Source organism: Noviherbaspirillum galbum (assembly GCF_010974945.1).
Lineage (GTDB): Bacteria > Pseudomonadota > Gammaproteobacteria > Burkholderiales > Burkholderiaceae_D > Noviherbaspirillum > Noviherbaspirillum galbum.
Map to the genome: position 1 here is coordinate 1 of NZ_JAAIVB010000011.1, position 56,189 is coordinate 56,189.

A 56,189-nucleotide genomic window follows, 5' to 3' on the forward strand; every position below is an offset into this window, starting at 1 on the left:
AGCAGTCAGAGACCGGATATACGTGAGCAGTCGTACCTCAACGTCAAAAACGAATTGTTTGCAAAAGAGGAGGAGTCCATATACGCGTGTATCGCGTCATGCGTGATCATCACCTGCTGCTGTACCGCCACGGTCAACGCCCGGTAAGCCAGCGGCGTCATGACGGCAAGGTGGCGGTCGACAAGAGCAACACGCGTTGGTGTTCGGACGGCTTTGAGCTGTCGTGCGACAACGGTGAACGGGTCAGGGTTGCGTTTGCCCTGGATTGCTGTGACCGCGAGGTGATGAGCTGGGTGGCGACCACCAAAGGCATTGATGCCAACCTGGTGGGCGACCTGATGATGCAGGCCGTGGAATACCGGTTTGGCGACAATGGCCCGCCGTCGGAGATCGAGTGGCTGTCCGACAATGGGAGCTGCTATACGGCTGCTGAGGCACGGTACTTTGCAAGACTGCTGGGTCTCAAGCCCGTTACTACGCCGGTGTCGAGTCCGCAAAGCAATGGCATGGCGGAGAGTCTGGTCAAGACGATCAAGCGCGACTACGCCAACCTTGCATTGAGACCCGATGCCCAAACAGTGATGCAGCAGCTGGGAAGCTGGTTCGAGCATTACAATACGAAGCACCCGCACAGCGCCTTGAACTACTTGCCACCTCGGCGCTTCAGGGAAAAGCAGGCTTTAGCCTAATAACGCTGATGGTCCTGTATTACGGGGGCGAAAACAGAATCGTAATAGAACTTCCACGTTTCATGCGGGCCTGTAAGGACTATCCAATCCTTGGCGAAAGAGGACAGAAAGCCGCGCTCCACTTTCTCAAAATCCATTTGGATGGAGAGGCCGCGGCGAAGCGGTTCAATCGCCGCGACAAGTGCCTGCATATTGCCAGGCCCTACGGTTTCACGCATGTAGCGCAAGTCTTCAAAAGTCCGACGAATGCTGTCCATGTTTTTCTCAACAGCTTCTCTTTCATGCCGCTCCCTGCGGCGCTTAAGTTCATCTTCTTTGTGACGCCGAACCACATCAAGAATACTGTGCTTACGCTGGATTTTTGAAATAACAAGGTCTGGTTCTATGCCTTCGCCAAAAGTATTAACTGCTTGGTTCAGTTCCAAGGCCGCGTCGCGCAATCCAAGATCGACAAGCTGCTTTGCGAATCCAAGAATTTTCTCATCAGTGCCAAAGTAGATGGTGAAGAAGGCAGCCGAGAGCCGGTCCGCTAGCTCCACTCGTTGCTTGAAAGCTTTAGTCTCAAGCAGTGCCGCAACAAAGCCTGCCGCCAGATTTCTGGAAATCCGTTTCAGGTCGTCGATCGTAGTCCAAATGTCTGGATAGTATTCTGCGGTAAATTCGAGTTCAGGGAATGCATCCAGAAGCTCCTTGCGGAAATCAGACGGACTTTCAGATGCAGCTTGTGCCTGGCTAAATGTCCCCTTGCCATTGGCAAATTGCGCATCGTACTCTTTGCGCTTCTCGGGGTTCCCCAGCACTTCCCACGCTTCGTTAATTTCCTTGATCATGGCCTCGCCATGCGCCTTGTCGCCCTCGTATTTGTCCGGATGATAGATCTGGCACAGGACTCTCCAAGCAGCCTTGATTACGGCGATTTCTGCGGTTGGTAAGACGCCAAGCGTCGAATAGTGGTTTTTCATGCCTTTTGCTAGCAATGGATTCGATTTTTTAACGCCAAACAGTTCACCTGGTCACTTTGTTTGCTTGCCGTCGCAAATAAGCTTGCACAACTGCTGGATCGTCATCTGTACCTCGAGCCTGTTCCCAGTCGAAACCCGCATGCACCATGACATGCAGGTCGGGAGTGATGAGGTAGGAGTCCGCGTCGCAGCACACATGCGCACGATGCTGATTCAGGTCCGGCAATCCGTCGAACTGGGCCTCCGTGATTTCCAGCCATTCCCCGCCAAAGTATTCCAGAAGCCCCTTCATGCCGCAGGCCGGCGCCGCTGTCCACCTTGCCTCGAGCTCGACACCGGGGAAGTCGGGAAACCACACATAGTGCCGGAAGCCGCGCTCCTCGATGACCGGGACGTGGAAGTGCTCATGCAGTCGTGATTCAAGGTCGGTCATGGCTTGCGGGTCAAAAACTGTAAAGTTGAAACCGATATTTTTGGGGTTCGGTTTTTTGGCAGCGATGATCGTTATACTACCCGCCTCGCGCATGCTGCGCACGGGATAATAACGACCTGACAATGGCCTCTACCACCCTTGCTTCCACCCCTGGCGCAATCGCTGTCACGCCGCTTTCCAAACTGGCGGGCCCGGACCCGCATTGGCTATTCGGCAATCTCAAGCAAATCGAGACGCAGCGCTTTCATGCGCAGATGGAGGAGTGGGCGCAGCAATACGGAGCTTACTTCCGTGTGCGGCTTGGCCAACGGGATGCGCTGGTGTTGTCGGACCCGGCCACCACGGCCCGGCTCATGCGCGAACGTCCGGACAACATGCGGCGTGCTTCCCGCGTGGCGGCCATGCTCAACGAGGTCGGCGCGCGCGGGGTGTTTACCGCCGAGGGAGATGATTGGCGCGCGCAGCGCAAACTGGTGATGCGCTCGCTCACACCCGAGGTAATCCGTAACTTCTTCTCTAACTTCGTCACCCTGGCCGAACGCCTTCGCGTGCGCTGGCAGCGTGCGGTTGAGCGCGGCGAGCAGATTGACCTGCTGCACGACCTGGGCGCCTTCTCGCTGGACGCCATCGTGCACCTGGCCATGGGGCACGACATCAATACGCTGGAGGGGGGCGACAACCAGTTGCAGCGCGACATCGAGTTCATTTTCGCGCGCGTGGCAAAGCGCATCACGTCGCCGATTCCCTACTGGCGCTACATCAAGCTCGCCGTGGACCGGGAAACCGATGCCGCGGCCGATCGGATCATGCAGGCCGTCCACCAGTTCATCGCCCAGGAACGCCGGCGAATCGAGGACAATCCAGCATTGCGCCAACGGCCAACCAACATGCTTCAGGCGCTCATTGTGGCGCGCGACGAAGAAGGCTCAGGCTTTACCGATGACGACGTCATCGGCAACACCTTCACGATGGTCTTCGCCGGCGAGGACACGACCAGCCATACCATTGCGTGGCTCATCCATCACCTGAGCCTTGCCCCTGCCGCCGAAGCGGAACTGCACAAAGAGGCGGCTGGCGTGCTGGGCGCTGACCGGGTGCTGACCGGGTTTTCCCGGCTGGACGCGTTCCCGTACCTCGATGCCGCGACCAACGAAGCGATGCGCCTGACGCCGGTGGCGCCCATGATGACGCTGGAGACGCTGTCCGACTCCCAGATCGGCAATGTGCAGGTGCCGGCCGGCACGCCAGTCGTTCTCCTGCTGCGGGAGGTGAGCCGAAACGGGGACTTCGGTAGCGAGCCCGACGATTTCATGCCGTCGCGATGGATCGAGCGCAGCGCCAATCCTGCGGAAGGGGATCTGTCGCGGCAGATGTTCCCATTCGGCGGCGGCGCGCGCTTTTGTCCCGGCCGGTACCTCGCCATGGCGGAAATCCGCATCGTGATGTCGATGCTGGCGCGTAATTTCGAGCTCGTGCGCGACACCTCTGCGCCGCCGGTCCGGGATTTGTTTGTCTATACGATGAATCCGGATTCGCTGCCGGTATCGTTGAAGCTCAGGCCGTAGTATTTTCCGCCTGTCGTTCAATCTGCCGGGCCAGCATGTCGGCAAAGACGTTCATCACGCCGAGGTCCCGCTCATTGAGCGACTGGTCGGCAGTCGAACTGAAGCAGCAATAGGTGCCGTAGATTTCGCCATTGTTCAGCCGGATCGGTACGCTCAGGTGCGCGCGTACCGGCACCAATTGAGTTGCCGGCAGTGACATCGCTTCGGTATTTTCGAACGCGTCGGGAATGAGTTGGGGCAGCCGGCCGTCCACCACCCTCGCGCAATAGCTGTCTTCAAGCGGGTCGGATCCGCCAACCACGATGGGGGCGACACCGTTTTGCGCATCGATGGACATAAAGACGCGTTTCCCGTTGATGAACCGGGACACAAAAGCCACCTCCATGCCCAGGTGCTGGCGGATTGAGCGAAGCGACTCCTGCATGAAGGCAGCCAGATCCAGTTCCCTGCGGGCGGTGCTGGCGACGAATTCAACCATCGGTAAGGGTGTCACCTCAAGGCCGCGAGGAACAGGCAAGCTTTCGCCGAAGATGCGAAAAGCGTTTCGCCCTGATCGCTTGGCCTGATACATGGCCTGGTCCGCCCGGCTGACGAGCGTGGCTGCCGTTGTTTCATCGCCTTCGTAGAACGACACCCCGATGCTGGTCGTGACGCCTATCTTGTGGCTTCCGAGCAGAAACGGCGCGCGCATGCTATCGAGGATCTTCTGCGCCAGAACCGCCGCCCCTGTTTTTGCGTCGATGCCCTCGGCCACGACAACAAACTCGTCCCCTCCCAGCCGGGCCGCGAAATCCACTTCCCGCAGACTCGAGCGCAAGCGCCTGGCGAACTCCGTCAGAATGGCATCACCCCCCTCATGCCCGAGCGTGTCGTTGACCGTCTTGAAGTGGTCGATATCCATGAAAAAAAGCGCCATGGGCTTTCGTGTGCGTTTGGCACGCCCCATCGCCTCGCGCAGCCGGTCATTGAAATGCAACCGGTTGGGCATCTGGGTCAGGAAGTCGGTGGAAGCCAACTGGCGCAGTTCGAGCTCTGTCTGCTGCTGCCTGGACACGTCGTGGATGAACGCGAAGAACATGCGCTGACCGCTTTCCATCGTCGTCGAGATCGTCATCTCAACCGGGAAAAGCTCGCCATTGCGGCGCTGCGCGGTCATCTTGACCCGGTTATTGACCACCGCGCCATGCCCGGTTGCCTGATACCGCGCCATCCCGGCCGCATGTGCCTGGCGCTGGCCGGCTGGAACGATTAGCTCGCCCAGCGGCTTGCCGCACGCCTCTGCCTGCCGCCAGCCGAAGATGCGCTCGGCTACGGCATTCCAATGCGTCACTTCGCCATTGGCGTTGATTGCCACAAAAGCGTCATGCGATGTCTGGATGATCGCGTCAAGGAGCGAAGTAAAGGAGGAGGTGGAGGACATTTATCGCTCCGGAGGGCAGAAGCCCGTATTTTATTTTCCTGAAGGAAAAATGTGCAGAAAAAGTTTGTTGGCGAGACTGTGGTACCAACCGCCACCCGTTTGCTGCGCTGCGCTACAAACAGTTCACATTTCCGGACGGATATGTTCTCATAGAGTGAGAATTGGTTTCAAGGCAAGTTTCTTAACCATTACGATGTCGCCACGGCGGCAGAGCCGATAACATAATGTCCTGGGATTTGAATGACTGACCATACTGGGCCCCTGCGTCATCCGAGCTACAGGGCCAACACCAGCGCATTGGCCCCGCGCCGGGAACAGCGCTTCCCGTTCACGATCCGCATTGCCACCGGCGAAGCCGATCTTGCCAAGGCCAATACGGTCCGGCGCGACGCCTATGGGCGGCATTTGCCGGAACTCGCGGCAAGGATGGCCGAACCCGATGCGATGGACCGGCATCCCGATGTGGCGGTCCTGCTGGTCGAGTCCAAACTCGACGGCGAGCCCATCGGCAGTGCCCGCATCCAGCTCAACCGGACGTCGCGCCTGTCCATCGAGAGCGCTGTGGCCTTGCCGACTTGGATGCACGGCCTGCGCCTGGCGGAAGTGACCCGTCTTGGCGTGGTGGCGGGCCGCACCGGCATGCTGGCCAAACTCGCACTGTGGAAGGCCATCTTCTTCTATTGGGAGATGAAAAGCGTGCAGTGGGCCATCGCTGCCGGCCGCGCGCCGATCGATCAGCAATACCTTGACCTGACCTTCGTGGACCTGTTTCCGGAGCGCGGCTACGTGCCGCTGAGCTATGCCGGCAACCTGCCGCACCGGGTCATGGCCTTCGAAAGCCCGACGGCGTATCAGCGCTGGAAGAGCGCCGGCCACAAGCTGTGCGACTTCATTTTCCATACGCATCACCCGGACATCCTGTTGGGCGATGTGGCCCTGCGCCAGATTTCTGCAGCCCCGGTTGCCATTGCGCCTCTGCGCAAAGTATTGGCTGGATAGGTTCTCTGCTCCCCGGATTGGATTGTTCCGGGGGGCGTTATTCTGCTGTTGCTCTCTTTCGTTGCGGGACACAACATGCCCATTCCCTCGTTTTCGGCGCCCATCCGGCGCGTCGCCGCAGGTCTCGATACCCTGTTTGACCTGATCGGCTACCACATCGTCCCGATCATGGCCGTGCTCATCTCCCTGGTTGCGTTGATCGTGTCGGAGGGGCGGCAGGAGAACATCTCGGGTACGCCGCTTCCCCTGCAGGCCCAGATTGCGCCGGACTGGACGCCTGAGCAGGCAATGATGGAATTGGACGCGAAACAGCCAATCGGCCAGTTCGACACCAACCTTTCTGAAAAGCCGGTCTGGTTCCACATGAACGCCACGGCAGCGGGAGAGCGCACCTTCATCGAACTGCCTTCCCGCCATGCGCGCACGCTGACATGCTGGGACGGCGAATTGACCGAACTCGGACGCGCTACCCGAACAAGCCATCAAGGGAGCCTGAAGCGTGCCAAGGCGGGCTTTGCACTGGAACTGCCGCCATCGGTTGGTTCACGCGACATCCTTTGCCGGGGCACGTTCGTCGGACCTGCCCACCTGACTGCCGCGCAGTTGACCGAGGACCAGCTGGCCGCCGCTATCCGCCAGGACCAGCGGCGCTGGGGCATGCTGGACGGCGGCATGCTGGTGCTGGCCGTGTTCGTCGGCCTGATCGCCATCTTGAGCCGGGAATCGATCTACGTCCTGTTCGCCGGCTGGATCTGCCTGAACCTGCGCATTGCCGAATTGTCGGCTGGCTGGGACACCCAATGGCTGGGCGAGGAGATCCCCACCGAGTGGCTGTCGCCAATGCGCGCGGTCACGATTGCCTTGTTCGCCATCGTGACCTGCAAGCTGTACCAGACCCTGTTCGGCACCACCCTGAAAGGCAGCCGGACCGGCACGTTCGTTGATTGGACCACTCGCCTGTCCATGGTGTTGCTGCCGGCGGCGATCTTTCTGCCGTTTGCAACCTATCTGCCCATCATGTGGGTTGTCACCCTGCTGTGCCTGGCAGCCCTGCTCGTCAGCCTGGGCATCATGCTTCTGCGCCGAAGCTCGCCGGTGGCAATGTGGTTCGCCGGTGCGTTTTCCGTCACGCTGATCTCGAACGTGGCAGAAGTCGCTGCCGCGGCTGCGGCAAACAGCCATCTGGCCGGAACGATCAATGCCGTGACCGGCGCCATCGCATCCACCGTGCTGATCGCGGTGGCCATCGCCGAACGCATCAAGCTGGAGCACCGCCAGTTCATCGCCGCCAAGCAGGAACTGGAAGCCGCCTATGAAGCCAACCCGATTGGCCTGTTCACCGTCGATACCCAAGGCCGCCTCATCAGCGCCAACCCGGCAACCTACGAAATCCTCGGCATGCGGCAGGATGCCGGCCCGAACTGGTGGCTGGCTCACCTTGAGGTGGGCACATGGACTGCGCTTCAGGAACGACTGCTCAAAGGCCGTGACGCCGAAGTGGAATTCAAGAGCCGAGACGGCACCAAGCACCTGCTGGTCAAGGCTCGGTTGGTCAACGACAAGATCGAGGGCTTCCTGCAGGACATTACCGCCAAGGCGCTGATCAACGAAAACCTGTTCTTCATGGCGCACAACGATCCGCTGACGCGGGCGCTGAACCGGCGCGGCATCGAGCTGGAGTACAAGAAGGTCATGGAAAGCTTGGGCAACAAGGAAACGGTCGCCATTGCCTATCTGGACCTCGATCGCTTCAAACTGATCAATGACCTGTTCGGCCATGCGTCCGGCGACGACTTGTTGGTGCAGGTGGCGGACCGTTCGCGCAGCGTGCTTAGCAGTGGCCATGTCATCGGACGCGTGGGCGGCGATGAATTCCTGATCATGCTGCCAAAGACGACACTGGCGTTTGCCAGAGTCGTCTGCCAGGGCATCGTGACGGTCATTTCCGACACTTCCTACAAGGTGGGCGACCATGCATTCAACGTGCATGCCTCCATCGGCCTGATCGAATGCACGCCTGACATGGAACTGGCTGACGTCATCGCCAGCGCCTCGCGCGCCTGCCAGGAGGCCAAGAGCGGCGGCGACCACGTGGTGGCCTATGAGCGCTCCTCGAGCGCGCTGTTCGAGCGCCGGGCGGAACTGGCGCTGGCCGACCACCTGACGAGCGCGGATGCGACCTTGGCGTTCTTCCTCGAAATGCAGCCCATCATGTCGCTGAACCGCCCGACGGAAACGCTGGACTTCGAGGTGCTGCTGCGCATGCGGGGCCGAGACGGCTCCATCATCCCCGCTGGCCGGATCATTGGCGTGGCAGAGAAGGGGGGGTTGATGGGTATGATCGACCGCTGGGTGCTGTCGACCACGCTGGGCTGGATCGAGCGCAACATCGAGCGCTTGCCCAATACCCGGTTCGTCTGCATGAACCTCTCCGGCGCGTCGCTCAACGACGAACGTTTTATCCTCGACGCGCTGGACCTGCTGGACCGGCATGCGGCGGCGGCATCGCATATTTGTCTGGAAATCACCGAGAGCGTCGCGCTGCACGACCTGCCCAACACGGTTCGCTTCATCAACCAGGTGCGCGAGCGACAGGTGCGGGTGGCGCTGGACGACTTCGGCGCCGGCTACACCTCATTCTCTTACCTGAAAGACCTGCCGGCCGACGTGCTCAAGATCGACGGGAACTTCATCTCCAAGATCAACGAGAACCCGGCCAACGTCGCCATCGTGGAAGCCATCGTGCGGCTGGCGAACAACCTGGGCATGAAGACGATCGCGGAATGGGCGGAAGACGCCGCCACGGTGCGCACGCTGGCTTCCATTGGCGTGGACTACGTGCAGGGGTTTGCGATCGCGCGCTCCCAGCAGCCCGACGCGATCCTCGTGGCCACATCAGCGGCCAGCTTCATCAAGAACGCGCAAGTCATGGAAGTCGTGCAGCAGCTTGCGGCCGGAGAGTCATTTGAAGCCACCAATGTAATCAACATGCACGAAATGATTGACGCGCGTTGACGGCCGCGATCAAGATTGGACTGTGGTGATAGAGCGGCCAACAAAATCTGAATCTGATTGACGTTAGCAGCGCTAGCGAACGTCATCAGCATGCAGGATGTTCTATAGATGCGCTAAACCATTGCACCTCAGAATATGAGAATTAGGATTAGATTCATTCGACATAAAAAGGCGGTGTGGGCAAAGTTATCTTTGAAGCTGGATACGCAGAGTTGATACTATACCCGGCCCCTCCGCAGCTTCCGCTATTAAAAACTGATTGCGCATAAATGGACTGAGGGTTGACCATCTGTGCCACAAAAGCTGTCCACTGTGACGACACAAGCGCGGCCACACCACGCAATTTAGTCAACGATGGGGGGTTGTACAAATACGCTTGCCCAGTGCAGTCGCTAGTCGTGAAATAGATGGACCCTACCTGCACCCAGCGCAGTGGTGTATCGATGATGGGCAAGCTCACCGGCTGTCCGTTGTAATCAAATAAAACAGCGCTTCCAATTTGAGGATTGGCTGCATTGAGCGCATTGCTCTCAGTGGCGCCCACATAGCGTCCTACGTAAGCGTCTTCTCTGAACCGTGTTGACGATTGCATTTCATGTGACGGCTACAATGCTGGCTTTCATCACGGTCCGCGCACCATGTCCGATTTTCCTCGTTTCACCATCAACCGTCATTTGATCGTCCTGCTGCCGAAGCAGCCTGTCCTGGACTGGATTATGCGGGTCGATCCGATGCCGCCCGCGGGCCTCACGCTCGAGGAACTGCGGCAGGAACAAGACGCATTCCTCGTGTCTGACGCGTCCCTCGAAGGCATCGAGGATGCGGAACGTTGGGTGCATCGCCGATGGAAGATGTTTTTCGAACTATTCGTCGGCAATTGGTACACCGATGAATCGTGGTGGCCGAAGAACCGGACATTGAAGATGTTCAAGGAATGGTTCGACGTTCAGTACCACTCGATGGTCTGGGACTTGGCAGCGACCGTACCGATAGAACACGAAGACTGGGAGTGAGCCGATCGCCAGTCACCCGAGTTGTCCTGCGACGTTCCAGGGCAGCAGTTCGTCGATGCGGTTGATGGGATGCTCGGCAATGCGCTCGAGGACGTGACGCAGGTACGCCTGCGGGTCGATGCCGTTGAGCCTGGCCGTGCCGATCAGCGAGTACATCGCCGCGGCACGTTCGCCACCGGAATCGGCACCGGCGAACAGGAAGTTGCGGCGCCCGAGCGCCACGCCGCGCAGGGCACGCTCGGCCGCCGAGTTGTCGATTTCGATGCGCCCATCGTCGACATAGCGCGTGAACGCTTCCCAGCGGTTGAGCGCATACAGGATCGCCGCCGTCGTATCGGATTTCCTCGACAGCGTGTCCTTCGTCGCGCGTAACCATCTCTCGAAGTCGGCCAGCAAGGGCTTGGCGCGTGCCTGCCGCACCTGGCGCCGCTCGTCGGGTGGCTTGCCGCGGATGTCGCCTTCGATCGCATACAGTGCGCCGATCCGATCCAGCGCTTCCTTTGTCACCGCCGACGGCCGTGCCACATGCAAGTCGTAGAACTTGCGCCGCGCATGGGCCCAGCATGCCGCCTCGCTCACCTTGCCCGTCTCGTACAACGCGCCGAAGCCGGCATAGGCGTCGGCTTGCAGGATGCCGGCGAAGTTCTTTAGATGCTCCTGCGGATGGATGCCCTTGCGATCCGGTGTGTAAGCGAACCACACCGCCGGCGGCTCGGCCGATCCCGCAGGACGATCGTCGCGTACATAGGTCCACAACCTGGCAGTCTTGGTCTTGCCCAATCCCGGCGCGAGCACCGGCAACGGCGTGTCGTCCGCATGCAGCTTGGCGCCCGTCGTCACATGACGCCGCAATGCCTCCACCAGCGGAGCGAACAAGTCGCTGCAGGCGCCGACCCAATCGGCCAGCAGCGCTCGGGAGAGTTCGACGCCTTCGCGCGCATAGATCACCGATTGCCGGTATAGCGGCAAGTGGTCAGCGAACTTGCCGACCAGCACATGCGCCAGCAAGCCGGGGCCGGGCAAGCCACGTGCAATCGGCCGGGAAGGCGCTGCGGCTTGCACGATGCAATCGCAGCAGCTGCAAGCCAGCTTGGGCCGCACATGACGAATCACCTTGAAGCGGGCCGGCACGTATTCGAGTTGCTCCGACACATCCTCGCCCAGGTGCTTGAGCGCACCGCCGCATGCCGGACAGGCATCCTCGCCAGGCGCATGCACTTGTTCGTCGCGCGGCAGGTGTGTGGGCAATGGCTTTTTCTGCGGCGGCGTGCGGAACGGCTTGCCTTGACGCTGTGCGCTGCTGGCGGTCTGTCCTTCATCGGCCTGCAAGTCTTCCAGGCGCAGTTCGAGCTGCTCGATCTGCCGCTCCAGCTTCTCGGACTTGCGGCCGAATTGCATGCGCTGGAACTTGGCGATGAGCAGCTTCAAATGCTCGATCTCGGCAGTGCGGGTGGAGAGTTGCTCGCGCAGTTCCGTTACGACAGCATCGCGCTCGGCAAGCATTGCCTTGAGCGTGTCGATATCGTCGGGAAGATCGGCGTGCGCAACCATGCCGCGCAGTTTACGCAGGTGTGGTGATGTTTACAAGGCTGACAGGGGACGTTGCGTACGTTCCGGCCGACGCCAGTCGATGCCTTCGAGCAGCATCGACAGTTGCGCCTGCGTCAGTGCCACCGAGCCGTTGGTCGCTTGCGGCCAGATGAAGCGGCCACGCTCGAGGCGCTTGGCCAGCAGACACAAGCCGTCCCCCGTCCACCACAAGACCTTGATGAGATCGCCGCGCTTGCCGCGGAACACGAAGACATGACCGGAGAACGGATCTTCGGACAAGGCCGTCTGCACCTTCGCCGCCAGGCCGTTGAAGCCGCTGCGCATGTCGGTCACGCCGGCGGCCAGCCAGATGCGCGTACCCGCCGGCAGGCCGATCATCGGCGCAGCAAGGCCACGACCGCGCGCAGCGTCGCCAGGTCGGCTTGCTCGCCGACGCGCACGGTACAATCGGCGAACGCGATTTCGATGCCACGTTGCACAGTCGGTGCGACTGGCATAGGCGACGGCGCGGAAGATGCCGTCTCCACTGACGCGTCAACGACCGCGACCGGCAGCAACGATGCATCGGCAGCGTCGAACAAGCCCGCCCGGTAATGGCGACGCCATTTGAACAGCTGGTTGGCATTGATGCCGTGTTCCTGCGCCAGCTTCGAGACGGACACGCCAGGCTCGCACGCGCGCTGCGCGAGGGTGCGCTTGAAGTCGAGAGGATGATTCGGCCGCCCTTTGCGCGTCGGCCGGTTGGTTGGATTGGCCACTTTGGTTCCCACTACTTTTTGGTGGGAACCACTTTCGCTAATTTGGACTCGCGCGTCCAGACGGTTCAGGGACGACGCTTACCGTCCTACGACGGTTCCTGATTCTGTAACAACTATGGGGGCGGTTGGAGTTGGAGTTGGAGTCCCCGGCTTAGCAGCATTTGATGTCGCGTGAATACTGGCGATTGCGAAAACCAAACAGGATATGCGGATATATTTGACCATCCTCATTTCTCCTCCACGTTCTATTGTCTGTTTGCTAATTTATATGAAGGTCTACTTTGTCGCTTGCGTAAAGTCAAAATCAGTAGCTGCCTATTCATGAGCAGTCACCAGACTTGGAAAAGACCTCGTGTAAAGGTCAAAGGACACCGCCATAGTGCGTACCCTAGCTTCTATGGGCGCCAATTACGTGCAGGGATTTGCGTTTGCCCGTTCCCAGCAACCGGATGCAATCCTCGTCGCCATATCAGTTGCCAGCTTCATCAAGAATGCGCTGGTCATCGAAGTCGTCAACCAGATCGCGGCGGGCGGGACGTTTGCCACACCAGCCAAGGTCATCAACATGCAGGACATGTTGATACGCTAAGACTCTGGACAATGAATCCACAGAGCACCGGCAGACCGCGAAATTTGACTTCGACGTCCTCGCTATTGGGCTTATGTAACATTTTGTAAGAAATAGAAAATTAGCAGCCCTGAAAGACGGTGTCTTCTCCGTCTCAATTACTGGAGAATTCATGGTTTTCGCACCTCAACTCGTCAGCCAGGCCTACCGGGTCGTCCTGCAAGCTCAAGCGGTGTCAGCAGCCCTTCTGCAGCGCCGCTTGAAAATCGGTCATTCACTCGCGCAGCACTTACTGAACGAGCTGATTGCGCGGGATGTAGTCCGCTATTCACCACGGACTGGCCATCGCCTAGATCCGCACTTTTTGACACGCCATCAAAGGAAGACCATGCCAGATCCGCGCAGCTTGTATGTCGACAAAGTCGTCGAAACGGCACTGTTTTTCTTTGAGTGTTTTGAAGAGAACAATGACGGACATACCGGCGCGATCAAGGTACTCAAGCCAGGCAACGTCTCCAATATGGCAATTCGAAAGCGCGTGCTCCACGATTCTTATCGAACCAATGGGCTGAGCCTCACCGCCGCAGCAATCGATTTACACGCATGGCTAAGTGAAAGCGGCGAGTCTCCAGACGACCAGACCGGGATCGTGCAGGCAATCGAGACAGCGGCCGCACAATATGACAGGCCGCCAAGGAAAATCGAAGACGAATTCAGGAGAAGGCACCGAGCATTCAGACGCTTGGCGCGCTACTATCGTATGATTCATAAGCATGGCACCGCGATAAGCAATGACAGCCGCGTACCTGACTACTTCATCCCAGCCGCGTGGATCGCCATGGGACAATCCGAGGCGCATGCAGCCCAGGTCGATGGCGGGACACACCCAGAGCATGTCGTCCCTTGTGCGTTTATTCTGAAAAACTGCGTCGATCTTTTCGAGCAAGAGTGGAGCGTCGACGAAGTCGCATGGCTATTGCAGCGCATGTTAGGCGTGGTGAACATCACCTTTGACGAACGGGATGCTTTGGACAACGGGGAGAACAACTTGAAGTTCACCATGCCTAGCAATTGGCACCCACTTACGGGATGTGTCTATGCGCGTTTACATGACAAAAATATTGACCTTGAGCATGCATGTACATGCCAACGCGCATGACACAACACCCCCCCTGTGAGTCTGCCACTTGCAGGGGATTATTCATTTTCCAGCATGGTGCTAGGGAACAAGCTTATAACTGAAGGCATTTCAAGTAACTTCATCACTCAACAGGCGTACGGCCATAGATCGCCTTGAAATGCTGAATTCGCCTCGCCTCAAAGCCTGCGTTCGTTCCTTCAAGATATGCTTTTCGCTGAGCGACCGTGAACAGTCCAAGACCGTGGGCTCTTGAAAGCGAACCATTGCACGGCCGACACGCCAACACGAGATTCTCCGGCTTATCGCGGTCAGGATTTGATGGTGGCAATAGATGGTCCACTTCAGCGCATCGATAAGCTAACAAACTGCTTACAAGGTCGGCGCCGCAATACTGGCATCGTCCTTGGCACGCGTCGAACACTTCGTGCCATGTCATTTCCGAAATCGCCATTTTCACTTCCTCCAAAAAAGACACTAATGAAACGCAGCCTGGAATTGGTCGGATCCTTCGCTGCATCCCATTGCTAGCAGCGCGCGACACTAACTGGTCAACGTCATCAATATGCTCGACAAGATTGACTTGCCCTGACCGGATCAGTCCCGCTTCCGACTCTCAACGCGCTTTCGAACCGCCTCGATCGTTGCCGACACCGCCTCCCGGAATGCCGGGAGCAGTTCTTGGCGGACTGCCAATATCTCGTGGTCATCCGTTGTCTCGACATACGAGCATATGCGACTGAGCGACACGGCACCAATAGCTTGCGCGGAGCCCTTCAAGGCATGCGCCGCCTGTTGGGCGTTCTGTACTTGATTCAACACGAGATTCACCTCGATCTTGCGCAGTCCGTGTTCGGCTTCTGCGATGAAGGAATCAGTAATTGCCTCGAGGCCTGCCCGATCCGGGTAAAGAGAAAAAACGCGTTCCAACTGCTCGAAATCCATCAGCGGCACGTGCAGAATTTCTGCAGAGACGCCACCGACGGAAGGAGTCGGGATAACGGGCTCAGGAACAGGAAGGCTTTGTGCCGCCGGCGCAACCTGTGGTTCCTTTGTAAGCGCGTCGATGGTAGCAAGAAGCGAATCGTCCGTAACTGGCTTGGGTATGATCGAGTGCACGCCGAACTTGGCAAATTCGTCAAGCTCGGCCGCTCCTCCCGACGACAACATGATGAACGGCGTGGTTAGGTGGGAATACTTTATGTACTGGTACGCCTTGAAAACGTCGAGGCCCTGCATGTCGGGTAGTTCGCTTGCAAGGATGACCAGGTCGAAAATGCTTTCTTCAAGCGCATCCAATGCTTCATCGCCGGTCGCCACGAATACCGGGCGATGCCCTTCCTTGTTGAGCACGTAGAGAAGGTGGGCCTGGCTTTGGGCATCGCTTTCGGCAACCAGGATGTCGCGGGGTATGGTGTCAGATGCCATGGTCAGGTCGGGAATGGCCAGCCGCCCGAAGGGGCAAGCACTGTCTTGCCAGCCGGCGTAGAAGTCGCCACATTCGCCGCGGGTACCTCATCAACCTGCAATTCGAGCAGGCTGTTGCTCGTGCCAACGAGAAAAGCTTCCACCTGGTCCCACGGCACTTGCCCGCCGTTGGACAGAATCTGCGGCACGATCACGTTAAGTAGAGTGTGCTTGGCTTCCTTGCAAATTCTAGAAAGCTCCACTCTTTCAGTGTCGGCACTGACTGCACAGTATTCAAGCGTGGCAATGAACACTGATTTACCTAGGATGCAGGGAGAAAGCCATTCCGTTTTGCCTTCATTAACCCGGTTCAGGGCGTAATCAACCGACTCTTTTAGCGTAAGCATGTACCGGAACGCCTCATCCTTTTTTTCGATCTTCAACAGAAAACCGAGTGACTGAATACGCGAACGCAGTTCCTCCAGTTTGTCGTTTTCTATTTTCGCAATGATCGCGTCCGTCGACGCCTTCGAGATCATCGCCAGCTGCTCCATGGCTTCCTGCAGCACTCGCTCCACTTGTGCGGATGGAACTGGTGCAGTCGAGCCGGCTTCCGCCCCATTGGCAAACAGCTTCTTTTCAACGTAGCGGGTACCTAGATCGATTGCCCGCCCAAGAATATTTTTGTAAAGCTCTTGGTACATGTTTCAACTTTCATGTGTCAATGGATAAGCCCTCACTCTTATGCGACGAATTGGCCGTGTGGTTCGGGCGGTCCTAGCGCGAAGATGATACATGGAAACAAAACCTGTTCGACGCGATGTTGCAAAACGTCAACTTCTTTCTTAACGCCCTTTTTTCTGTTCTGACATCTCTTGCCGCAATGCTGACTGCCGGCCACAACCGGCTTTTTTAACCCGTGGCAAATTTCGCCACGAATCGCACTATGCGACAGGAGAAAACATGGACAATTTTCAGTTTTACCCCACCGGGCCAATGCTCGCGACAAAAATGTGGGCCAAGTTCAAGAACCGGGATTTCCGCCGCGTGCTGGAAGGTTCGGCCGGCGAGGGCGATCTTGCGTTGGCGGGAAAACGCCGGGGCGACCTGTACCACCGCAGCAGCATCGACATCGATGTCTGCGAGATCGACGTGACCAAGCACCCGATCCTGCGCGAGAAGGGCCTGAATGTCGTTGGCCTGGACTTTCTGCAGTTCGCTGGAGCGGGCGCAATTTATTCCCACATTTGCCTCAATCCGCCCTTCAAAGACGGGGTGCGGCACGCCTTGCACGCGTGGAACCTGCTGTGGGATGGCGAACTTGTCGTGTTGCTCAACGCCGAGACGATCCGCAATCCATTCTCTCAGGAGCGCCGCCATTTGGTGGACCTCATCGAGCAGCACGGCGAGGTCGAGTTCATCACGGACGCGTTCAAGACCGACGACGTGCGGCGCAAGGCGGATGTGGAAGTGGCTCTGGTCTATCTGCGCAAGGTGGCCGATACCAAGACCGACATCATCGGCAATTTGTTCGATGAGTTACAAAGCGACAAGCAGACAGCCAGTGGCCTGTCCGCCGGGTTCAGCGAAGACCTCTTGCCGTCTCTTCCAAACACAGCCATCGAGAACCTGGTGCTGACCTTCAATGCAGCCGTTCGTGCCATGCGTGAAGCGACCTTTGCGCAGGCAAAGTCGAACTACTACACCGCGATGCTGGGAGAGACGATGGCCATGCGCGACAGCGGCCAAAGCACGAAGCAGGATGGCTCGGTGTCGTTTGTCCAGGAGCGTCTGGCCAGGGAGTATCACGACCTGAAAGACCGCGCGTGGGCCAGCGTGCTGCGCTCCACCAATGTAAGGGAGCACCTGTCTTCAGCGGCGCAGCAGCGTCTCGAAAGCGAGTTCAAGGACATCAAGAAGCTGGAATTCACGGTGGCCAATATCCACGGTTTTTTGCACGGACTGATCAGTTCCAAGGGCGCAATCTTTGAGGACATGTGCTGCGACGTGTTCGATCTTTTCACCAAGTACCACAGCGAAAATACGGTGTATTTCAAGGGTTGGAAAAGCAATGACCGGCACCGGCAAGCAGGAATGCGCTTGCGCACCACGCGCGTCATCCTGCCGAATCACCGCACCGAAAGCTATTGCCGCTCAATGGATTACAGGTCAATGCAATTGCTCGGAGATTTTGATAAGGTCTTCGCGGTCTTAGACGGCAAGCGCGTACCCGAAGTTGGCCTGGTCGACATCTTCACCAATCGCTTCGCCGACCTTCGGGCTGGCGAGCGTGTGGAGAGTTCGTACTTTGACGTGCGCTATTACCCCGCCGCAGGGACGATTCACTTTTTTGCAAAGAGCGCGGTGCTGATCGACCGTCTCAACAGGATGGTGGGCCGCAAGCGCGCCTGGTTGCCCCCCGAGAATGAGCGAGTGTCCGACGCTTTCTGGCTGCAGTACGACAAGGCCGAGAAGTTCGACAAGCAGGTCCGCGCCGAGGTCAAAAAGCGTGCGCAGGGCAGGAGTGAATGGGGATGGGTCGGTCCGTTGGACACTGCCTTCGGCAATCGGGGCAGGGGTGACGAGGAAGCCATCGGCAGCGCACAGCAACTGCTTGCTGAGGCGTTGGTGACGGTATTGGAGCAGAACGGCATCAGCACCGATTTCCGGCTCACTGATGAGTCACCGAAGCCGCAGCAGCCGCTGTTGCTTGAACTGGCCTAATCCACTAGGTAGTTGAAGAATTATCCCCGCGCACAGCACATGCTGGCGCGGGATTTTCTTTTTACGGGTACGAAGCCTATGATTTCCCAGTAGAAAAAGGCTCAAGTCATTGGCGTGGGATAACCGCGCCACTGCTTGCGCCGGGTCAGCACCCATTATTGGAGGTGTGGAAACATCAATAGCTCAAGCAATCGAGTCATTGTCATGGCAATCGCATCGCACACCACAGTCACAATACGCGACAGTTCCTATCGCATCCGCCGCAAGGCCGTGCTGGGTATCGTGCTGTCTATTGCTGTCGCACCGTATGTCATCGCGCTCGTTGGCACTCTGAATGGAACGGAATTGCCGGCGCCCGCCGGCCTGACCCTGCCGGGAGCTGCCGAGGCGCGCCTCATCGCTGCCGGGTGCGCCGCCGACGCCGGCATCCCGCTCACCGGCAGGCATGCCTTCACAGCGGAGGAACGCGCCGCATTCGATCGCTGCGTGGAGCGCCACCTTGGCGCTCGCAGGTAGATCGGGTCAATCGAGCTGGAAATGCTCCAGCCTGACGGTCAAGTCCTGTGTCCTTTGCTGGAGATCGCGGGCGCCTTGCTCCGTTTTTTCGACGATTTCCTTCGCTTGGCCCATCGACGCATGGACGTCGATGACCGCAAGACTGACCTCGCGCAGCATCTCTTTCTGACCTTGAGAGTCGTCGACGAGGACATCCATCGTGCTGCTGACTTCGATCACCGCTTCGACAACACGTTGAATCGTGACGCCAGCTTCGGCAACGTTACTATTTCCCTTCTCGACTTCCGCCACCGAGGCCTGAATCAGTTCCTTGATTTCCTTGGCCGCACCCGCGCTTCGTTGAGCGAGATTACGCACTTCGCTAGCGACAACCGCGAATCCCCGACCTTGCTCCCCCGCCCGAGCCGCTTCGACTGCTGCATTCAAGGCCAGAATATTGGTTTGGAAGGCGATACCGTCGATGACGGAAATAATGTCGGCAATGCGATTCGAACTCTGCCGGATCGCGTCCATCGTGTTGACCACTCGCTTGACGACTTCTCCCCCAGTGACAGCGACGTCGCGGGCACTTGACACCGCCGCCGTGGCTTGCAGCGTATTGCTCATGTGATGCTCGACCTGTTCCAGCAGTTCATTGGCTTGCTGCGCAGAGTGCTCCAGCTTGGCCGCCTGCACTTCGGTCGCCGCCAGCATCGCGGTGGTTCTCTCGACCATGTCTTCTGCCGTACTGTCCACCAGCGTCGTGGTGCTTTTCGCAGCAGTGACTGTCTCTGCCATATCCTTCAACGTTGCGTGCAAGGCCCTAGCTTGCTCACTTGCCAGGTCGGTGTCGGGAAGGGCGAGATTGGTAATCCCCGGATTCGCTTTAACGGAACGAATCAAGACGTCCAGCTCTGCTGATGTCACCGCTGCCTTGTTCAGGATAATCGCGAGATACACGAGCACGGAGGCTTCAAGGACGACATAGGCCGCGTGCAAGAACACGATGTCCCATCCCGTCTGCGTGAAACACAGTGGTCCGTACGCCATTTCCTGAAAATAGTTGAACGACACATGGTGGACAGCGATCGTTCCCGCCGCGACGACAATCGGCTTCCAGTCCCGGTAATAAAGCAGGAACGCCAGCATGACAAAAATTCCAAAGTGGAACTCGATCATTCCCGCGGCCTGATGAATGTGCAGTCCCGCAAAGACCATGGCCATGGTCGCGATGGTGCACCGGGACGCGACCGATCCAGGAGCCAAACCATGGACGATCAAGGCAACAAGCACCGCAGGCAAACCAATTCCGAATGCGAGACTCCATGTGTCGTGCCAGTTCGCCAGGCAAAGGGCACCAATGAATCCAAGGAGCAGCGTGCCGAGCATTATCTTGTCTGCGTGACGGTGGTGCGGCAGCTGTGCATGTTTCATGGCGCGTCTCCCATAAAGGTTCTCTTATTCTCCCGTTTTAACATCAATCTACCCATTGCTCAACGAAATTGCAGCTTTTCAATTTTAGGGTCGTCCCGTCGAGTCCAATATCTGAGGCCGAAAGTACCAACAAACGCGCAAAGGCATGAATACGCCAAGCGTCGGCGCGAACTTTTCGGCAAATGGTAAAAATTTCGTGTGCATCTTCTGACTGCCACCCGCTATTCGCGGGACACTCTCTGGCAAAAGGCATCTGCCTCTGCGCGCTCGTCACCACGTATTTTCTTTTCGGTCCATATCGGGAACTAGGCAATTCCGCCTGGCCCCGTTAAGGAGATACATGATGATTGTCTTGAGTCCTACCCAGCCTGTCACAGACAGCCGCGCTGCTTGCACGCCCACTCCCGCTGGCGCCCTTCCAACGGCTACGTCCGACTACTTCAGTCAAGCTGAACTGTACGCCTTCGACAAGCCAGCGCACGTGCGCACCGCGCCATTGCCACTCGTCCTGCCGGCATAGCTTGTCGGAAGATGCTTGACTTCGATCCATTCAACACAGGCTGCCTCCCGGCGCCTGTGTTTTTTTTGCTTACGCATTTCTCTTCGTTACGCGAAACCTCGCGGATTTCTTACCAGGAGAGAAGCATGGACATGACTCAACCGCCGCTGTTTGTCACGGCCGATACGCTGGACCCATTTGTGTTTGACCGCGCCATTATTGGACTTTCAGGCGGAAAGGATTCTATCGCCTGTCTGCTGCACCTATTCGAAATTGGCTATCCGAAGGAACGCATCGAGTGCTGGCACCACGATGTCGACGGCAGGGAAGCCCCCGCTTTCATGGACTGGCCGTGTACGCGGGACTACTGCCGAAAGCTGTGTGAGGCTTTGGACATTCCCCTGTACTTCAGTTGGCGCCAAGGCGGCTTCGAGCGCGAAATGCTGCGCGAGAATCAGCTGACCGCGCCGGTGCTGTTCGAGACGCCAGACGGGATAGGGCAGGCCGGTGGTGTGCGAGGCGAACCTAATACCCGCCGCAAGTTTCCCCAGCAAGCCGCATCGCTGAGCACGCGTTATTGCTCGTCTTCGCTCAAGATTGACGTCTGTTCGACCGCGATCGCCAACCAGCCGCGCTTCGAGAAAAAGCGCACCCTGCTCGTCACAGGCGAACGCGCCGAGGAAAGCCGGGCCAGGGCAGGCTATGCCATCGCCGAGCATCACAAAACGTCCAACGGCAAGCGGGAAGTGTGGCAATGGCGTCCGGTGCATGGGTGGACCGAACAGCAGGTATGGGACATCATGGAGAAATACCGGATCAACCCGCATCCCGCGTATCACCTTGGATGGGGCAGGGCGAGCTGCATGACCTGCATTTTTGGCTCGCCGTCGCAATGGGCATCGGTCTACCAGATCGCGCCTCAGCGGGTGATCAAGATCCACGCCTATGAGCAGGACTTCGACTGCACGCTGCGCCGGGACGGCGACATCATGAAAGCGGTCAACCGTGGCACGCCATACGACATGGACCCGCACTACGTCCAGTTGGCCCTGTCGGAGGAATACACCGATCCGATCCTTGTCGAGGACTGGAAGCTGCCGAAGGGTGCCTTTGGCGAATCCTGCGGCCCGACCTGACGCCTGAATCCACACCCCGTCACGCTCAACCGAGCTGGCGGGGTTTTCTTTTTCTTTCCGCGACATAGCGATCTGCTACGACATTTCCGCGGATGGTAGCCCGCTCACTCTTGGAGATCGCCATGAACGCATTGCCCGCCACGACCGAGGAAAGGGATTTCGCCGACTTCGCCAGCATGATCGCCTCGGAACAGCGCATCACCTGCGCCTACGAGACCGTCTGCGAGCTGGCCAAGCGCTTGATCGACGCCGTGCATCGCGGCGCGCTGACCTGGTTCGCAGCCCGTGTGCGCCTGATCGCCGAGATCGAGCGCGAGATCGAGTCCATGCCCCGCCCGGCATCGGCTTTCCGTTGACCGAGTTACCCGCAGCGCCATACGGCGTCTGCGGGTTTTTCTTCTTTATTTATACTATGCGCAGTGCCGACAATAAAACAACGTGACCGTAAAGCTCTCTATGAATATTCCATTGTTGGATCAAAGTGACCGTGTCCAAACCTATCGGGAAATTGTCGAAAAATGTAATGCCGCAAAGGCTGCACTTGAATCATTACATCTTCGATTTCATCCAACATCTACGCTTGGAAAGCTGTTTAAGACTGCAAAATGCTTCGCAGACCAATGGGAGCAGGGAATAGATGATAAATGGGACATTAAGCAGCTCATCGATACTGGACATGCATGGCGAATAGCCGACGCTATACTCGCGGTTTATCAAGTTAAGGGTTCACGTCACTGTCTAGAGCGCATTACAAAAAAGATGTAGACCTAAAAGAACGCACTTATTCGCAAGGGAAAGATGCCCTCTGGGAAATCGAATTATTCGCACGACTGCTCCGCGCAGAGGTTAGCGCGCATTTAGTTGACCCACCGGACATAATTGCAAGATTCGAATTTGGCAATTACTCTGTTGCTTGTAAAAAGGTCTACTCGGACGCTAATGTAGAAAGACAAATGCAAATTGGTACACGTCAGATTACAAAGACTGGTTTTCCAGGAATTGTGGCCTTCAACCTCGACGACACCGCGCCTGCGCGATCCTTGGTGGTCCAATCGTCAGTGAGAGTCGCTTTGGAAGCTTTGGCGCATTACAACGCTGACTTTATTGACCGTCACAAGCGGCATCTTTCGCGGTTTTTACTCGACCGGCGCTGCGATGGAGTACTGATATCCACGTCAATACCTGCGGACCTTGCAAACAGCTCCCCGCGATTCAACAACATCACACAAGCCACCTTATGGGTGTTGAAGAGTGATGATAAAAATGCCTTGGATCGTCTTGCGGTCGTTTCTTCCAAGCTAGGCGCCGTTCAGTACTAAAACTTCTTATTTTTTTCAGTGCATCTCATCCCGCTACGTCAATGGTTGGCGGCGCATTTTCTAAGGAGATGCAAGATGGAACTGTTCCTCAAGGAGTTGGATACGGCGCCGCTGGCGCTTTTGCTGTGGCTGTCGGGGGCACTGATGGTGATGGCCCCGAAGTTCATTTCGGATGCGGCGGTGTCGCTGTGGTCGCTGCTGGCGATCGCGATGACAGGTTTCCTGGCGTTCCAGGTCACCGGCTACGAGCACTTCCTGCCGCTGGAAGCCAAGATTGGCATCGTCGTCGGCACGCTGGTGTTCCTCGGCATGGTGATGGTCACGATCTGGAAGATGATCCAGCAGGAGAAACTGCAGTGGATCGAAGAAGAACGCGCCAAGGTGCACGCCTGGCGCATGCAGGACATGGCCCGTAGCGCTGTTGTCTATGACCATTTGCAGAGTGCTTCCGTCTCCAGCAGGAGGCGGTCATGGTGAAAATTCGCGCCAGCCTCGTTTGCTGCGTCGCCCGGATCTGCAATCGCAATCTGCGCTGCGGCGTTCGCACCGCTGAGTTGGGTGCCGTCAGTCACCAGCAGTATGGATCGGTGCTGGTGTCGATGCACCCGAAGTTGAGAGTCGGACAACCTGGTCTGACCCGTTGATCAAATCACCCGCATGTGCCACTGGCCATGCGGGTTTTTCATTGGCGCGTCAGGCATAGTGGGGAAGGGCGGGCATGCTCCGTGAACTTGCCGGCGCCGCCTGCGAGCCCAACGAGGTGCTGCGCGAATTGGCAAGCTTGAATACGCTCACTACTGCCGCCAGTTGCGCAGCCTGTTCCTGCATGGCCTCGGATGCCGCGGCCGCCTGCTCGACCAGGGCTGCATTCTGCTGCGTAACCTGATCCATCTGCGAGATGGCGGTATTGACCTGCTCGACGCCGGCTGTCTGCTCACGGCTGGCCTGGGTGATCTCGGCAATGATGTCGGAGACGCGGCTTACCGAACTCACGATGCTGTCCATGGTGGCACCGGCCTGGTTCACCAGCTTTCCACCGGCTTCGACCGTTTCCACCGACTCGGCGATCAAGGTCTTGATTTCCTTGGCTGCTGCCGCGCTGCGCTGCGCGAGGTTGCGCACCTCGGTTGCGACGACCGCGAAGCCGCGCCCCTGTTCGCCAGCGCGCGCCGCTTCCACCGCCGCATTGAGCGCGAGGATGTTTGTCTGGAAGGCAATTCCGTCGATCACCGAGACAATGTCGGCCACGCGCCTGGATGACGCATTGATGGCCGCCATCTTGTCGACCACCTGGGCAATGACGGCGCCACCTTCGGAGGCCACCTCCGCGGCCGAGCGTGCGAGGCTATCGGCCTGCTGCGCATTGTCAGCGCTGTGCTTGATGGTGGACGTGATCTGGTCCATGGACGATGCGGTCTCGCCTAGTGAACTGGCCTGTTCCTCGGTGCGCGATGACAGGTCCTGGTTGCCGGTGGCCAGCTCGGTCGTTCCATTGGCAATCTGGTCGCTGCCTGAGCGCACATCGGCGACAATCCGCGACAGGTTGTCGTTCATCTCCTTCAGTGCCGCTTTCAGTTGTCCGGTTTCATCCTTGGTCGTGGCATCGATTTGCCCGGTCAGGTCGCCCGTGGTTACCCGGCGCGCAAAAGCAACCGCTTCGGTGAGGGGACGTGTAATGCTGCGCGACAGGATGGCTGCCAAACACATGCCCAATGCAATAGCAATGACGGAGACCGTGATGACCATCGTGCGCGAGGTTGAGATGATGTCGTGCACCGAAGCGGTGGCCTCGGCCACCTGCTTTTCCGCCTTGGTAATCACGACGTCCATGTCGATAACAATCTGGCGGCGAAGCGGACTGCATTCCTCGACCAGGAACTTGCCGAACGCTTCCATCTCGTTCGCTTCCCGGTACTTGCGGGGCCGCTTGAGCTCGTTTGCCATCTTCATCAAGCCGTCGCTGACCTTGGCGAAGTCAGCGTCACCCGCATACAGCGGCGTAAGCTTATTGAGCGCATCGAGATAGAGTTGCCGCTGCTGATCCAGGATGGCCAACTCACGCTTTGCGTCGTCCATCTTTGTAAAGATATAGGCGTTGCGTGCTGCGATTCCTGTTTGCGCGAGCGCACCGCGCGCCTCGTAGAGCGGCTGCAGACGCTGGGATACCAGATGGGACTCTCGCGCCGCCGTTGCATCGATCGTCAACATGCGCATGATCGCAAAGGCAGACAACGCGACCATGAGCAGCAACAGCATTCCAAAGCCAAGTGTCAGGCGCGCACCGATTCTAATGTCTTGCAGTTTCATCAACAGCCCCCTCTTTATGTGTTATTAAACGGCTCCCAGCTTTTTAGTATCAAACGGCATTTATTCGCTTACCTTAATCCCATCTAAACCGGCCAATCCAACTATTTCCAAAAAAAAGTGAGTTGCGCGCAATTTTGTTGCACGGCTTGCGAATGGTAAGCAAAACGAACTAATTCTTTGTTTTCGGCACCGTTAATTTTTTGGATTCATCTCTCCTTGCAACGCCAACTTCGCGGCTGACGCCGCTTACACGCAAGGAGAACCCATGAAAATTATTAACATCCCACAGCGCACGCCCGCCTGGCACGACTGGCGCAATGGAGCCGACTTGACCGATGGCCCCCGCATCACCGCAACCTCTGCTGTCATCATCGCCGGGCGCTCGCCCTGGTCCACCCCGCACAAGCTGTGGCTGGAGATGACCAACCGCGCCGCTCCCCGCCCGGTGAATCCGGCGATGCGCCGGGGAACCCTGCTTGAACCGGTCGCTCGGCAGAAGTACATCGAGAAGACCGGCAACGACATCCACGACGTCTGCATCGAGAGCACGACCTATCCCTGGGTTGGTGCGTCGCTGGACGGCCTGTCCGACTTTGGCGACCTGGTCGTTGAAATCAAGGTGCCTTCCAAGGCCGATCACCAGCTCGCGCTGTCTGGCCGCGTGCCTGACAAGTATGTGCCGCAAATCCAGTGGCAGATGCTCGCCGGCGACGGTGCGGTCACCCGGGCGCATTATGTGTCCTACTACGAGCCAACAGAGGAAGAGGCGGCCGAAGGTATCGATGAGCTCGCCATCGTCGAAGTTCTGCCCGATCCGGCCATGCAGGAAGAACTGATGAAGCGCGCAACCGTGTTCCGGCAATGCGTCTTTGACGACGTGCCACCGGCCGGCAACGAATTTGAGGCCGCCGGTCATGCGTGGTTACTCCGGAAGCGCGAATTCGATACGCAGGAAGCGCTGCTGAACAAAGCCAAGGCCACGCTCCTGTCGCTTGCTCCGCCCAATGAAAAGAGCACTGCTGGCGGTGGCGTCATCGTTTCCCGGTCGGTGCGCAAGGGCAGCGTCGCGCATGACAAGGTGTACGCTCAGCTTGTTGCCGAAGGCCTCGTCACGCAGGAAAAGATCGATGAACTCATGGCGAAGCATACGGGCGAGCAGACGGCGTCGGTGTCGGTCAAGGCTGGCGCCGATGCAGAACGCGTGCTCAGTGAACTGGATGCCTCCCGTGCTGGGGCAGAGCCCAAGCTCAACGGGTTGGTTGCCGAGGCTGCAGAAGAAGTGGTTGCCGAAGTATTGACCTGGTAACTGCCTGATCCACATAGCCCTTCATCGCTTGCGCGGTGGAGGGTTTTTCTTTTCCTTCGCGCCGCATGTCTCGCCGCTTGGCGAATGGTCGCCAACATCACCATGGAGAAAACATGTCCGAAACAAAAGTAGTCTGTATCTGCGGCGCGTGCGGCTGGCAGGGAGCGCTCGAGGCGCTGGCCAGCATCAAACATCTGCAAAGCCGAGTGGAAGCAGGAGAAGTCATGCCCGCAGGTGAATGCCCGTGCTGCGGCCACGTCGTCCATCTGCCGACCGCGGCGATCCCGCCCCAGACGCTCGCTGGCGTCGGCGAAGCCATGCAACAGGCGGGCTGGGTTGTCGCCCGTGCGCCGGCGGACCATCCGTTGAAACTCGCGCTTGGCGGAAAATCGCACCCGGTATTCATCCGTGCCACGCCGACGGATTCGCGCCGGTCCAGTCCCTCATGGGCGAAGATTACGCTGGATCAGGTGTTTGTCGACCGGATCACGATGCTCAATGTCATCGTGGGGCAGGCCGGGATCTTGTCCCTGAACGAGTCCTTCACGGCCGAATGGGAATACGATGGCTCCGAACTCCTGATGGAAGGCATTACCGTCGATGCCGAAGCCTTCTGGCTTCACGCCCATCTGGCAGGACGCAACGCCCAGGTCGAATCCAACCCCGTCGAACTGGCTGACTTGTGCTTGCGCGTATCGGCAACGGATGACGGCCAACCGATTTTCATCGGCATCCGCGATGCGTGGACAAAACAGTCGTGTCTGGACTCGCTTGAGCAGTTCGAGCAGGCTGCCTTACCGGCATAAAGGTTGATTTCACGACAGGGGATCGCTCTGAACAAGAGCAGGTAGATCGGGAGTTTCCATAGTTTACGATTTGTTTTGATCCGCATGCCGCCATTCCCGATAGGGGTGGCGGCTTTTCTTTTTCTTGTCTTTGCATGTCTGGCGCCAGGCAATCCCGCCTGTAACCCATGGAGAAAACATGCAAACCAATCGCCCTACCCGCATCAACAGCGTCTTCGCCTCCGCAGCCATCCAGCAGGCCGTGCTGCTCAACTGCGAAAAACTCGACTCGATCAAGGCGAAAACCGGCAACCATTTGACCGATACCGCAAGCCGTGCGGCAGCCGAAGCTGCGCTGACCATGATGGCAGACTGGGAGACCGCGCTCGCCGAAGGCACTTCCCCGGCCGACCTGCCGGGCGAGGTAGACAAGGCCATCGCGCAACTGATCCAGTTCAGGCAGGATGTGGCGCGCGCGTACCGGCTTGACGCCGCGGCGCCGGCCCTTGAGCCGGTGTCAGACGGTTTTGGTCGCACCTTTGCCGTATCCCCTTCGGCTGAAGCGGTTTTTCTGCGCGCGGACACGGTCACGGTGATTGTGGAGCGGGAAGACGATGGCGTGGCCGTGAGTTTGACGCCCCGAGGTCTGCCATTTCAGGAAGTGTCGCGTGCGCACCTGTCGTTCGTTGACGTGGAAGCAGCAGTTGCCAAGGCATACGGCACGACGGTGGACGACGCCGCTGACTGGGCACATACCGAGCGTGGCATCGACTTCGCAAGCCAATCACTGGAAGAGCGCTTGTCCCTGATCCGGCAAAACGGCGCGTGCAACCCTGCGGACCGTGGTTTCCACCGGATCCCTGACGAGGCCGTGGAGCGTCACTTCCTGTCTGGGGCGTTCTTTGTCACCGAAGCGGCACAGACGGAAGTGATGGCGCTGGGGCTGGATAGAGTGCTTAGCTGGTTTAACCGGCCTGTCGCCGCTGCCCATGTCGGTCAGACGATCGCCATGGATGAATTTCCGCTACAGGCGTTTTTCGGCATGGACCAGGAAAAGGAAGGCGCCGAAGCGTTCTATGTCGCCATTTCCCTACTGAAGCCAGCAAACGCCCCGGCAGCTTGATCTCCGGCGCCAGCGTCCCTTTCCGGGACCTGGCGCTTTTTCTTTTTCCAGACATTTCGGCCGCTACGCCAATGAGGGCGGGTATTGTCCAAGGAGAAAGCTATGCAGGAAATGTATTTCTATAGCGCGGCCAAGCGCTGCGTCATCGATTCTATCCGCCCGGATGGCAAGAGCATGATTTCTGGTGAGACGTTTGAGCAGGTCAAAGCACGCGTTCCCGACGTGCAGATCTTGACGTTGGAAGAGGCTTCCCGCGCACTGGAGCAATCCGTCATCGACAAGGTAGTGACACCAATCACGGCTGCCCAGTTTGATGCAGCGCTGGAAGAACTGCCGCCCACCAAGTGGCGGGTGTATGGGGAGAGCGAATCGTTCATGTCGTCCGAGCCGATTTCCGGCCGGGTGACGACGATATATGTGCGGATTGGACGCGCCTATTTTGCGTTCGCTGATGTGTATACGTTAACGCACCAGCAGATTGTGGACAAGGTCAAGGCCTGTCTCCATTGATCCAACGAGCCTGCCATCTCCCTTTTGGAGTGGCAGGCTTTTTCAATACCTACGAGCTCCCAGTTATTCGCTGGCCGCGTGCGTTATAGGCTACCGTAGTCGCCTTTCCAGCTGCAATGCGAATGGCATTCGCTGAGTAAACCAGTTCGCCTCCGCAGCGGTGCTTTACAGTCACCCCTTGACCCGGTGAATTCCGATCAATTGCGTAAACGTCCGTTCCTCCACAAGACAGACATCTCGGCGGAAAAGCCTGCGAAGAAAAGTTCTCCAGGCGCTTGCGTGCCAATTCAAGAGCGCCTTTGGTAGGTTGCCCGATTGGATTTCCAAGAATACGCAGCAACATCCGGGTGAGTAATGACGCGCCGCGATAACGTTCAGTCTCATTACAATCTGCGTCGAAACATATCCTATCGTAAGGAACAAGTTGATAGGTGACACCATCACATGCGTTACACCATCCCACTCGTCTAACTGGTTCTTCGACTGGCTGACCTGCGTATTTGAATTTAATGGATCTGTTCAGGCCGCTCGAATGGCCGCACTTATTACAGGTCAGCCTGTATGGTGGTAAAGACATAGAAGAAGTTTTAGGGGAAAGGTAAAGCGATCAATTGGTGCCAGCATCAGCTATCTGAGGCTTCATCAAGAAGCGTCAGTGCAAATGTTCGCATCACGGTTGCTCTAGCTTCGTATGCCCGAAAGAAGTTAGAGGCTGCTTCAAGCTGTGCCTGGAGAAAAATCTCAAGATTCACGGGATCAGAGGGATCTGAAAAGAATTCGCCGGCCATCGTCTCCATCCAAACACGCTGCGCATCGGCCAGCGCATTTATCATCGCTCGCCTGGCTTCTGGAAAATTTTGTCTACCCATACTAGCCACTCCATTGAAAAGTCGACATCGGAAAAGTGTGGCGACTTTTTCTGGCGAAATCAAATTTTTGTCCATTTTTTTTCTGCTTTCAGCATGGACAAAAGTTTGCACATCCACGTGTTTTATGGAACGCTAATATATCTTTGAGTGCTGCGCGACAAACAACATGACCAAGGCTGAACGGGAAGCGGAAATAAGACGGGAACGGTTGATCACCAATTTTGTGCGCTGGATTGATTCGATTGTTCGAAGTGAGACGACGTCGGAATCAAGGAACAGAAAGCTTGAGTTCCTTTTTGAAGCCTATTCAAAAGCAGTCATTGAATTGCTGCAGTATTCGACGCAAGAAGAGACTGTTCAGTTAAGACATCACTCATCTCGCCTGCAACATAAATCTCGCGTCTTTCTTTCCGACTCAATCGCGGCGCCGCCGACCTTGTCTAAAAAACCGTCCATATCCACGCAAATCCCGGAAAGCGTTGGATTGGTCGATGTTCTTAAATTCGAATGTATACGGAAAATCCGACAGATGGTCAGAAAAGAAGCACTATACGGCGATAGTAAAGCGACAAAAAATGTTTTGGGCGCTCAGATTGACGCGTTCGTAAAAAGGCTACGCAATCATCCGGAACAGGAAAGGCTCGTTCTTAGCGTCGCTAAACGCCTAGACGATGCTTCGCTTCCCGCATGGCTTGACCCTGCCTTCATCAAAGACATCCCGGAATTCGCTGAACAATACCTCGATCTGACAAGCGAAGAAATAAATTTTCTTGAAAGACATGACATTGCAGCACATGAAGTTCTGGATGCGACACTGATGAATAGGCGAAGTTGGATGCGCGCGCTCGAACGGTTGTCGATGCAGGTTGCTTTGGTCCGCAGTCCTTGCAATCGCGGGCATCGCTTAAAACGGCGCGCTGGACATTGTGTGCAATGCGATTCTAAAGGGCTCAGCTGGCAAAGAAATCACAACACGCCAGGATACGTTTATTTGGCATACAGCGAAAGCGAGCGATTAATTAAAGTGGGAATAACGAAAAATGCGCCCCGGCAGCGTCTCAACGCTATTTCGCGAGGCTACGGCAAGGTGCGTGACTGGAAGCTTATTGACTTCGCATATTTCCCGATGTCAAAGGGTCGCATCGAAGAAAAATTAAAAGCAGAGCTGAAAGAATATCGGGAACAACGTGACTATCAACATAGTGGAAAAAAAACGAAAGCAACTGAGATATTCGATTTTCCGTTGGATGAGGCCCGCAGCATTTTCGAAGAGATTGCCAACCGCGAAGGCAGTCCGGTGATCTCAACAGAGCTTTACACCGACAATTAGCGTGGCTGGCTAAAGTCTCGTTAAGCTCTTCGCTCCTTTTTGGCGCCTCTAGCTTTTACGACCGCGCCTGCTCTTGCGATGCGCGTTCTCGCTCCAATCTTCGCTCTTGGTGATGTCATTGAATCAGTGGATGATGTCGTCTTAGGGTTCGGCATGTTCAGTACATCCTGCTGTGTCACTCGGCGTCCTCCTTGCGACCACTCGCCACTTAGTGCAGTCAAGAGGTGCTTGCGCGCTGGCTCCCGGCTTTGCAGCGAAATCTGCGTGTACTCATCAATCCTCGGGTGACGTGCGCTTCGTCCTACTTCAGGAATCCTCAGGTTTTTAATCGCCAAGCCTGCGGCCCTCCATGCTTCGCTTGGTGTTACTTCGAACCACTCAATGCTGTCACGCTTATCCTGCATTACGCGTTGTGCCTTGAACACTTTATGCAGTTCATGCTCAGCAAGCCTCGGCTTTTCCACTTCGAAAAAGAACATGACCTTGATCCCAGTTATCCCATACTTCTTGGCAAATTGCGTTGCTCGGTCCTGTGGGTGAGTCGTTGTTGAGCCAATTTTCACGAGGTTTGGTCGTTCCGGAGTCCAGAAACTATAGACCCATCCACATGATGGATTGTCTTTGCGGCTCCAAGAATTCTTGATCACGTTCCCCGTAAATTTTATCTGCCCCTTCTTCAAAGCTTTTTCAAAGTCGTGGGAGTACAGCCTTGTTGTTCCTTCGCAAGCGTAGCGTACCCAGGCACGTTCACTTTGTGCGAATGTATCGAGAGCAGACTGGCTGGGGTTTTTCAGAAAGGATTCGGCTGCCGCTACCATCGCATCGCCGAAAGGACGGGCGCCGGAAATCTTGCAATTGTTTTTGCGATTAACTATTCCTCTGTAAATGAGGTCCAACGGGTCAGTATCGGCCATGACTTTCTTTGACTCCAAAGATTTTCGGGCAGAAACATGGTAGTTCATTTTTGCAAATTAACAAGTTTTGTCAGGTACCTTGTTCCGCCATCTTGTGTAGTTTTTTCTGTCAGGACATCTCCAATTACCCTGCGATTGGCGCAGGCATTTTCTGGAGAAAACAATGGCAAACACCTATTTTGACGGCACAGGCATCCTGATTTTCGGGGCAAATGGCGGGGTCACGCCAATCATTGCAGCGATCTTTGCAGCGTACTCGGTCGATTCCGGTTTCCCGGTGGAGCAGGCAATGATCTACTGCGAGGCAGAGGGGAGCGACACACGCTGGCAATCGGTCAAGGAGAGCCTTATCGCCTACGCCGCTGACCAGGGCATCGAACTTGCCGACGACGCGGGCCTTGATGCCGTACTGAAGGCAATCGGCAGCAAGCTTGGCATCACCGATCCGGCCTTTGCCGGGTTTGTGGAGCGGCTATCACTCGAAGCCGGAGACGGCGAAACGGATGCAGACCTCGCGCCGCTGTTCCAACTGGCGCAGTGGTTCGATGACGGTCACAAGCTTGAGGGGATGCGCTGGGAAGGCGCCTGGCACTGCGACAAGATGCGCCTGTTCCAGTTCGGCGGTGTGGGATACTTCTGCAGCAACCGGGTGGACGTGTCCGAGGCCACAAGCGACATCAGCGGTTTTGGCCTGCACCTGGACGCGGCGCTTGCCAAGGGAGACAGGGACGCGGCGGCAGGCATCCTGCTGACGAAGACCAGGCGCTTGCTGGACTCCGTCACGGATGAGACTGTCCGAAAGGAGTTGGCCGCCGCGGTTGCCACGGGCTTGCTGGCACCGCAGCCGGCCGTGCAGATGGTTGTCATGCCCAGCCAGGACCAGGCATTGCTTGTCCATGGCGACATCATCGGCACGCGCGACCCGGACTATGGCGATCCCGATCTGCATGACCTCGCCGACCGGCTTGCCAAGGCCATGAAGACGACCGTGGTGCACACCGCCATTGACATGCCGGAGAACCACGATTGGACTTGGGGCGCAGTCATCGCCTCCCTTCAAGATCCGGTAACAGCCTGACCTACCAACCGCCCGCATGCGCCAACCGGCCATGCGGGCTTTTCTTTTTCCAGACTTTTTTCGTTCGAAACATCTCCTGCACTACGCAATCCGCGTGGCATTTTCCAAAGGAGATGCAAATGCAGCAAGCAACTATCCAGATCGTTCGCCGTGTCGAGACGATCCAAGACAAAATGGAGCGGGCAATCGCCACAATCCTTGACCTCATCCGCATCGGCACCCCCTGCTGTGCCGCCATTTCCGGCGGCAAGGACTCGACCGTCGTGGCGTTGTTGATGCTCGAGGCGATTCGTCGCGCCAGGGAACTCGGCCTGCCAGATGTTCCGCACCTCACAACGACGTCCGAGACAGGCGTTGAAAATCCCGCGGTAACATTCCATCTGCACGACTTTCTGGAGGATATCCGGCGCTACAGCGAGCAGCACCAATTAAACGTTTCCGTTCACACGGTCGAGCCATCCTTGGCTACCCAGTTTGTCGTGACCACCTGCGGCCGCGGCACACTGATCCGCACCCCGCAGTCCAGCGCCAAGAAGAAGAACGGCATGGGCGGAAGGGCGTGTAGCCGTTATGGTGACTCTTCTACTGTAAACAGTACACGGAGCTGCCCTCTGGCGATGCGCCGCAGGAGCAAGGACCAAAGCGTTTAGTGAAAGCGTCAACAAGTTAGTCGCAAAAGTGCAAAAAACAGCGTGTTGTTTACACATTCAATGGCCAAGAGCCTGACTCACTGCGTGTGAATGTATTGATCGATTTTCCGCATGGAGGCTTACGCTGCTATTGGCGAACTGGCCGCTCCAAGGAGGAAAGCGGACCTCGCCCAAGAAAAGTTGACCGGCAGAAATCGACCCCAAGCTGACACTGCAACGTTCCGTTACCTGCCGTTCAATTTCGCATTTTCGTGGCGGTATCCAACCAAGGCGTTTTACATCGCCGCGACGCAATAACGCCTCCTGCGCTGGCTGTACACGGACAACCGAATGGTGATGCGTATTGGCCAATTTGTGGCAGGAGAACTGGGAATCAATCCTTGGTTGCTCTTTAAGCCCGTTTTCTACATGATCGCGACTGTTGCTAGTTTCTTGTCCAGATCAATATGGACTTCCGATAGTAATTCCAGCGATTGGTCGAACAACTTGTCTGGTCCTTGATGTCTACGCAGGACCTCATCGCGTCGCCGCAGCAATTCCTGCAGCTCCGGAGCACACAGTCGAACGACCGACTCGATGACCGTATCAATATCAGCATGCCCTGTATTCAGATTTATCGATTGGAGCAATTCGAGGGTTAAATCTGCTCCCAGCATCAAGTCACCCGTTACCCAGCTGTTGACGGTAAACAGGGAAATCGGTATCCCTTTCGCGTCGAACCCAAGGCCGACTAGGTGACGCGTCTCAGGGTTTTCCTGGGGATTCCCGCACAACATGGCAAACGCCCCCTCCGATCCTAACCGTAGTCTTCTGCCCCAGAGCGGTTTTCTTGCAAACAGATGGATATGCCCATGTTCGCTCGTAACCTCTCGATCGGCAGGACTGTGCGAGTGGTAGAACCATTGATAGCCGCCTGACTGGTCAATTGCGTCCGCTTCTGGGTAATGCGCCCACTGCCGCGGCGGGGTTCCATCTAGCAGGTTTCCCAGTAGGTGTTCGCCCTTTTTGGCCAAGTTCGCATAGGTTTCGAGCAGACGGAAGGCTGCCGCCGGTGCGGCAGCAGCGGTTTCCGGGCATGGTCGCCGTTTTTTCACGGAGCCTAGTTTTTGGGTGCGCACTTGTTGGCGCCGCACTTGGGAGCGCATTTATTCGCGCCGCACTTGCCGTCCTTCTTCATGTCATGCTTTTTCGCATGGCACTTTGACGCGCACTTCGCCCCGCACTTCGCCATCGCGCTGGGTGCGCACTTCGCGGGTGTTGCGGCTTCTTCGGCAGCGGCGGGCAAGGCAAGGGTAGCGGCAGTCAAAGCGGCCAGCGACGCCATTTTCAGGTTGGTTTTCATCGATTTATCCTTTTCAAGTTGTTGGATGAGGATAGTCCTCACCCGCTAAGAGGCGGTATCTCCGCAATCGGGTTCGCGCCGGGAAAAACTTTTTTGCATTCCCCGGCAGGGGCGCAGGAAAAATTTTGCAAAAATAGGGATGGCCGCGAACCGTTTTGCCTGCCAACCGCCTCTTTGCATCAAACGATCCGTTTCTGTCCTTCAAAAGGAGAATTGCATGAAAAAGCTGAACATACTTGCCGTCGCATTTACTTTCTTCACAGCAATAGCCTCGGCTGCCGATCCTGCGCCATATACGCAAGCGACATTCGACAAGCTGGCCAAGGAGGGCAAGCCGGTCGTGGTGGATGTGTCAGCGACCTGGTGCCCGACCTGCAAGGCCCAGAAGCCCATTGTGGAAGACTTGTCGAAACAAGCCCCTTACAAGGATGTGTCAATCCTAATGGTGGATTTTGATGCTGACAAGGCGGTGCTCAAGCAATTCAAGGTTACATCGCAGAGCACCCTGATCGCATTCCAGGGGGGGAAGGAGACAGGCCGCTCGGTTGGCGATACCTCGCCGGCCGGGATCGAGACCATTTTCAAGAAGGCGGCTAACTGATGGAGTTTGGGCTTGGCTCCTATGGCTTTGGCCTGCTCGCCGGACTGTTGTCCACGTTGTCGCCATGCGTGCTGCCTATCCTGCCGATCCTCTTGGGTTCGGCGACGGCGGAGCACCCTCGCGCGCCACTGGCGCTGGCCGGCGGGCTGGCGATGTCATATGCCATTATCGGAACCCTGATCGCATGGGCTGGATCCGCTGTTGGCTTTGACGTCGGTATTTTTAGAAGCATGGGAGCCGCGCTATTGGGCGTGCTGGGGCTTGTATTGATGTCGCCGCGCCTGCAGCAGCGATTTGCTTCTGCCACCTCTGGAATCGGGGATGCTGGCAACAATGTTGTGTCCCGGCTCACGCTCAACGGCATCGGCGGGCAGTTTCTCATCGGCGTGACCCTGGGTGTTGTTTGGAGTCCTTGCGTTGGTCCGACACTCGGCGCGGCCATTGTACTGGCCAGCCAGGGTAGCCACTTGCTTCAGGCGGCATCGCTCATGGGGGTCTTCGGCGTTGGCGCAGCCATGCCGGTCATTGGGCTTGCTTACCTTTCCCGTACCGCACTGATGAGGTCGCGTGGCAAGCTCATGCAGGCGGGCAAAACCGGCAAGCTGCTCATGGGAGCCGTCATGCTCGCCATTTCGATCATGATTCTCTCCGGTGCCGACAAACCGGTTGAGACATGGCTGGTGGAGAATTCTCCGGCTTGGCTGACTGCGATGACGACGCGCTTCTGAAACCGCCTTGCTCGAAGACTTGCGTCCTGTTACCGTCAATGTGAACTGAATATCAGTGAAAGACAGCAACCATGGAAGCCAACACGGTGGAACGCGAAAACCTCATCCTGGCCGCTCAGACAGGAGATCAAGCGGCGATCATGCGACTGCTGGCAGTTTGTCAGGCGGATGCCCGACGTTATGCCCGCAGACATTGCCATGCCAGTGACATCGACGACGCTGTCCAGGAATCGCTATTGGTCATTTCTCGTAAGGTATCCGGACTCAAGGCCGCCGCAGCTTTTTCTGCCTGGCTGTTCACAGTGATCAAGCGCGAATGCCGAAGGCTCGAACGCATGATGTTCAGGCACGAACCGCTGGAAGCGGAGGTTGCAGACCAACAGTTGGCAGCACGCACGGACGAGGCATTGAGGGTAGATCTCGCCAATGCGCTTGAGTCCTTGCCTGCGCACTACCTCGAAGTGGTGCTGCTGCGGGATTTCGAAGAGCTGACGATCGCCGAAATCGCTGAGCGTCTGGACGAACAACCCGGAGCCATCAAGAGCCGTTTGCACCGGGCAAGGGAACTCGTTCGAGAATACATGCTTGGCCCCGACACCAAGCAACCCCTTGCCGGCTGATTCGAAAGGCGGCTCACGTTCTCCGAGCCACCCTTGTTATTCCGCCAGCAAAGGCCAAACCACCATTTGTCTTCCTATTCTGTCACGGCATGCAACGGCGGATAGTCGTCGTAACCTTCTGACCCGCCCGCATAAAACGATTCCTCGCGCGGACGATTAAACCCTGCGTTCAAGCGAAGGCGTTCCGGAAGGTCTGGATTGGCGATGAATAGCTTGCCGAATGCAATGAAGTCAGCGTCGCCATTTTCAATTGCGGAAATCGCGCTCTCGCGTTCGTACCCGCCATTGGCAATATATGCGCCGTTGAATATGTTGCGCAGCTTGCCGAAATCAAAGCCGGTGTTTCGATCTTCCACTACGTGAAGATAGGCCAACCCATATGCATTAAGCTGTTCGACGATCGCCTCAAACGTTTCCTGCGGTTTGGAGTCCGCAATGTCATTGAATGGGTTCGTGGGAGAGAGCCGCACGCCCACCTGGGCAGGGCTCCAGACTGACAGAACTGCTTCCGCGACTTCCCGAAGAAGCCGGCCACGATTTTCTACCGACCCGCCATAAGCGTCGTCGCGTTTGTTCGTCCCGTCTCTGAGGAATTGGTCAATCAGATAGCCATTGGCGGCATGGATCTCCACACCATCGAAGCCAGCTTCCTTGGCGTTGGCGGCCGCGCGACGGAACTCTTCAACCAAAGCCGGTAATTCTTCCGTGGCAAGCGCGCGCGGCGTCACGAATGGCTGCATGCCTTGTTCGGTATAGATTTCTCCGGCTGGCTTGATTGCGGAAGGGGCGACTGGGAGATTGCCATTTCCCAGAGTGATGGGATGCGAGATCCGGCCGACGTGCCACAGTTGGAGAAAAATCTTGCCCCCTTGCTCATGGACTGCTTTCGTCACCAACCTCCACCCGGCGATTTGTTTGGCATCGTGGATACCGGGCGTTTTCGGATAGCCTTGGCCTTGCGGGCTGATTTGTGTTGCTTCGGAAATGATCAATCCGGCGGAAGCGCGTTGCGCATAATAGCGAGCGTTGAGTTCATGCGGAACGTTGCCGGCCGCTGCGCGGCTGCGAGTCAGCGGCGCCATCACAATCCTGTTTTTAACCGACAAGTCGCCAAGTACGGCGGGTGCGAATAGCTTTGCTGCGTCTTCAGAGGATTTCATATGTTATGGGAATGAGTAAAGAGAATTGAAGTAAGCGATGCGAGGCGTGCAAGGGTTGCGCCAGATTCATAGAAGCCGCCACTTGCATCGCAATGTCGTGTGCTATTGGTCAGTGCTGATGATTTTCCGCGCTAGGGCGAGCAAATCCTGATCAATGATGTCGGGCTGCTGACCCACAGGCAAAGATGCGTTTCCCGGGCGGGTCAGCAAAGCCGCCTTCCACCCTGCCGTTAGTGCGCCCAAGGTATCCCACGTATGCGCTGCGACAAGCCGTAGCGTGCTGGCATCAGCGCCGAGTGCCGAGGCGACACTTGCATAGGTTTCAGGAGCAGGTTTGAAACGTCTGACCATATCGACCGAAAATTGCCTGTCGAAATATTGATGCAGGCCCGCTTTCTGGAGAACCGCCCGGCCGGCGTCGGGCGCAGAGTTCGTTAGCGTCACCATGCGAAAACCTGCGTCCCTAAGCAATTCGAGCGCGGGCACGACATCCGGATGGGCTGGTAGGCGACTCATATGATCTTTGAAGTCATCTATATCTCCTGGCGCGATGGAGATGCCTCGGATTGCCGCGACCATGTTGAGCACCGCAACAGCAAGCGAACCGAACGACACGTACTCTCCGCTTAGCGTTAAGGCCTGCGAATAAAGGATGAGCTCCGAAAACCACTGGCGCATCACCCGTGCGTCGCCAAAAGTGCGCGCGAAAAACGGACCAAGAATCTCGATGTCCAGTAAGGTTTCATTCACATCAAACACAATCACGTGCTGGCGCATTCTAGTTTCTCCAATCTTGGCTCTGTCAGTTGTAGGTGTTGGTATTCACCCAGAAGACTTCTTTCGACTCAGACTGCGGGTGCCCAGGCATGCCCCTCGAACTTGGCATCAAGCGCGGGGTGGAACAGGTGATTGGAATAATTACTGATCGTCTTCACCGCGATTGCCAAGATAATTTCCAAGGCGTTCTTCTCCGAATACCCAGCAGCCAGGAACGTGGCCAGTTGTTCTTCGGTTGGTTTGCCATGAGACGCGACCATTACCTGGGTAAATGTTCTCAAGGCAGCTAGCTTGGCATCTTCGATCGGGCCATCGTAGCGTACAGCTTGTACCGCTTGCTGCGGCGTCTTGGACACTGCCTCTGCAATGAAGCTGTGCGCGGCGACACAGTACTTGCATTCATTGGCGCGTGCGATGGTAAGAAATATCAGTTCTTGCTCGGCTGGGGTAAAGCCGGATTCACGGCGAAAAAGCTGGTACCCGTGCAAATAGGTGTCCAGCAGCGCCGGTGCGTTCGCCATGCCGGCGTACATATTGGGAATGCCGCCTGCAGATTTTTTGCCAGCTTCTAGCACCTCTTTAGTACGGCCTTCTGCCGTGTCCAGATTCGTCAATGGCAAAGACAGTTTTGCGACATGATTCATGAAGAGCCTCCTAGACAATGAATGATGAGTGAAAATGCATCCTTTTTGGACTAACACGTCCAAAATTGATAAAAAAATTATCCCCCGATGCCAGACAGCAAATTTTCAATAATGGGTTGGAGCTGTTTTCCAGTAAAACCGCTTTTGGCCAACACGCGCAGCCCGGAAATGCCCGCAACGAATATAAAAGCGCGTTCTGCGGGAACGATGTGTGGCCCAATCTCGCCATTGGCCTGTCCCGCACGAATGACTTCTTCAAAGGCCTGAATCATTCCGTTCAACCCTGCCTTAACATGGTGCTGCACGTCCAAGTCACGTATGCCCAGCTCCGTCGCCGTGTTGACCAGCAGACACCCACGGCCAGCGCTGTTATCGCATGCGACATCGAGCAACAGTCTACGTAGCTCGGATTGTATGTCTGCTTTTTGTGTCATCCGGACGACACGGGCGCGTTGCGCTTGTGCGTAGTGGTCAAGCGCCTCCAGAAACAACGTCTTTTTGGATCCAAATGTGTTGTACAGGGAAGACTTGGCCACACCCATAGCATCGGCCAGCTCAAGCGCAGGCAAGGCTTGATAGCCGTTAAACCAAAATGCTTCGACCGCAAGTGCGACTGCCTCAGCTCGATCAAATTCTAATTGCCTGCCCATGAATGAAGGAATGCCATTAATTTGGACCGATTGTACCAAAATAACAATTTGAATGGAAATAGCTGCTTGCTAGACCAATCTTTTTTCAAGAAAGCGCACGTCGAATGAATAAGGACAGTTTTAATTTTCGCAACCTTAATTGAATATTCGCAGAGAACAGCACCAAAAAATTATGCTCGTTTCATGAATACATTGCGTTTATGAAACAGCACTGCGGCCAATTTAGGGAATAAGAAAAACTTGGCCGGATGACAAATCAGTTTGAACAGCAGAAATTGAATTTGAGTAAAAATGGTCTGCTTTTGGCCGATTGCTGTCCGTCAATTTCATCCTTCGAAAGTCGGCTAACTGGCGCAAAGCTGCCTGTCGCTGGGAAATCTTGACAGGCAGCAATCGGCCAATAGCAGTCATTTGAGATGCTTTTCAATCCCAGCATCGACTTTCAGTAGATTTTTGTTTACATGAAAGGTTTACCCGTGTATTGGTTGTACTAGAGACAGGTTTGTCTGCACGGTATGCGATTCCACAGATAACGCCTCCCACCTAACACGTCAGATTTCCGGCCACTGTCGCTGCGGTACACCTCGCATGTGAGTGATCGTCTACCCGAATCTGAAACGGTTCCTTGCTTCGAGCTTTGGAGAACGTTTCATGCACCCTCAGTCCGGCCACGATAATCTTCCGTACTTCCTTGGACAATTTGCTATCTACGCCTCCAGTCTTTATGCGGCTCGTGAAGTCTTCGACAAGATCGCCAGCGACGATACAGTCGGATCCTACGGCACTGCAAAGACTGTATATGGCGAACAGATCTCCTGGAGTCTGGTCGGCAAGAAACTCCCTGCGGCCAAGCTATAATCGCGCCATGACCAAACATCTCCTGCTCATTGAAGACGATGAAGTCGCGGCTTACGTCACGCTCAACGTTCTCAAGGCGTGTGGCTTCATCAATGTCGTCGACTTGGTGCGCGATGGAGTGGAAGCGATGGCCTACCTGACTTGCCAGGGTATTTATTCCGATAGGAAATCAGGCAATCCTGCCCTCATTTTGCTTGACCTAAAACTGCCTGATCTCGATGGTTTCGAAGTCCTTAAGCAGATACGGACTCTTCCGGCTTTATTTGCCATCCCGGTATTCATCCTCAGTGCTTCAGAGACGGCAGAGGATATGTACCGAAGCAACTTGTTAGGAATCTCGAAATATTTGGTCAAGCCGTTGAATATGGACGAATTCGGCGCAGAAGCTTCAAAAGTCCTTAGTTCCACGCCACCTCAACTTCATTAAGATCCATATCGCTCGTCCTAGTTGCCTTGACCAGACAGTGCAACGCCGGAATGGCTTCCCATCTACTCCTATTCTAAGACAACCCTGTTGAGTCACATGCTTCTTAGAAGATGCTCAACGCGTCCGGACTTGCAGCATCGGTCGAGGTCACAGGCACTGGCCGAAAAGCAATCGGGTTTTCTATCTGTACGGGCCTGTACGCAAACGTTCAAACAGCCAATCTATCACTCATCGTTTCCGATCCGAATTTTCCTGGTCTGGATAGATTCGAATTGTCCAAACTCATTCGTCGCAAACCTGCCTTGCATGTCATTCCCATCTTCATTCACGAGACAGTGAGGCGGCAGGCATTTTTTGCTTGAACCGTCTGCTGGCGGATTCTGTTGGCTCATTTCATGCGAGTATGGGTGTATGGAAAACAAAGCCGACTACGAGGCGCTTTTTCGCGCAGGTCCTTATCCGCATCTGGTCGTGGATAAATCATTGACGATCATTGAAGCCAACGACGCGTACCTCAACGCTACGGGAACAACCAGAGAGCAATTGATCGGGCAATGGGTGTTCGACACCTTCCCGGAAAATCCCGCTGATCCGTCTTCCACGAACGTCAAACAGGTCAAGTCTTCGATGGAGCGAGCCATTGCCACAGGCACGCCCGATACCACGCCGATACTGCGCTACGCGGTGCCCGTGTCACGCGATGAGGGCAACGGCTTTGAAGCTCGCTACTGGAGCGCGGTGCATACTCCCGTGCTCGGACAAGATGGCGAGGTTGCTTTCGTCGTCCAGAACGCGCTCGATGTCACTCACCTCTATCGCATGAGCCAGGATCCCCAACTGGCGTCTGGCAGTCCGCCGGCGGCCAAAGACTTGTGTCTGGACAGTTTTGGCCGTGCCCAGATGCATGAAGCGATGATGCGGGTTCTAAAGGATGAGCGCAGCCATCTGCGCAACCTGTTTAATCAGAGTCCAGGCTTCGTCGCAGTGACCATGGGGCCATCGCATGTGTTTGAGATGGTCAATGATGCTTACTATCAATTGGTCGGTCATCGTGACTTGCTCGGCAAGCCAGTATTCGAGGCGCTGCCGGAGTTGCTAGAGCAAGGATTTAAAGAGCTGATTGACGCCGTGTACCAGACTGGCCAGCCATGGGTCGGTCAGGGCATCAAGGGATATGTCAGGCCGACGGAAGGCGGACCCATGGTCGAGCGCTATGTCGACCTGGTGTACCAACCGTTCTATGATGCCAACGGCAAGGTCATCGGTGTTTTTTCCCAAGGCCACGATGTTACCGATGCCTACAAAGCGCGTGTTGCCGAGCGGCAGGTCGAGGAACGCTGGAAACTGGCGCTGGAGGCGTCCGGAGGTGGTGTCTGGGTATGGGATATTCCGAATGGCAAGGTGGAAATCTCGCATACCTGGAAAGCCATGCTCGGTTACGGCGACACCGAGGTCGAGGAAAGTTACGATGGCTGGAGGCGTCTGGTTCACCCCGACGATCTGTCACAGACCTTGTCCGCACTGGATAAGCATGCCGCAGGAGAGACCGAAAAGTATTCTGCCCAATACCGTATGCGCCATAAAAATGGTAGCTGGGTATGGATTCTGGGACGCGGTGCCGTTATCGATCGTGACGCCGATGGCAAGCCATTGCGCATGATCGGCACCAATACCGATGTTTCGCATATCAAGCGCATTGAGGAGGAATTGCGCATCGAGCGCGACCGCAGCCAAGCTGTCTTCGATACGATGACAGAGGGTTTTTTGATGATCGACCAGGATTGGATCGTCTTGTATATCAATGCGGAGGGGCTGTTGCTCAGTGACCTGGATGAACGGCAGGTTATCGGATATCACCATTGGGAGATCTGGTCAGAGCTTGTTGGCTCCGACGTAGAACGGCTGTACCGCCGTGTCATGCACGCACGTACTCCCGAATCTACCGAGTTTCATTATTTTTACCCGAACGGAAAGACTGCATGGATTGAAGTCAGGGTTTATCCCGCCATGGATAACGGACTCGCCGTCTTCTTCCGGGACATATCCGGTCGCAAAGAGGCCGAGGAAAAGCTAAAAGATGCCGACCGGCGCAAGGACGAGTTCCTGGCAATGCTGGCGCATGAGCTAAGGAATCCGCTCGCCCCAATTGGCGCGGCCGCCGAGCTGCTGCAACTGGTCAAGCTCGATGAGAATCGGGTGCAGAAAACGAGCGAAATCATTGGACGGCAGGTCAGCCACATGACTGGCCTGATCGACGACCTGCTTGATGTCTCGCGGGTCACCCGTGGCCTGATCGAACTGGATAAGGTGGCGCTGGACATCCAGCATGTGGTGGCGGATGCTGTGGAACAGATCCGTCCCTTAATCCATGCACGTAGACATGAGTTGACAATCCGCTTGGCACCGCAGACAGCCATTGTGATGGGGGACAAAAAACGCCTGGTTCAAGTGCTCGCCAATGTGCTCAACAATGCGGCCAAGTACACGGCCGAAGGCGGCCATATCATCCTAAGTACCTCCGTGCAGGAATCGGATGTCCTGATCCATATCTCTGATGATGGTATCGGAATGAAACCAGAAACGGCGCAGCATGCGTTCGATCTCTTTGCCCAAGCCGAGCGCACATCCGACCGCTCCTCCGGCGGGCTGGGACTGGGACTTGCCTTGGTGAAAAGCCTGGTGGATCTGCACGGTGGCACAGTCACTTGCCGAAGCGATGGGCTTGGGCAAGGCAGTACATTCTCGATCTCCCTGCCACGCCTGCGTGAACAGGCGCATCCTGACGGGACACTACATACAGAAAGCGCCTCGCAGTCGGCATGTGCTCCTTTACTGCGAATATTAGTGGTCGACGATAATGTCGATGCGGCCGACATGTTGAAGCTGTTGCTTGAAGCGAAGGGACACGAGGTACTTGTAGAGCACGGTCCGTATCAAGCATTGGATCGGGCCAAGCTCTACCGGCCACAGGTCTGCCTGATCGATATCGGACTGCCGGTCATTGACGGTAACGCATTGGCGCGACGCCTGCGACTGCAGTCTGAAAACGTCTCGACTGTGCTCGTTGCCGTCACTGGATATGGACAGGACAGTGATCGAGCAAGCAGCTTGGCTGCCGGGTTTGACTATCACTTCGTCAAACCAGTCGACATGTCGAAATTGACAACCTTGCTATCCGCAATCAGCAAGAGCTGAGGGGCAACTGCGGGTTGGCATGAGCCTGTCGCCGCAACTCAGCTAAGTTTGACCATCACCTCGTCAAACCAGTTGATAGCGCAGCACTAGCCTCGATTCTCTCTACAATAAGGACGAACTGGGGGGCGGGTTTGGGTCGGCAGTGACGCTTCAGGGAAAGTTTTTTGTTGACCGGAGAGCGCCAGATAGCCGCCATTCATGTGGAGAGAAAGTTTCAGGGGTGAAATAACGCGCAGAATAGGATTCCGACCGTTCAACGATGGAGGATCCTATGAAGGTCAATACCGCTGTCGCTCTTTCCACCTCTACCCACACTCCCTGGAACAAAGGAAAGCTGGTAGGCCAAAAGGCACCGTTGAAGCTTAAGGAAATCTGGGCCATCCGAACGCGATTGCAACTTGCGCAGCGCACACGCGACTTGGCTCTATTTAATCTGGCTATCGACAGCAAGCTTAGAGGGTGCGACCTAGTGAAACTCAAGGTCAGTCAGTGACGTGGCGCAGGGTGGTCGCATTGGCCATCGCGCCATCGTCCTGCAGCAAAAGACCCACCGTCCCGTGCAGTTCGAAATCACCGAACAAACCCGAATAACATTGACTGCATGGATCGACAAGGCTCACCTTACCTTTGGCCAGTTCTTGTTTCCTAGCCGGATAACGACTTCCGAACACCTGTCAACACGGCAGTACGCGCGCATCGTCGAGTTTTGGGTTGATTCGATTGGCTTGGACCCGGTTGCCTATGGAACGCACACGATGCGAAGGACGAAGGCAACACTGATTTATCGGCGAACCAAAAATCTCAGGGCCGTGCAACTGCTGCTGGGCCATACCAAGCTGGAGAGCACGGTGCGGTATTTGGGGATCGAAGTTGACGATGCATTGGAAATTGCAGAGCAAACCGAAGTGTGACTTTGATTTGGCCGGCAGGGCTTCACCGAAAGAGGCCATGCAGGCCGGGTGCTTCCTTCGCCTCCTGTGTCATCGAAGCAGAAGGTCTGAAAAGGGCGTGATTACAGTCGTTCCAATATTTCGTCACAAACGGACATTTCGGCCAAATACGGACGATGGGACTTGCTTCTGGTTTAAGCAGAAACCTTGTTTTAAATCTAAATCATCTGCAAATGAAGAAAGTAATTCCTTAGTGATCGCAGTTTCATGAGAAGCTGAAATACGACTCACTGCTCCCCTTCCAGTTTTCGTATAAACAGTATTAGTGGCACCTTCTTTGATTTCAAAGCGAGCCACAGCGGAAGAGAGCACTGCTGATGGGATAGCGGGTTTTGCATCAGCATAAAGAATAGAATCGGCATCCTTTGCCGCATTTACATCGTCAAGCTCACCCTGCGCCAGTTTTTTAGCAATTCGGTGCAGTCTGGCCAAATCCTTGAAGATGCCGATCGCAAACCCGGAACGACCCCCACGTTCATCATTGATGAGGCTGTCCAAGTAGGGGCCAATTTCTTCGGTTTCCCATAAATTGGCTAGCTTTTCTCTTACATGTTGCACGTCGCCCAATGAGGCTAATTCAGTCCACTTCGCGCGATCATGCCAAGACGGAACTTCGACGTTGAACCATTTTAATATCCTCTCAGCAACCATTTCATAACTTGAACAGTCGTTTAACGCAACATATACCTCGAGCAATGCAATCCAAGGAATGGGGGAGGACACTCTTTCTAGGTTCACGAACGGCGCGAGAAATTTCAACGCAATGTCCGGACGCTTCGCCACAAGCCACATTTCAATCAAGTCGAGCATCTCAAGCAGCTCGTCAATTTCCACTTTTCCATCACCAGAAATTTTGAGCAGGCCGGAGCTCCCTGAATCCTTGTCTTCTACGTTGAAGAAGTCTGAAGGTTCATAAGTTGAAACAACATCTGGATCTTGGAAGGCCGTTAAGGAATTATTAGAGCTAGCAGACTTCTTCCCTGCTCGTGGCATCGCACTCTTTCCGCGCGTTAAAGATTGTGAGCAAAGTCGTATGTGATGAAAGTTTAGCATTTGCCGACCAATGGCCCACGCGTACATGATTACTCCGAGGTACCCTAGCGCGATCAACCAAAGCAACAAGTTCAAAAATTTTTGTTCCAAAATTTTTCCAATCGCTTACAGCATTAACTACTTCAAACAATCATTACTGTCACTTGACCGAAATGTCCTTGGTCTTGCTGCCCAATGGCAGGTAGCTTGCCTATGTTCGGTTCAATTGCCTGTGCAATTGCCGCCGGTATAGTGCAGGCTACAAGGGCATAGGCCACCACACCAGCCATTCCGAAGGACTTCATATTGCCTCCCTGATAACATCCCACCCGCGCCGCTCTGCACCATCACGACAGATACGTAGCGGCCTTGAAATTGGATTCGGGAAACGCAAAATCTGAACAAGGTGTGACGACTTTCTTGATCGATGGCAATCAAACCGAATGTCGGCTTCCAGGATTGGGTGGAGAACGGTCTGAGTCGCACGTTGCCTGTCGCCACTAGATTGTTAAGGTCGAAAAGGTGACTTGAAGCCGCCGGCGAACTGAAACCAAGCAAATCCCGCGTCCGGCCAGTAGCTATCCCTCAAGATGGTTCACTTCACTACCGTGCACCAGAGATTCGACAGAGGCACGAAATAAATCGCGACTTGTTGGGGATCGTGCCTATGACGGTGATCCGTTCAATGACAAGATTGCCGCAAGCGGCATTGAACTGATTGCACCACACCGCGCTGGCCGCGATCGCAAACCGACCCAAGATGGTCGCAAGTTACGACGCTATAAGCGCTGTTGGAAGATCGAGCGGCTGTTCACATGGCTTAACAAATACCGAAGCGTCCTCACCCGCTAGGAACATGACGGTACTCGGTTCACTGGCTTTGTTCATCTCGCGTTTTTTATGATCTTGCTGCGAAGATGTTTATGAAATTAGCTCTAGTAAAGAGCGCGATAGCGATTTTTCAGGATCGCTCTTCGGCACACCTCCATCACTTCACGAAGCGATGAGCCATCATTGAAAGTCAGTTCAACGCTCACACCTCGGCCTTTTGTGTGCGTAACCAATACCAGTCGGCCGGAATGTTTCCCGAGTTAGGATTTACCGCAGAATTGTTTTGTTAAGTGCCTTACCCTTACCTGATCTGCCATCACGCAAATAGTGATTTTTCATTCGAACTTTGGTAACTCGAACCGGCAGCACATCCTGCTGGCCTCAAAAATGATGACGTTTCCCAGAGACGTCGCCAACCTTGTTATCCGGTGCGTTGCCGGGAAGACCAAAGACATCGCCTTTAAACATGCGCCTCCGGCGCTACTATCTGTCTGTGACGCTAGAGGCATGACAATAAATTTAACCATGCCGCTCGATTTGTCGTGCCAACATGTCGGCAAAGACATACATGACGCCAAGGTCGCGCTCATTGAGCGACTGGTCGGGAGTTGAACTGAAGCAACAGTACGTACCGTAAATTTCGCCGTTGTTCAGGCGTATCGGCACGCTCAGGTGAGCGCGCACTGGCACCAGTTGCGTTGCTGGCAGTGACATCGCTTCGGTATTATCGAACGCATCAGGGATGATCTGGGGCAGCCGGCCGTCCACCACGCGCGCGCAATAGCTATCCTCCACTGGGTCCGATCCGCCGACCACGATGGGCGTAACCCCGTTCTGCGCGTCGATTGACATGAAAACGCGCTTTCCGTTGATAAAGCGAGACACGAACGCCACCTCCATGCCCAGGTGCTGGCGGATTGAGCGCAGTGATTCCTGCATGAATGCGACGAGTTCCAACTCCCTTCGCGCAGTGGTGGCCACGAATTTAACTAGCGGCAACGGCGTGGGCTCAAGCCGTTGAAGCACAGGCGAACTTTCACCAAAGATGCGGAAGGCATTTCGCCCTGACCGCTTGGCTTGGTACATCGCTTGGTCCGCCCGGCTAACAAGCGCCGCTGCCACCGATTCGTCGCCTTCGTAGAACGAAATTCCGATGCTTGTCGTGACGGCTATCTGGCCGGTTGCCAGCGCAAAAGGTGAGCGCATGTTATCGAGGATTTTTTGCGCCAAGGTGGACATCCCTTTTTTTGCGTCGATGCCCTCGACGACGACCACAAATTCGTCGCCGCCCAGCCGGGCTGCAAAATCCACTTCACGTAGGCTTGACCGCAAGCGCCTTGCGAACTCCCTGAGGATGGCATCACCGCCCTCATGCCCGAGCGTATCGTTGACCATCTTGAAGTGGTCGATATCCATAAAAAATACGGCCATAGGTTTTCGCGTGCGCTTGGCGCGTGCCATAGCTTCATGTAGTCGCTCGTTGAAAAGCAGGCGGTTAGGCATCTGCGTCAGGAAGTCGGTGGATGCAAGTTGACGCAATTCGAATTCCGTCCGCTGTTGCCTGGACATGTCATGGATGAACGCGAAGAACACTCGCTGACCACTCTCCATCGTCGTCGAAACTGTCATTTCAACGGGAAACAGTTCGCCATTGCGGCGTTGCGCGGTCATCTTGGCTCGATTGTTCACTACAACCCCATGCCCAGTGGCTTGGTACCGTGCCATTCCAGCCTCGTGTGCCTGGCGCTGATCAGCTGGAACAATCAGGTCGCCCAACGGTTTGCCAAATGCCTCCGCGTGCCGCCAGCCGAAGATGCGCTCGGCCATTGCATTCCAGTGCGTCACCTCGCCGTTGGCGTTAATGGCCACAAACGCATCATGAGATGTTTGTATGATTGCGTCGAGAAGGGAAGTAAAGGAAGTGGAAGACAAGGCGTTCCCCGGCAAGGCAGAAGCGCACATTTTATTTTCCTATAGTAATAATTTGTAAAAAAACTTTGTTTGTGCGACCCTGATACTAAGAGGTACTTACTTTGATGCCCTACGCTACAATCCGCTAGCACTTGCGGAAGACTACATTAGGATATTCAATTAAAGTAAAGCGGACATGAGCAGGTTGTAGACATCTCTGCTCTACCTTTTGCGTTGGTTTGATTTTCAAAAATCTTCGGAACCGCCGTCCGTTTTATGGAAGACGGGACAAGAGAGGCGGATTCTACTGCTTGCATTTTGCGAACATTGTCGAGATCGACACGGGTAGTGTAGCGACTATTTCGGCCCTTTTAACTTTTTCGGCACAAAGTCGAAGTCAAATGCGAGTGGCTGAGGCACGCCGCCTGAAATCTTCACTCTTTGAAGCAATGGCTGCCGCACTGTACCCATGTCGGGATGCCACGCACGAACCTCATAGGTTCCGTCGGGCAGTCCCTCCAGCATAGTCATACCGGTTTCCATGGTCTTGTTGAAATGCGGCGTGTCCACCACCAGCACGTAAGCACGCATCCAACCGTGCAGCATGCAATACACAATCACCACGCCCGGCTTATCGAACACGACCGGCGGTGGGGTACCCTTATCGTAAATCTTGTACTCGAACTCCTTTGCAGAAGAGAACGACTTGACGTGATGTTCAATCTTGTCATTGTTTGGAAAGCGGATCGCGGTCCCTGTACGCACCACGGTGACATAAGGCGTGAACTGCAGATTTTCCTGTGAGATGCTGGCTGTGGCATGGGCAGCAGCCGGCGGCAATGCCGCACCATCGGCCGGCGTCGCATAGATCACCACGTTGGACATCATCGCGCCGGTCTTGTCAGTTGCCGTGGCTGCCAATGCACCGGCATGTGCCGGCAGCATGGCGACGGCCGCGGAAGCGGCCAGGATGGTGAGCAGTAACCGCATCATAGGGCGCGTCATTTGGTGACCACCTCTCGCTGCATCGGGGCGAGCTTGGCAATCAGCTTGTTTTGAATGCGCGACGGCACGCCGTATTCTTCCATGGCGAGCTGCAAGTCTTCGGCCAGGGCATTGAATTGTGCGTTGGTGATGATGAAATCTTCATGAGCGGTCTTCATGTCTTTACCACTGTACTTGCAAGGACCGCCGCCGAGATGGCAAAACTGCTCGGCCAGCAAGGTGCCCAGCCGCTCCATGTCCGTGTCCTTGAAGCTGTCCTTGATCCGATCATCGGCCAGTACGATCGGGAGAAAAATCTGAACGATCTTCTCGATGCCAGGCTTGCCGCCCATCCCCTGGAAAACTTCGTCCGATGCGGCAGTGGATTGCGCGTGCGCAGCGGGTGCAGTCATGACCAGCAAGCCCGACCAGCAGGCAAGCAGGGAAAATTGCAGCGCGCGTTTGAATAGTGTCATGCTAGCTTCCTCAGAAACCGACTTGCAGCGAGAGGTAGAAACCCTTCTGGCGCTGCGGATTAAGGATGGTGATATCGCCCAGCCACGCGTAGGCGGCAGTGACGGAGACATTCTTGTTCGGGAACCAAGCGAGAAATGCGTCGTAATAATCTTTCTCGTTATCGACCTTGAGGTTGTTTGGCTTCATCCGGTATTCGACGCCGCCGGCCAGCCTGCGGTTGAAGAGGTAGGCGGCCGAGGTCTCGAGCATGGGCTGGTACTTGTCGCTCTTATCCCCGCCGAAGCCGAGCAGGCCCATCTGGTTGGCCTTGGTGAAGCGCAGCGTGCCGTTCAGCACCAGGCTGCGCTCAAGCAGAATCTTGGTCGCCGAAACATAGTAGTCAACGCCGCTTTCCTTCATCGCGCCGAGCTGCTTGACACTCGTTACGCCAGGCAGCCCACTGACGCCGTTGTTTTGCTTGAACATGGCACCGACAGCGATCTGCGGCAGCCCGCTGTCCTGCGTGTACACCGCGTCACCTGCCACGCGAAGCTTTACCCCGAGTATGTTTTGCCTGATCCTGAGTCCATCAAGCGCGCCGCCGGTACCCTTGAAAACCTGCTGCGCCACTGAAAATTCGACGCAATCGGCAAATCCGACCGCGGCGCCCACGGTATCAAGGGCATAGTCCTGCGTGCGTACCGTCGTGTAATGGGCGTTTGCGCCGAAGCTATCACGTGTACCATAGCCGGTGATGAGAGCCCAAGGCGTGAGGCCGCCTCCGCCAGCGCCCTCGATCTGGCTGACTCCCCCAGTGGCAAGCAGCTTGCCCATGTCCGGTTGCATTGCCTGCGCCAGTGCCGCCGGCGCAGTGCCGACCCCTAGGGCACAAATCAGCAACCCCGCCATTCCAAGCGATTTCATGTTGTCTCCCTGACAAGATAACACCCGCGCCTTTTTGCGAGACCGAGGTAGATACGCAGCAAGCTTGCAATTGGATTCAGGAAACTAGTGAAAGGAGGAAAGAAGGAGGCGGCTACTGTCTCGATCAATGGTGATCAAACTGATCATTAGCTTCTGGTAACTAGCCAATACTAGTCTCCGGCCAGGTCTTATGAAAACGCTTTGATTCAACTTCCACGAACGACTGATAATGGCAAGGGGCGGGATAAAGCGATGGCAGAAATGGGTTCAGGCCGTGTGAAAACGGCTTAAGCAGGTAGGTGAAAGGCAGCTTTCGGCCAAGCCCACTGTCGGTTGTGGGTCGATTGCCGGCAGTCAACTTAAGATCGTCAGTGGCCGCTTCTTGCTGCATTGCGGACTATACCCACTTGCCAAACTGCTTTGACTCCGTCCATGTGAGGAAGTCGCTGCAACGGCGAAGACCTGGCATTTTTCATTTGTGCGGCCGGGACGCCTTGTTCCCCTGACGGTTCGTCGGCGGCAGCGCTTGGTTCAGGAAAGCCTCCGTCAGCCCACGCGTACTGGCGTTGTACGCCCATCGGACGAACTGTTCCAGCAGCAGCGCCTCTCGCTTTTTTAGCCCCGCGTTTTCCAGCTCCAGCCGCTGAATACGCTCCATCGACGCCTTCAGCGCGGCCGACACTGGCCTGCCGCCGACGGCATCGGGTTTGCTCGCCCGGTAGGTTTCGTAAGCCACCCGGATCCGCTCCTGCTTGAACAGCGCCTGGCGCGTGTAAGTGGCGTGCATTTTCGCGGCCACGGCCTTGATGAGTGCCGGCCAAGTCAGTCGTCCCTCCCAACCATGGATGATTTCGATGATCTTGTCGATCCGTTGCGCAGTGAGATTGGGCGAACGTTTCATCATCTCAAAGCCTTTCTTGGGGCCGCGCCAGGAAGCGTCGGCGTACCGGAGCCTTCGAGGTGCATGCGGTCCAGCAGCGCCCCTTCGGACAAGGAATAGGTGTTCGTGGCGCTCAACTGGACCACGGCGCCGTCCGCCACCGTAGGATCGGTCAGGATGGCCAGCAGCTGCTCCATACGGTTGACGGCAGCCTGGTTCGTGGCCACCCAGTCTTCAGCGCCGTAGACCTCCTCTACGACTGCCTGCTGCGCCCTGACGAGCATCTGTTTTGTTTCTTCCAGCGCCTGCCGGACGCGCTGCGTCTTGTCAGGTATGCCCTTGATGCAGACGTGTTCCCGGCAATCGAGACACTTGCGGAACATTTCGCAGGGGGTGCTGGTGAAGTCATGGATGCAGAAACCGTACAATGTGACATGCGCGGTCGGCACCGCCATGGTAGCGAACTCGACGCGGCTGACCGGCAGGTTCTTCGGGATTTCGGCCAGCGGCCCGATGGCCTTGGCATGGTCGCCGACGGCCTCGCGGAGCTTGGTGACGATCTCCTCGCTGCTCACATGGTCATAGGCCACGTTTTGGTGGACGCTCGCGCGGCCACTCCACTTGGCAATGTCGACCTGAGACAGGTTGGCGCCTTGCGCCAAGGTGTTAAGCCAATGGCGGAATTGATGGCTCCGCATGCCCAACTTCCCCTCGGCGTCGATACCCACTCGCTGAAACACGGTCGTGCTACCGGAAAGTTTGTTTTGGCCCAAGGCGCATCCAATGTGATGGTATTTCACGACCTCAAACATACACCGGCTGCCATCGCCGTCACTCCGATTCCCGAATAACCCTCCCGGAATGACTAATAGCGCCTCTGAATACTTTAGATCTCGACCCTCGTCGTAAATCGGGAACCCCGGCGGCAGCGTGTTGACAATATGGCGCTCAATGTCAGCAAAACGAGCGGCTTTTATTTGTATTTCACCCTGTATCGGGTGTTGAAAGGGGATATAGATGAAAGGAATACCCGCTTTCTGCATCCAGCTTCGCACTGCTCTCTTATTAGGCGCAAGATTGACAATTTGCCAAACTTTATCAAGGACCATGATGTCCTGATCTCTCAAATGCTCCAATTCAGGCGGCAAGAATAGTTTTTCAGGGTTTTGCTCATACCATCGTGCCATTTCACGAGCTGGTTCCGTAATACGCCTGATTCTGGCAAGCGCCTCACGGACGACGTCCGTCATTCCAGGAAGTATCCACTTGATATGGTCAGCCGCCCCTTTTGAACCGGCCCAGCGTAGGCCAAGATACTTACGCCCATCCTTCCCATCCTGCTCAACTTCGCAGTTCTCCGGCAGCACCATTACTTCGTTGATGCGCTCCGGCGCTGAGCACAAGATGGCAGCGACCGATGTAATCAAGACATCGCGGGGCTCCGCAGCGAGATGAAAGGCTTGAGCGAGCCCGTCCAAAGCAGCAGGATCTGGCATTTTCTGTTGTCGGCGCTGCTCGAACTCCGGCCCGACTCGGCCACCCGTCGCTTTCCGGATGCGCGGGTAGTGCCAGTTGTGAAGAGGGGCGTAGACCATTCCTTTTTCATCAAGATAACGGGCAATCTTGGCCAGCATATACCCCGCTGACTCGTTATCCCCTACATCCGTCTTTGCCCTGATAAATTCCGCTGCCTTGTTAAAAACCGATGCGTCGCAATCTACAAGGCTTTGCACGTCAAGCTGCTGAATTGCCTCGTTCAGCGCGCGAAAGGCTGTTATAGCGAAAGTAAACGATGCGGATGCACGATTCCCCAAGTTGCTGCGTATGTACGCCTTGGCAAAGCCCTTGACCTGGTCGCAGAAAGGAGCGCCGCCTTCCTTGAGGCGTTGGGAGAAGTGGATCGTGATCGTCCCTTGTTTGGAATTTCGGTGCCCCTTCTTCGAGTAGTAGTCGGTGACGTCCCACCAGTCGGTATCGAAATTAAGGTTGGCGCCGAATGAGGTTAGATCGTTTCTGGCGTGATCAATGAACTTGGCGAGATTGCCCTCGGCGTCCAACTTAACGCGCGGAATAAGTGGTATGGCCTCGCTCATACTGCACCCTTTTCAGCAGCCGTGCGGCAGCGATTGACGACATCTGCGACCGCAAGGACGGTCCTGTCATTGACAGACGCGATACGTATATCGGTGAGCGTCAGCAGTTCCTCTCGCTCAGCCAGAAGTCGTTCAAGCAGGGCTTCGTGGATGCCGTCAAGCCACGGATTAAAATAGGCACAGGTGTAACAGGCAAGAGGCGCTGCCAGCCCGCAGAAGTCGAACTTGCCGCAGCCGCCAACTGCTTCAAGTCGTTCTGGGGTGTCGAGATGGATGATGCGCACATTACCTTCAGACAGGTCTTCCGGGCGAGTCATCAAAGTGCCGGCGAATGCCTGTGCGATTGGCGCAACCTTGAGCGCGAGCGCTTTATCGATGCGTTCCATGATTTCGGGACGGGCCTCGATGTAAACGAGACTTGAATCAACCCAGCTATGATCCATCAGTTCGGCAATAACGGCGGCGGGCAACCCTTCGGCGGCAGCACGTGATCCGAACGTTCGCCGAATCCGGGTCTGAAATAGTTCCATCTCCTTACCGGTACGAGCCGAAATTACACGAAGACCGCTGAGTAGCTCCGAAATCTTGGAACTTGCGCTTTTTGCGTTGTGATGTCCTTTAAGTCCAGTAAGCACGACGCGACTGTCGTGCAGTGCTTTAGTCGTGGATGGGAATAGAGGTGCCTCATCTGGATCAAGCCCATTGTTCGCCGCCCACTTCGTCACAATGTCGATCTGCTGCTCCAACAACGCACCAATGGGCGGCGCAAGCTCTCGTGTCTTGAACAGCGTCCGCGGGCGGATATTTCGGCCTTGTTTGAGCCGTGTAACTTGAAGCAAATAGATCCTTGATCCGTCAGAGCGACGGCCAATGCTCAAGTCCTTCACCTTCATCATCGCTAGCTGCATCGATCGGCATCCGAGGGAAATGCCAAGGGCCATCATGGCATAATCTGAAACGGACATCTCGCCGGAGGCATACGCTTGCCGAAGCGCCGCTATCACGGATTCGTATTCAATATCCGTCAGGGGACCACTCGTTGGATCCATCGTCAGCACCGCTGCGCCAATCTCGTGGTGTTTGGTTTCCAGTGTCGGGAGCAAGAGTAGAAGATCGTGAGACAGTCCTC

At 56.1% G+C, this 56,189-nt stretch carries 56 protein-coding genes and 2 pseudogenes (1 of these 58 running past the window's edge); 30 read left to right on the forward strand and 28 right to left on the reverse strand.

All coding sequences use genetic code 11. The features are described from left to right. Positions 1-83: 83 nt before the first annotated feature. Positions 84-689, forward strand: a pseudogene (locus tag G3574_RS03010) (IS3 family transposase); the annotation flags it as partial. Here G3574_RS03010 and G3574_RS03015 read toward each other — a convergent pair. Both G3574_RS03015 and G3574_RS03020 read right to left on the reverse strand, forming a co-directional pair. Further along, complete coding sequence (locus tag G3574_RS03015) at positions 686-1,651, reverse strand: J domain-containing protein (RefSeq protein WP_163960542.1); 966 nt, start codon at positions 1,649-1,651, stop codon at positions 686-688. The pseudogene G3574_RS03010 and the gene G3574_RS03015 sit on opposite strands and share 4 nt — an antisense overlap. 43 nt (positions 1,652-1,694) lie before the next feature. Continuing rightward, complete coding sequence (locus G3574_RS03020; protein ID WP_163960543.1) at positions 1,695-2,186, reverse strand: hypothetical protein; 492 nt, start codon at positions 2,184-2,186, stop codon at positions 1,695-1,697. A gap of 20 nt (positions 2,187-2,206) precedes the next feature. On the opposite strand from G3574_RS03020, the gene G3574_RS03025 reads away from it, so the two are divergent. Then, positions 2,207-3,649 carry a cytochrome P450 gene (locus G3574_RS03025; RefSeq protein WP_163960544.1) on the forward strand — a complete coding sequence of 481 codons (1,443 nt, stop codon included), beginning with the start codon at positions 2,207-2,209 and terminating at the stop codon, positions 3,647-3,649. Here G3574_RS03025 and G3574_RS03030 read toward each other — a convergent pair. Further along, positions 3,639-5,069, reverse strand: a complete 1,431-nt coding sequence (locus tag G3574_RS03030; RefSeq protein WP_163960545.1) for a sensor domain-containing protein — start codon at positions 5,067-5,069, stop codon at positions 3,639-3,641. The genes G3574_RS03025 and G3574_RS03030 overlap by 11 nt on opposite strands. A 240-nt stretch (positions 5,070-5,309) precedes the next feature. Here G3574_RS03030 and G3574_RS03035 point away from each other — a divergent pair, with 240 nt between their 5' ends. The 3 genes from G3574_RS03035 to G3574_RS03045 all read left to right on the forward strand — a co-directional run bounded on the left by G3574_RS03035 (position 5,310) and on the right by G3574_RS03045 (position 10,096). After that, complete coding sequence (locus tag G3574_RS03035) at positions 5,310-6,068, forward strand: hypothetical protein (protein ID WP_163960546.1); 759 nt, start codon at positions 5,310-5,312, stop codon at positions 6,066-6,068. A gap of 75 nt (positions 6,069-6,143) precedes the next feature. Then, positions 6,144-9,083, forward strand: coding sequence for a putative bifunctional diguanylate cyclase/phosphodiesterase (locus G3574_RS03040; RefSeq protein ID WP_163960547.1), 2,940 nt, complete (start codon positions 6,144-6,146; stop codon positions 9,081-9,083). 638 nt (positions 9,084-9,721) lie between these two features. Beyond that, positions 9,722-10,096: a hypothetical protein gene (locus tag G3574_RS03045; RefSeq protein ID WP_163960548.1), complete on the forward strand. Its 375-nt coding sequence runs from the start codon at positions 9,722-9,724 to the stop codon at positions 10,094-10,096. 12 nt (positions 10,097-10,108) lie between these two features. On the opposite strand, the gene tnpC is transcribed toward G3574_RS03045, so the two are convergent. Genes tnpC through tnpA form a run of 3 tightly spaced genes read right to left on the reverse strand, consistent with a single transcriptional unit; the run spans position 10,109 to position 12,405 of the window. Then, positions 10,109-11,647 carry an IS66 family transposase gene (gene tnpC / locus G3574_RS03050; RefSeq protein ID WP_163960549.1) on the reverse strand — a complete coding sequence of 513 codons (1,539 nt, stop codon included), beginning with the start codon at positions 11,645-11,647 and terminating at the stop codon, positions 10,109-10,111. Positions 11,648-11,677: 30 nt separating this feature from the next. Continuing rightward, positions 11,678-12,025 carry an IS66 family insertion sequence element accessory protein TnpB gene (gene tnpB / locus G3574_RS03055; protein ID WP_163960550.1) on the reverse strand — a complete coding sequence of 116 codons (348 nt, stop codon included), beginning with the start codon at positions 12,023-12,025 and terminating at the stop codon, positions 11,678-11,680. After that, positions 12,022-12,405 (reverse strand): IS66-like element accessory protein TnpA, encoded by a 384-nt coding sequence (gene tnpA / locus G3574_RS28620; protein WP_163960551.1) that lies wholly within the window; start codon positions 12,403-12,405, stop codon positions 12,022-12,024. The genes tnpB and tnpA overlap by 4 nt, the downstream gene beginning before the upstream one ends. A 397-nt stretch (positions 12,406-12,802) precedes the next feature. Here tnpA and G3574_RS03065 point away from each other — a divergent pair, with 397 nt between their 5' ends. Beyond that, positions 12,803-12,994 (forward strand): hypothetical protein, encoded by a 192-nt coding sequence (locus G3574_RS03065; protein ID WP_163960552.1) that lies wholly within the window; start codon positions 12,803-12,805, stop codon positions 12,992-12,994. A 151-nt stretch (positions 12,995-13,145) separates the two neighbouring features. After that, the gene (locus tag G3574_RS03070) at positions 13,146-14,132 is read left to right on the forward strand and encodes a DNA translocase FtsK (protein WP_163960553.1); all 987 of its coding nucleotides are present in this window, start codon (positions 13,146-13,148) and stop codon (positions 14,130-14,132) included. 103 nt (positions 14,133-14,235) lie between these two features. Here G3574_RS03070 and G3574_RS03075 read toward each other — a convergent pair whose 3' ends face one another. From G3574_RS03075 to G3574_RS03085, 3 genes are all read right to left on the reverse strand, one after another. After that, complete coding sequence (locus tag G3574_RS03075) at positions 14,236-14,565, reverse strand: HNH endonuclease (RefSeq protein WP_163960554.1); 330 nt, start codon at positions 14,563-14,565, stop codon at positions 14,236-14,238. Between the two features lie 143 nt (positions 14,566-14,708). Beyond that, the gene (locus tag G3574_RS03080; RefSeq protein ID WP_163960555.1) at positions 14,709-15,539 is read right to left on the reverse strand and encodes a response regulator; all 831 of its coding nucleotides are present in this window, start codon (positions 15,537-15,539) and stop codon (positions 14,709-14,711) included. Between the two features lie 2 nt (positions 15,540-15,541). Next, positions 15,542-16,222 (reverse strand): hypothetical protein, encoded by a 681-nt coding sequence (locus tag G3574_RS03085; RefSeq protein ID WP_163960556.1) that lies wholly within the window; start codon positions 16,220-16,222, stop codon positions 15,542-15,544. Positions 16,223-16,481: 259 nt separating this feature from the next. On the opposite strand from G3574_RS03085, the gene G3574_RS03090 reads away from it, so the two are divergent. Beyond that, positions 16,482-18,242, forward strand: coding sequence for a DUF4942 domain-containing protein (locus tag G3574_RS03090; RefSeq protein WP_163960557.1), 1,761 nt, complete (start codon positions 16,482-16,484; stop codon positions 18,240-18,242). Positions 18,243-18,446: 204 nt separating this feature from the next. Next, positions 18,447-18,758 (forward strand): hypothetical protein, encoded by a 312-nt coding sequence (locus G3574_RS03095; protein WP_163960558.1) that lies wholly within the window; start codon positions 18,447-18,449, stop codon positions 18,756-18,758. Positions 18,759-18,764: 6 nt separating this feature from the next. Here G3574_RS03095 and G3574_RS03100 read toward each other — a convergent pair whose 3' ends face one another. Beyond that, on the reverse strand, positions 18,765-20,171 hold the full coding sequence (locus G3574_RS03100) for a methyl-accepting chemotaxis protein (protein ID WP_163960559.1): 1,407 nt from the start codon (positions 20,169-20,171) through the stop codon (positions 18,765-18,767). A 645-nt stretch (positions 20,172-20,816) separates the two neighbouring features. Here G3574_RS03100 and G3574_RS03105 point away from each other — a divergent pair. The 6 genes from G3574_RS03105 (at position 20,817) to G3574_RS03130 (ending at position 23,769) form a co-directional block, all read left to right on the forward strand. Continuing rightward, positions 20,817-21,806 (forward strand): phosphoadenosine phosphosulfate reductase domain-containing protein, encoded by a 990-nt coding sequence (locus G3574_RS03105; protein WP_205609647.1) that lies wholly within the window; start codon positions 20,817-20,819, stop codon positions 21,804-21,806. A 122-nt stretch (positions 21,807-21,928) separates the two neighbouring features. Then, positions 21,929-22,162: a hypothetical protein gene (locus G3574_RS03110; RefSeq protein WP_163960560.1), complete on the forward strand. Its 234-nt coding sequence runs from the start codon at positions 21,929-21,931 to the stop codon at positions 22,160-22,162. A gap of 82 nt (positions 22,163-22,244) precedes the next feature. After that, positions 22,245-22,571 carry a hypothetical protein gene (locus G3574_RS03115; protein ID WP_163960561.1) on the forward strand — a complete coding sequence of 109 codons (327 nt, stop codon included), beginning with the start codon at positions 22,245-22,247 and terminating at the stop codon, positions 22,569-22,571. A 188-nt stretch (positions 22,572-22,759) separates the two neighbouring features. Continuing rightward, the gene (locus G3574_RS03120; protein WP_163960562.1) at positions 22,760-23,125 is read left to right on the forward strand and encodes a hypothetical protein; all 366 of its coding nucleotides are present in this window, start codon (positions 22,760-22,762) and stop codon (positions 23,123-23,125) included. 75 nt (positions 23,126-23,200) lie between these two features. Beyond that, complete coding sequence (locus tag G3574_RS03125) at positions 23,201-23,602, forward strand: hypothetical protein (protein ID WP_163960563.1); 402 nt, start codon at positions 23,201-23,203, stop codon at positions 23,600-23,602. Further along, positions 23,596-23,769 (forward strand): hypothetical protein, encoded by a 174-nt coding sequence (locus G3574_RS03130; RefSeq protein WP_163960564.1) that lies wholly within the window; start codon positions 23,596-23,598, stop codon positions 23,767-23,769. Before G3574_RS03125 ends, G3574_RS03130 begins: the two co-directional genes overlap by 7 nt. 49 nt (positions 23,770-23,818) lie before the next feature. Here G3574_RS03130 and G3574_RS03135 read toward each other — a convergent pair whose 3' ends face one another. Then, positions 23,819-25,432: a methyl-accepting chemotaxis protein gene (locus G3574_RS03135; RefSeq protein WP_163960565.1), complete on the reverse strand. Its 1,614-nt coding sequence runs from the start codon at positions 25,430-25,432 to the stop codon at positions 23,819-23,821. A 265-nt stretch (positions 25,433-25,697) separates the two neighbouring features. On the opposite strand from G3574_RS03135, the gene G3574_RS03140 reads away from it, so the two are divergent. The 4 genes from G3574_RS03140 to G3574_RS03155 all read left to right on the forward strand — a co-directional run bounded on the left by G3574_RS03140 (position 25,698) and on the right by G3574_RS03155 (position 29,156). Continuing rightward, positions 25,698-26,738: a lambda-exonuclease family protein gene (locus G3574_RS03140; protein WP_163960566.1), complete on the forward strand. Its 1,041-nt coding sequence runs from the start codon at positions 25,698-25,700 to the stop codon at positions 26,736-26,738. 113 nt (positions 26,739-26,851) lie between these two features. Next, a complete protein-coding gene (locus G3574_RS03145; protein ID WP_163960567.1) occupies positions 26,852-27,544 on the forward strand; it encodes a hypothetical protein in 693 nt (230 codons plus the stop codon). A gap of 178 nt (positions 27,545-27,722) precedes the next feature. Further along, positions 27,723-28,646 carry a hypothetical protein gene (locus G3574_RS03150; RefSeq protein ID WP_163960568.1) on the forward strand — a complete coding sequence of 308 codons (924 nt, stop codon included), beginning with the start codon at positions 27,723-27,725 and terminating at the stop codon, positions 28,644-28,646. Positions 28,647-28,748: 102 nt separating this feature from the next. Then, positions 28,749-29,156 (forward strand): hypothetical protein, encoded by a 408-nt coding sequence (locus tag G3574_RS03155; RefSeq protein WP_163960569.1) that lies wholly within the window; start codon positions 28,749-28,751, stop codon positions 29,154-29,156. 623 nt (positions 29,157-29,779) lie between these two features. On the opposite strand, the gene G3574_RS03160 is transcribed toward G3574_RS03155, so the two are convergent. Continuing rightward, complete coding sequence (locus G3574_RS03160; RefSeq protein ID WP_163960570.1) at positions 29,780-30,100, reverse strand: hypothetical protein; 321 nt, start codon at positions 30,098-30,100, stop codon at positions 29,780-29,782. 91 nt (positions 30,101-30,191) lie between these two features. Here G3574_RS03160 and G3574_RS03165 point away from each other — a divergent pair, with 91 nt between their 5' ends. After that, the gene (locus G3574_RS03165) at positions 30,192-31,355 is read left to right on the forward strand and encodes a GIY-YIG nuclease family protein (RefSeq protein ID WP_163960571.1); all 1,164 of its coding nucleotides are present in this window, start codon (positions 30,192-30,194) and stop codon (positions 31,353-31,355) included. Between the two features lie 20 nt (positions 31,356-31,375). Here the strand turns inward: G3574_RS03165 and G3574_RS03170 are convergent, their stop codons facing one another. Further along, positions 31,376-32,317, reverse strand: coding sequence for a GIY-YIG nuclease family protein (locus G3574_RS03170; RefSeq protein ID WP_205609648.1), 942 nt, complete (start codon positions 32,315-32,317; stop codon positions 31,376-31,378). A gap of 115 nt (positions 32,318-32,432) precedes the next feature. Between G3574_RS03170 and G3574_RS03175 the strand changes: the two genes are divergently transcribed. Both G3574_RS03175 and G3574_RS03180 read left to right on the forward strand, forming a co-directional pair. Then, positions 32,433-33,347, forward strand: a complete 915-nt coding sequence (locus G3574_RS03175; protein WP_163960573.1) for a hypothetical protein — start codon at positions 32,433-32,435, stop codon at positions 33,345-33,347. A gap of 119 nt (positions 33,348-33,466) precedes the next feature. Next, positions 33,467-33,997, forward strand: coding sequence for a hypothetical protein (locus tag G3574_RS03180; RefSeq protein ID WP_163960574.1), 531 nt, complete (start codon positions 33,467-33,469; stop codon positions 33,995-33,997). Between the two features lie 404 nt (positions 33,998-34,401). Here G3574_RS03180 and G3574_RS03185 read toward each other — a convergent pair whose 3' ends face one another. Both G3574_RS03185 and G3574_RS03190 read right to left on the reverse strand, forming a co-directional pair. Then, positions 34,402-35,115, reverse strand: a complete 714-nt coding sequence (locus G3574_RS03185) for a DUF6969 family protein (RefSeq protein ID WP_328804713.1) — start codon at positions 35,113-35,115, stop codon at positions 34,402-34,404. Further along, positions 35,097-35,339, reverse strand: coding sequence for a hypothetical protein (locus G3574_RS03190; RefSeq protein ID WP_163960576.1), 243 nt, complete (start codon positions 35,337-35,339; stop codon positions 35,097-35,099). The genes G3574_RS03185 and G3574_RS03190 overlap by 19 nt, the downstream gene beginning before the upstream one ends. 217 nt (positions 35,340-35,556) lie before the next feature. On the opposite strand from G3574_RS03190, the gene G3574_RS03195 reads away from it, so the two are divergent. From G3574_RS03195 to G3574_RS03205, 3 genes are all read left to right on the forward strand, one after another. After that, on the forward strand, positions 35,557-35,940 hold the full coding sequence (locus tag G3574_RS03195; RefSeq protein WP_163960577.1) for a thioredoxin family protein: 384 nt from the start codon (positions 35,557-35,559) through the stop codon (positions 35,938-35,940). Then, complete coding sequence (locus tag G3574_RS03200) at positions 35,940-36,668, forward strand: cytochrome c biogenesis CcdA family protein (protein WP_163960578.1); 729 nt, start codon at positions 35,940-35,942, stop codon at positions 36,666-36,668. Before G3574_RS03195 ends, G3574_RS03200 begins: the two co-directional genes overlap by 1 nt. A 71-nt stretch (positions 36,669-36,739) precedes the next feature. Then, complete coding sequence (locus G3574_RS03205) at positions 36,740-37,288, forward strand: RNA polymerase sigma factor (RefSeq protein WP_163960579.1); 549 nt, start codon at positions 36,740-36,742, stop codon at positions 37,286-37,288. A gap of 74 nt (positions 37,289-37,362) precedes the next feature. Here the strand turns inward: G3574_RS03205 and G3574_RS03210 are convergent, their stop codons facing one another. From G3574_RS03210 to G3574_RS03225, 4 genes are all read right to left on the reverse strand, one after another. Further along, on the reverse strand, positions 37,363-38,448 hold the full coding sequence (locus tag G3574_RS03210; RefSeq protein ID WP_163960580.1) for an alkene reductase: 1,086 nt from the start codon (positions 38,446-38,448) through the stop codon (positions 37,363-37,365). 102 nt (positions 38,449-38,550) lie between these two features. Next, positions 38,551-39,225, reverse strand: coding sequence for a haloacid dehalogenase type II (locus G3574_RS03215; protein ID WP_163960581.1), 675 nt, complete (start codon positions 39,223-39,225; stop codon positions 38,551-38,553). A gap of 68 nt (positions 39,226-39,293) precedes the next feature. Then, a complete protein-coding gene (locus G3574_RS03220; protein ID WP_163960582.1) occupies positions 39,294-39,869 on the reverse strand; it encodes a carboxymuconolactone decarboxylase family protein in 576 nt (191 codons plus the stop codon). Between the two features lie 77 nt (positions 39,870-39,946). Continuing rightward, positions 39,947-40,519: a TetR/AcrR family transcriptional regulator gene (locus tag G3574_RS03225; protein ID WP_163960583.1), complete on the reverse strand. Its 573-nt coding sequence runs from the start codon at positions 40,517-40,519 to the stop codon at positions 39,947-39,949. 651 nt (positions 40,520-41,170) lie between these two features. On the opposite strand from G3574_RS03225, the gene G3574_RS03230 reads away from it, so the two are divergent. From G3574_RS03230 to G3574_RS03245, 4 genes and pseudogenes are all read left to right on the forward strand, one after another. Next, positions 41,171-41,377: a hypothetical protein gene (locus tag G3574_RS03230; protein ID WP_163960584.1), complete on the forward strand. Its 207-nt coding sequence runs from the start codon at positions 41,171-41,173 to the stop codon at positions 41,375-41,377. A 7-nt stretch (positions 41,378-41,384) separates the two neighbouring features. Further along, the gene (locus G3574_RS03235; RefSeq protein ID WP_163960585.1) at positions 41,385-41,804 is read left to right on the forward strand and encodes a response regulator; all 420 of its coding nucleotides are present in this window, start codon (positions 41,385-41,387) and stop codon (positions 41,802-41,804) included. 411 nt (positions 41,805-42,215) lie between these two features. Next, on the forward strand, positions 42,216-44,999 hold the full coding sequence (locus G3574_RS03240; RefSeq protein ID WP_163960586.1) for a hybrid sensor histidine kinase/response regulator: 2,784 nt from the start codon (positions 42,216-42,218) through the stop codon (positions 44,997-44,999). 271 nt (positions 45,000-45,270) lie between these two features. After that, positions 45,271-45,910, forward strand: a pseudogene (locus G3574_RS03245) (tyrosine-type recombinase/integrase). Positions 45,911-46,033: 123 nt separating this feature from the next. Here G3574_RS03245 and G3574_RS03250 read toward each other — a convergent pair. Together G3574_RS03250 and G3574_RS03255 are read right to left on the reverse strand one after the other, a co-directional pair. After that, a complete protein-coding gene (locus tag G3574_RS03250; protein ID WP_205609649.1) occupies positions 46,034-47,029 on the reverse strand; it encodes a hypothetical protein in 996 nt (331 codons plus the stop codon). A 95-nt stretch (positions 47,030-47,124) separates the two neighbouring features. Next, positions 47,125-47,286 carry a hypothetical protein gene (locus G3574_RS03255; RefSeq protein ID WP_163960588.1) on the reverse strand — a complete coding sequence of 54 codons (162 nt, stop codon included), beginning with the start codon at positions 47,284-47,286 and terminating at the stop codon, positions 47,125-47,127. Positions 47,287-47,539: 253 nt separating this feature from the next. On the opposite strand from G3574_RS03255, the gene G3574_RS28920 reads away from it, so the two are divergent. After that, a complete protein-coding gene (locus G3574_RS28920) occupies positions 47,540-47,833 on the forward strand; it encodes a transposase (RefSeq protein ID WP_163960730.1) in 294 nt (97 codons plus the stop codon). A 498-nt stretch (positions 47,834-48,331) separates the two neighbouring features. Here G3574_RS28920 and G3574_RS03265 read toward each other — a convergent pair whose 3' ends face one another. From G3574_RS03265 to G3574_RS03295, 7 genes are all read right to left on the reverse strand, one after another. Then, positions 48,332-49,744, reverse strand: coding sequence for a sensor domain-containing protein (locus G3574_RS03265; RefSeq protein WP_163960589.1), 1,413 nt, complete (start codon positions 49,742-49,744; stop codon positions 48,332-48,334). A gap of 336 nt (positions 49,745-50,080) precedes the next feature. After that, positions 50,081-50,716 carry a cupredoxin domain-containing protein gene (locus tag G3574_RS03270; protein ID WP_163960590.1) on the reverse strand — a complete coding sequence of 212 codons (636 nt, stop codon included), beginning with the start codon at positions 50,714-50,716 and terminating at the stop codon, positions 50,081-50,083. An 8-nt stretch (positions 50,717-50,724) separates the two neighbouring features. Continuing rightward, on the reverse strand, positions 50,725-51,183 hold the full coding sequence (locus G3574_RS03275; RefSeq protein WP_163960591.1) for a group I truncated hemoglobin: 459 nt from the start codon (positions 51,181-51,183) through the stop codon (positions 50,725-50,727). 10 nt (positions 51,184-51,193) lie between these two features. Next, a complete protein-coding gene (locus G3574_RS03280) occupies positions 51,194-52,087 on the reverse strand; it encodes a DUF3034 family protein (RefSeq protein ID WP_235952964.1) in 894 nt (297 codons plus the stop codon). 472 nt (positions 52,088-52,559) lie between these two features. Next, positions 52,560-52,991 (reverse strand): hypothetical protein, encoded by a 432-nt coding sequence (locus tag G3574_RS03285; protein ID WP_163960592.1) that lies wholly within the window; start codon positions 52,989-52,991, stop codon positions 52,560-52,562. Further along, the gene (locus tag G3574_RS03290; RefSeq protein WP_163960593.1) at positions 52,988-55,060 is read right to left on the reverse strand and encodes an integrase; all 2,073 of its coding nucleotides are present in this window, start codon (positions 55,058-55,060) and stop codon (positions 52,988-52,990) included. The genes G3574_RS03285 and G3574_RS03290 overlap by 4 nt, the downstream gene beginning before the upstream one ends. Continuing rightward, positions 55,057-56,189, reverse strand: partial view of a site-specific integrase gene (locus tag G3574_RS03295; protein WP_163960594.1) — the 3' portion only. It continues 409 nt past the right edge of the window; 1,133 of the gene's 1,542 nt are visible here — the last part of the coding sequence; the start codon falls outside the window, past its right edge; it ends in the stop codon at positions 55,057-55,059. The genes G3574_RS03290 and G3574_RS03295 overlap by 4 nt, the downstream gene beginning before the upstream one ends.

Excerpts from the sequence above, each read along its gene's own strand:
- G3574_RS03015 (WP_163960542.1), bottom strand. The coding sequence starts at position 1,651 with ATGAAAAACCACTATTCGACGCTTGGCGTCTTACCAACCGCAGAAATC.
- G3574_RS03025 (WP_163960544.1), top strand. The coding sequence starts at position 2,207 with ATGGCCTCTACCACCCTTGCTTCCACCCCTGGCGCAATCGCTGTCACG.
- G3574_RS03030 (WP_163960545.1), bottom strand. The coding sequence starts at position 5,069 with ATGTCCTCCACCTCCTCCTTTACTTCGCTCCTTGACGCGATCATCCAG.
- G3574_RS03035 (WP_163960546.1), top strand. The coding sequence starts at position 5,310 with ATGACTGACCATACTGGGCCCCTGCGTCATCCGAGCTACAGGGCCAAC.
- G3574_RS03040 (WP_163960547.1), top strand. The coding sequence starts at position 6,144 with ATGCCCATTCCCTCGTTTTCGGCGCCCATCCGGCGCGTCGCCGCAGGT.
- G3574_RS03045 (WP_163960548.1), top strand. The coding sequence starts at position 9,722 with ATGTCCGATTTTCCTCGTTTCACCATCAACCGTCATTTGATCGTCCTG.
- tnpC (WP_163960549.1), bottom strand. The coding sequence starts at position 11,647 with ATGGTTGCGCACGCCGATCTTCCCGACGATATCGACACGCTCAAGGCA.
- tnpB (WP_163960550.1), bottom strand. The coding sequence starts at position 12,025 with ATGATCGGCCTGCCGGCGGGTACGCGCATCTGGCTGGCCGCCGGCGTG.
- G3574_RS03065 (WP_163960552.1), top strand. The coding sequence starts at position 12,803 with ATGGGCGCCAATTACGTGCAGGGATTTGCGTTTGCCCGTTCCCAGCAA.
- G3574_RS03070 (WP_163960553.1), top strand. The coding sequence starts at position 13,146 with ATGGTTTTCGCACCTCAACTCGTCAGCCAGGCCTACCGGGTCGTCCTG.
- G3574_RS03075 (WP_163960554.1), bottom strand. The coding sequence starts at position 14,565 with ATGGCGATTTCGGAAATGACATGGCACGAAGTGTTCGACGCGTGCCAA.
- G3574_RS03080 (WP_163960555.1), bottom strand. The coding sequence starts at position 15,539 with ATGGCATCTGACACCATACCCCGCGACATCCTGGTTGCCGAAAGCGAT.
- G3574_RS03085 (WP_163960556.1), bottom strand. The coding sequence starts at position 16,222 with ATGTACCAAGAGCTTTACAAAAATATTCTTGGGCGGGCAATCGATCTA.
- G3574_RS03090 (WP_163960557.1), top strand. The coding sequence starts at position 16,482 with ATGGACAATTTTCAGTTTTACCCCACCGGGCCAATGCTCGCGACAAAA.
- G3574_RS03095 (WP_163960558.1), top strand. The coding sequence starts at position 18,447 with ATGGCAATCGCATCGCACACCACAGTCACAATACGCGACAGTTCCTAT.
- G3574_RS03100 (WP_163960559.1), bottom strand. The coding sequence starts at position 20,171 with ATGAAACATGCACAGCTGCCGCACCACCGTCACGCAGACAAGATAATG.
- G3574_RS03105 (WP_205609647.1), top strand. The coding sequence starts at position 20,817 with ATGGACATGACTCAACCGCCGCTGTTTGTCACGGCCGATACGCTGGAC.
- G3574_RS03110 (WP_163960560.1), top strand. The coding sequence starts at position 21,929 with ATGAACGCATTGCCCGCCACGACCGAGGAAAGGGATTTCGCCGACTTC.
- G3574_RS03120 (WP_163960562.1), top strand. The coding sequence starts at position 22,760 with ATGCAAATTGGTACACGTCAGATTACAAAGACTGGTTTTCCAGGAATT.
- G3574_RS03125 (WP_163960563.1), top strand. The coding sequence starts at position 23,201 with ATGGAACTGTTCCTCAAGGAGTTGGATACGGCGCCGCTGGCGCTTTTG.
- G3574_RS03130 (WP_163960564.1), top strand. The coding sequence starts at position 23,596 with ATGGTGAAAATTCGCGCCAGCCTCGTTTGCTGCGTCGCCCGGATCTGC.
- G3574_RS03135 (WP_163960565.1), bottom strand. The coding sequence starts at position 25,432 with ATGAAACTGCAAGACATTAGAATCGGTGCGCGCCTGACACTTGGCTTT.
- G3574_RS03140 (WP_163960566.1), top strand. The coding sequence starts at position 25,698 with ATGAAAATTATTAACATCCCACAGCGCACGCCCGCCTGGCACGACTGG.
- G3574_RS03145 (WP_163960567.1), top strand. The coding sequence starts at position 26,852 with ATGTCCGAAACAAAAGTAGTCTGTATCTGCGGCGCGTGCGGCTGGCAG.
- G3574_RS03150 (WP_163960568.1), top strand. The coding sequence starts at position 27,723 with ATGCAAACCAATCGCCCTACCCGCATCAACAGCGTCTTCGCCTCCGCA.
- G3574_RS03155 (WP_163960569.1), top strand. The coding sequence starts at position 28,749 with ATGCAGGAAATGTATTTCTATAGCGCGGCCAAGCGCTGCGTCATCGAT.
- G3574_RS03160 (WP_163960570.1), bottom strand. The coding sequence starts at position 30,100 with ATGGACAAAAATTTGATTTCGCCAGAAAAAGTCGCCACACTTTTCCGA.
- G3574_RS03165 (WP_163960571.1), top strand. The coding sequence starts at position 30,192 with ATGACCAAGGCTGAACGGGAAGCGGAAATAAGACGGGAACGGTTGATC.
- G3574_RS03170 (WP_205609648.1), bottom strand. The coding sequence starts at position 32,317 with ATGAACTACCATGTTTCTGCCCGAAAATCTTTGGAGTCAAAGAAAGTC.
- G3574_RS03175 (WP_163960573.1), top strand. The coding sequence starts at position 32,433 with ATGGCAAACACCTATTTTGACGGCACAGGCATCCTGATTTTCGGGGCA.
- G3574_RS03180 (WP_163960574.1), top strand. The coding sequence starts at position 33,467 with ATGCAGCAAGCAACTATCCAGATCGTTCGCCGTGTCGAGACGATCCAA.
- G3574_RS03190 (WP_163960576.1), bottom strand. The coding sequence starts at position 35,339 with ATGAAAACCAACCTGAAAATGGCGTCGCTGGCCGCTTTGACTGCCGCT.
- G3574_RS03195 (WP_163960577.1), top strand. The coding sequence starts at position 35,557 with ATGAAAAAGCTGAACATACTTGCCGTCGCATTTACTTTCTTCACAGCA.
- G3574_RS03200 (WP_163960578.1), top strand. The coding sequence starts at position 35,940 with ATGGAGTTTGGGCTTGGCTCCTATGGCTTTGGCCTGCTCGCCGGACTG.
- G3574_RS03205 (WP_163960579.1), top strand. The coding sequence starts at position 36,740 with ATGGAAGCCAACACGGTGGAACGCGAAAACCTCATCCTGGCCGCTCAG.
- G3574_RS03210 (WP_163960580.1), bottom strand. The coding sequence starts at position 38,448 with ATGAAATCCTCTGAAGACGCAGCAAAGCTATTCGCACCCGCCGTACTT.
- G3574_RS03215 (WP_163960581.1), bottom strand. The coding sequence starts at position 39,225 with ATGCGCCAGCACGTGATTGTGTTTGATGTGAATGAAACCTTACTGGAC.
- G3574_RS03220 (WP_163960582.1), bottom strand. The coding sequence starts at position 39,869 with ATGAATCATGTCGCAAAACTGTCTTTGCCATTGACGAATCTGGACACG.
- G3574_RS03225 (WP_163960583.1), bottom strand. The coding sequence starts at position 40,519 with ATGGGCAGGCAATTAGAATTTGATCGAGCTGAGGCAGTCGCACTTGCG.
- G3574_RS03230 (WP_163960584.1), top strand. The coding sequence starts at position 41,171 with ATGCACCCTCAGTCCGGCCACGATAATCTTCCGTACTTCCTTGGACAA.
- G3574_RS03235 (WP_163960585.1), top strand. The coding sequence starts at position 41,385 with ATGACCAAACATCTCCTGCTCATTGAAGACGATGAAGTCGCGGCTTAC.
- G3574_RS03240 (WP_163960586.1), top strand. The coding sequence starts at position 42,216 with ATGGAAAACAAAGCCGACTACGAGGCGCTTTTTCGCGCAGGTCCTTAT.
- G3574_RS03250 (WP_205609649.1), bottom strand. The coding sequence starts at position 47,029 with ATGTACGCGTGGGCCATTGGTCGGCAAATGCTAAACTTTCATCACATA.
- G3574_RS03255 (WP_163960588.1), bottom strand. The coding sequence starts at position 47,286 with ATGAAGTCCTTCGGAATGGCTGGTGTGGTGGCCTATGCCCTTGTAGCC.
- G3574_RS03270 (WP_163960590.1), bottom strand. The coding sequence starts at position 50,716 with ATGATGCGGTTACTGCTCACCATCCTGGCCGCTTCCGCGGCCGTCGCC.
- G3574_RS03275 (WP_163960591.1), bottom strand. The coding sequence starts at position 51,183 with ATGACACTATTCAAACGCGCGCTGCAATTTTCCCTGCTTGCCTGCTGG.
- G3574_RS03280 (WP_235952964.1), bottom strand. The coding sequence starts at position 52,087 with ATGAAATCGCTTGGAATGGCGGGGTTGCTGATTTGTGCCCTAGGGGTC.
- G3574_RS03285 (WP_163960592.1), bottom strand. The coding sequence starts at position 52,991 with ATGATGAAACGTTCGCCCAATCTCACTGCGCAACGGATCGACAAGATC.
- G3574_RS03290 (WP_163960593.1), bottom strand. The coding sequence starts at position 55,060 with ATGAGCGAGGCCATACCACTTATTCCGCGCGTTAAGTTGGACGCCGAG.